Origin of the sequence: Phyllobacterium sp. UNC302MFCol5.2 (assembly GCF_000686005.1) — a bacterium.
In the GTDB taxonomy this organism is placed as follows: Bacteria; Pseudomonadota; Alphaproteobacteria; order Rhizobiales; family Rhizobiaceae; genus Phyllobacterium; species Phyllobacterium pellucidum.
In genome coordinates this window covers 341,265-398,935 of record NZ_JMLL01000012.1, presented here as the reverse complement: position 1 = coordinate 398,935, position 57,671 = coordinate 341,265, and the positions used below count along the sequence as shown (strand labels likewise).

Genomic DNA, 57,671 nt, shown 5'->3' with positions numbered 1-57,671 from the left:
GGAGTGACCTGCTCGACATTGGCCTGGCCTTTGGCGAGCTCCGAAACTGTCAGCTCGGTCGCCGCATAGGCATCGGTCCGGCTTTGCACCGTCGGAATCGCATCCGCGTTGGCCGGAATGAAGACGATCTGCTCGTCCTTGACGCCGACGGCGCGCAGGAAGTCGACATTGTTTGCACCCGAAACGACGGCGACCTTCAGTGACGGATCCTTTGCGATATCCGCATAGGTGGTCAGGCCCTTGGGATTGCCCTTCTTGACCAGCAGTCCTTCGCCGTACGACGAGTTCGGCTCGGTGAAGGCGACCTGCTTGCAGCGCTCTGGCGATATGTTCTGCTCTGCGGCTGCAAAGTCGAAGCGACGGGCCTTAAGACCGGGAATGAGTGTTCCGAAGGGCGTTACGGTCCAGTTGACCTCCTCGATGCCCATGGACTTGAGGACCGCATTGGCGACGTCGGGACCGATTCCGGCCGATGTTCCGTCCGGCTGCATGTAGGAATAGGGCACTTCGTTCGCCGTTGCAGCGCGAATATAGCCCTGCGACTTGGCTTCCTCTACGGTGAGGGCACTGGCGGTCGTGACGCCGATGGACAGTGCAATGGCGCCAAGCGCCGCGATTTTCGTCATAGTCATTCGTCATTCTCCTCTGGTTAAAGTTTCGGCGGTCCGTTTTCGGATCTCGCATCGATTGTTCCGGTCAGATGTTCTCCGTGATCGTCGCGATGACGGAAAGGCAATCGCCGACCTTGATGAGGCCGGGCACATGGCGTGCTGCAAGAACGCCATCCATGACGGCGCTGTATTCGACAGGGGCGATGCCGGTCCGGCCCAGCGGGTAGACGCGGGCAACGGTCTCGCCGGATCTGACCGGATCACCGAGATCACGGACAAACGCGATCAATCCGTCGTCCTGCGCGAAAGTGAAGCAATCGTCCGACCGCATATCCAGCCAACGGGTCGGACGGACATCCGGCTCGCCTTTCAGGATGCCGGCGTGGCGCAGGAGGTTAAGGCTGCCCTTGCGTGCGATCTCTATGGAGCGGGCGGTTGCCGTGCCGGCCCCGCCAAGCTCGGTCGTGACGAAAGTCTTGCCCATTTCCTCGACCGTCGTATCCAGCATTCCAACCGCGTCGATCTCCAGCATCTTCATCGAGAAGGGCGCCGAGAAGGCGGCAACCGCTTCGAAGCAGCGGGCTTCCTGGTCCTTGTCCGGCAGCTCGTGAGCCGCAGCATAGGGCAGAAAGTCGAGCGTCTTTCCACCCGAATGGAAGTCGAGCACGATATCGGCCAGCGGAATGAGATGGCGCGTCACGTAGTCGGCGATCTTCTCCGTCACCGTGCCGTCCGGACGGCCCGGAAAGCTCCGGTTGAGGTTGCCGCGATCGATCGGCGAGGTGCGCGTACCGGCGCGGAAAGCCGGATAGTTGAGCGCCGGGACGATGATCACGCGCCCGCTCACCTGCGACGGATCGAGTGTCTGTGCCAGTTCCAGCAAGGCAGCCGGTCCTTCATATTCGTCGCCATGATTGGCACCGGTTAGCAGCGCAGTCGGGCCTTCCTCGTTGGCAATCACGCAGATCGGAATCATTACCGAACCCCAGGCGCTGTCATCGCGGCTGTAGGGCAGCCGCAGATGACCGTGCTGCACCCCCTTGGCGTCGAAATCGACGGTCGGAGCAATGGGCGAAGGGCGGGACACGCTCATCAGCACGGTCTCAGCCCTTCACGAAGAGCTGGCGCGGCACGTTCGACAGGCATTCGACACCTGTTTCCGTGATCGCGATGCTCTCGGTGATTTCCAGTCCCATGTCTTCCAGCCAGAGGCCTGTCATGAAATGGAAGGTCATGCCGGGCTTCAGTTCCGTACGGTCGCCCGGGCGCAAGCTCATCGTGCGCTCGCCCCAATCCGGCGGATAGGACAGACCGATCGGATAGCCTGTGCGGTTGTCCTTGATGATCCCGTATTTCTTCAGGACGGCAAAGAAAGCGTTAGCGATGTCCTCGCAGGTATTGCCCGGTCTTGCGGCGGAAAGGCCTGCTTCCATGCCTTCGAGCGTCGCCTTCTCCGCGTCGAGAAAGGCCTGTGTAGGCTTTCCCAGGAATACGGTTCGCGACAACGGGCAATGATAGCGTTTGTACGCGCCGGCGATCTCGAAGAACGTGCCTTCGCCCGACTGCATCGGCTTGTCGTCCCAGGTCAGGTGGGGGGCCGAAGCGTCGGCCCCGGAGGGCAGAAGCGGTACGATTGCCGGGTAGTCGCCTCCGAATTCGGATGTGCCGCGAATGCCGGCATCGTAGATTTCGGCGACGAGATCGCATTTGCGCATGCCGGGCTCTACGACATCGACAATGCGCTTGTGCATCAGCTCGACGATCTTGCCCGCCTTGCGCATGTAGTTGATTTCGGTCGGGCTCTTGACGGCGCGCTGCCAGTTGACGAGGCCCGCAGCATCCTTGAAGCGGGCATTCGGCAAATGCTTTTGCAGCGATGCGAAGGCCGCAGCCGAGAAATAATAGTTGTCCATCTCGACGCCGACGGTGAGACCCGACCATTTGCGTTCGTCGATGATCTGCGACAGGAGATCCATCGGATGACGCTCGGTCGACTGCACGTAGTGATCGGGGTAACCGATGATATTGGCGTGGTTCAGATAGGCGGTGCGCTTCGCGCCATTGGCATCCTGCTTGCGGCCGTACCAGATCGGCTCGCCCATCGGCGGGACCAGCACGCATTGATGCACGTAGAAGGACCAGCCGTCATATCCGGTAAGCCAGTGCATGTTGGACGGGTCCGTGACGATCAGAAGATCGATTCCGGCCTTTTCTGCGGCATGACGGGTTTTGGACAGGCGCTCGGCATATTCCTCGCGCGTAAAGCTCAGTGTCACGCTCACACTGCATCTCCCGTGTTGAATTGGTTTTCGATGACCTGACCGCTTCCAGCATCTTTCGCGCGGGTGACGGCCAGATTGGCAATGGCGGTGTCCTGCACACCGGTGCCAGTAAGGTCGGCGAGGGTGATGTCATTCGCACCGGTCCTGCCTTGTGCCTTGCCGGCTATGACGGCGCCGAGTTCGGAAAAGGGCTGGTCGGGCTGTGCCGCGCCTGCGATGATCGCATGATGCAATTCGCCGAGAATGCGCGTCTGCGTGATGCGGTCGGCGATATAGGTGGCGCAGGAGAAGACGGCCGGATCGATCTCGTTCTTATGTTCGGCGTCCGATCCCATCGCGGTCAGATGCTGCCCGGGCTCCAGCCAGTCGGCCATCAGGATCGGCTTTTCCGCCGGCGTCGTGGTGACGACGATGTCCGCGCCTCGTACGGCTTCATGCGGATCGGCAATGGCGACGACGTCGATGCCGTGGGCGTGGGAAAATTCGGCCGCGAGCGTTAGCGCTTTCGCGTGATCGCGCGCCCAGATGCGTGCGGACCTGATTTGCCGCACCAGCATCAGCGCCTGAAGTTGCAGTTGCGCCTGCATGCCCGCTCCGAAGATCGTGGCGACGGCAGCGTCCTCGCGCGATAGATGCCGTGCGGCGACCGCTCCGGCCGCAGCCGTTCGAATGTCCGTCAGATAGCCATTGTCGAGAAGAAGGGCTTCGACCAGTCCGGTTCTCACACTGAAGAGGATCATCAGACCATTGAGGCTCGGCAGGCCAAGCCTGGGATTGTCGAAGAAGCCGGGGCTGATCTTGATCGCAAAGCTGTCGAAACCGGGCACATAGGCCGTCTTGACGTCTACCTCGCCACGGAATTCCGGAATGTCCAGACGCAGGATCGGCGGCATCGCGATTGCCTTGGTGGCGAGCGCGGCAAAGGCCTGCTCGATACAGTCGACCGCAGAAATGTCGAGCCTGACAGCCGCGCGAAGATCTCTTTCCGTGAGGATGCTCATCCGGCTCATGCTGCGGTCCCCTCGACGATTTGCCGATGGGTGTCCGGATCGATATTGCCACCCGATACGATGATGACGGTGGGTCCCGAAAGTTTGATCTTCCCGGCGAGGATCGCAGCGACGCCGACCGCTCCGGCACCCTCCACGACTTCGTATTCCTCTCGTGCCATGTGGCGAACGCCAGCGGCGATCTCGGCTTCCGTCAGCAGCACGATGTCATCGAGCAGGTCGCGGCAGAGCGGGAAGGTGATGGTGTTTGTGAGGCCGATGCCGCCGCCGAGGGAATCCGCCAGCGTCTCTTCTTCGCGGATCCCGACCGGTTTGCCGGCTGCGATTGCCGCATACATGGCCGCGCCGCGTTCCATGGAGATAGCGATAACCTGTACCTGTGGTTTCGCGGCTTTGACGGCTACGGCTATGCCGCCGACCAGGCCGCCGCCGGAGAGAGGAACGAGCACGGTTGCGAGATCGGGCAGGTCCTTGACGATTTCCAGGCCGATCGTCCCTTGACCGGCCACTACATCGACATGGTCGAATGGCGGGATTGAAACGAGGCCAAGGCTTCGAACCAGGCGCTCGACTTCCTCCTGCGCATCGTCCTGCGAGACGCCGACGATACGGATCTTGGCGCCGAGTGCGCGGATAGCCTCGATCTTGTTCGCGGGAACTCGCGACGACATGCAGATAGTGGCCGACAAGCCGAGTTCCCGAGCGGCATAGGCTACGGCACGGCCGTGATTGCCCGTTGAGGCGGTGACAAGGCCACGTTTCCGCTCGGCATCATCGAGCGACAGGATGGCGTTCATTGCGCCACGCAGCTTGAAGGCCCCGATCGGCTGGCGCGTTTCGAGCTTGAGATAGACAGACTGGTGGGTGCGTTCAGACAGTGTGCCGGAGTGCGCTAGGGGCGTAGGCTCCAACCGACCGGCAATGCGCGCCGCAGCCTGCTCGATATCCGTCGGCGTAACCGGCAGCATCGCTTGGTCGGGAGTTCTGGGCAGGTTGGCGCTCGTCATGATTGTCATGTTGCGAGCGAAGTAAAATCATGTCAATTATTATATTGTCATGATTCAATGATTGTGGAGGACAGCCTCAGCCGATCGAACCTATATCGTAGACGGGCGGCAATTGCTCGAACGCCTGGCGCACCGTCGTTAGCGCCTTAGAGAGGCTCGAATGGCTCATGCGGCCGCCGATGCAGATGCGGATGCCGCCGCCATGGCCGGGGCCGGCGACGAAGGGCTCGGATGGCGTTACGGCGACATTCTGGTTGGCGAGCGAACGCACCAGTCCGTCTTCCGCCCAGTGCTTCGGCACTTTCAGCCAGGCGCAAGGCGACAGCGGATGGCTGGAAGCGATGTGATCGCCCAGAATGTCTGTCGTGATTCCCTGGCGGGTTCGGATTTCGCCGCGCTGGATACCGATCAGCCGCTGGACCGTACCGTTTTCGATCCAACGTGTGGCGATTTCGGCGGTCAGATAGGTGCCGCTCCAGCTCGATACGCGCAAGATGGAGGCCGCACGAATGGAGTAGGCGGGGGGCACGACAAGATAGCCAACACGCAACCCGGTCAGCACGGTCTTGGTGAAACTCGTGACGAAGAAGCCGAGATCGGGCAGCATTTCGGCGATCGAGGGCAAATCCTCGTCGATCATCGGCCGATAGACCTCATCCTCTATGACAAAGATACCGTGACGCTTTGCGATCGCGGCGATTTCATGTCGTCGGGCGGCGCCTGCGACATGACCGGTGGGATTGTTGAGTGTCGGAATCCAGACGAGCGCTCGAACGCCACCTGATGCGCACGCGGCTTCAAGAGCGTCGGGCAGGATACCTTCTTCGTCGGTGGGCAGGCCCTTCAGGCTGAAGCCGAGTATGTTGGAGAGGCCGATAATGCCGTGATCGGTGAGATTTTCGCAAAGAACCACATCGCCGGAACGAATGATGCAGGTAAGCGCGAGAAATATGCCGTGGGCCGCACCGTTGGTCACGAGGATGCGTCCGGCATCGGCGGAGACGCCCAGCGTGCGCAGCCAGATCCGTGCGGTCTCGCGATGACGGTCGAGACCTGCGATCGGGCGGCAGGGACGCATGAAATCGGCGACATTCCCTTCAGCCATCTCGCGAAAGATTTCTCGCGATGCGGTTTCATGCTCTTCGAGATAGACACCGCGAATGATGGACAGGTCGAGGACTTCGTTGGAGCTATGATCCAGCATCATTCGACCGGCACGATCAGTCACGCGCGCCTTCACGAAGGTGCCGCGGCCGATCTCGCCGCTCAGATAGCCGAGCCGTTCCGCCTCCTTGTAGGAAAGGCTGACGGTCTGCACGGAAAGCCCGAGATCGCGCGCCAGGTCGCGATGTGTGGGCATCCGGTCCATCGGCTTGAGAAGGCCGCCATCGATATCGGCGATGATGCGTTCGGTCAGTGCCGCGTGCTTAGTCTCGCCCTTCTGTTTGGCGAGGCTTGGTCGCCACACCACCGGCCTCGTCGCAGGGCTCGGGTCGGTGGCAAGCGGATTGGCTTGGCGGCGCATGAAATTGTCTCGTTATTAGAGCTATAATTTCATGACATTATGCACGCTTCATCCATAAAGATGAAGCGTTTTGCACGACGCGGCGGCAATTGCCTTGAAGATAAGCGCAATTGCCGGGCTTTTGGGCTCCGAATATGTGCCGGGAGAGCGAATCCAGCCCGGCACATGCCGGGATCAGATTTTTTCGCCAGCTTGTGCCAGCTCATCCATGACCGATCGGACGGCAGATTCTGCAATGGCGACGATTTCGTCGACTTCGGCTTTTGTGGTGACGAGCGGCGGCGCAAAACCCAGGATGTCGCCATGCGGCATGGCGCGGGCAATCAGGCCACGATTGCGAGCCGCCTTGGAGACGCGTGCGCCGACAGCGAGAGCCGGCGCGAAACGCGTCTTCTTATCGCGATCCGCGACGAATTCGATCGCACCCATCAAGCCCACTCCGCGCACTTCGCCGACGATGGGAAGCTGGGCGAACCTCGCCTTCAACTCCTCCTGGAAGTAGGTGCCGACCGCCCGCGCATTGCCCGGCAGGTCTTCTTTCTCGACGATGTCGAGAACGGCATTTGCTGCTGCAGCACCGATCGGATGGCCGGAATAGGTGTATCCGTGGGAGAAGGTTCCGACGCGATCTGCTCCTTCCTCCATGACCTTGTACACCTTCTCGCCGACGATGGCGGCCGAGAGCGGGAAATAGGCTGAAGTAAGGCCCTTGGCGACGGTGATCAGGTCCGGTTCGATGCCGTAGTGCTGCGAGCCGAACATGGAACCGGTTCGCCCGAAGCCGGTAATGACTTCATCGGCGATCAGCAGGATGTCGTATTTCCTGAGGATTTTTTGCACTTCTTCCCAATATCCCTGCGGCGGCGGCGTGATGCCCCCGGTGCCGAGCACGGGCTCGGCGATGAAGGCCCCGATGGTCTCAGGGTCTTCTCGCAGGATCAGGGCCTCGAGTTCTTCGGCACGGCGCTTGGAAAACTCGAGCTCCGTCTCGCCGGCCTCCGCTCCCCAATAATGATGCGGAGCGCCAGTATGGAGGATGCCCGCACGCGGCAGATCCATGTGGTCATGGTAGAAGCTCATGCCGGTCATGGATCCCGAGACGACGCTGCAGCCGTGATAGCCGCGTTCGCGGGAAATGATCTTCTTCTTGTTCGGCTTGCCGCGAAGGTTGCTGTAGTACCAGACGAGCTTTGCCTGGGTCTCATTGGCATCGGAACCGGACATGCCATAGAAGACCTTGCTCATCTTGCCCGGCACCATCTTCACGAGGCGATCGGAAAGGATTGCCAACTCATCCGTCGTGTGCGCGGCGTAGGAATGGTAGTAGGCGAGACGATAGGCCTGGCGCGAAATTGCCTCGGCGACCTCGGTGCGGCCATAGCCGACATTAACACAATAGAGGCCGGCAAAGCCGTCGATCAGCTGATTGCCAAGCGCGTCCTCTATGCGGATGCCCTTGCCGGTCTCGACGATCGTCGGATCGCCCATCTTGCCGCTGGCGAAGTCATTGAGTTTCGTGAAGGGATGCAGGACCGAATTGCGGTCCATCTCTGCAATCCGAGTGACGTCTATGGCCATGACAGGTTCCTTTCAGGCAGAGAGGTTGCCGAAGCAAACATATTTTGATTCGAGATATTCGGAGAGGCCGTGGCGCGAGCCTTCGCGACCGAGTCCGGATTGCTTCCAGCCACCGAAGGGGATGGGCGCGCCGGTGAATTTTACGGTGTTGACCGCCACCATGCCGTATTCGAGCCGGTCGCTAAGGCGCATCGCGCGGCCGAGATCGTTCGTGTAGACATAGGCCGCCAGCCCCATTTCGGTGGCATTGGCGCGCGCGACTACATCCCGCTCGTCGTCGAACGGTAGTATCGCGGCGACCGGTCCGAAAGTTTCCTCGCGAGCAATCGTCATGTCGTCGGTCACATCGGCCAGCACGGTCGGTGTGACGAAATTGGCGCCAAGTGGGCTCTCCTGCGCGCCGCAGACAAGGCGCGCGCCGGCAGAAAGCGCCTGCGCGATCTGCTGGCGGCATTTTTCCGCCACCGACCTCCGTGTCATCGGGCCGATATCGGTCCCGTCTTCAAGACCGTGCCCGACATGGAGTTTAGACGTCGCCTCGGCGAAGGCCTCGACGAAACGATCATAGATCCCGCGTTGAACGTAAATCCGGTTGGCGGCGAGGCAATCCTGGCCCGAGGTTGCGAATTTGGCACCGATACAGCCTTCGACAGCCTGAGCGAGTTCGACATCGTCGAACAGGATGAAGGGTGCGTGCCCGCCGAGCTCCAAGGAAGCTTTCTTGACGGTAGCAGCCGATTGCGCCAGCAGGATGCGCCCGACTTCTGTCGAACCGGTGAAGGAAAAGGCGCGCACCTGCGTATGTTCCAGAAGCCGGCGTGCAAGCGGCTCGGCTTCGCCGGTCAGAACCTGGAATACGCCGGCGGGCATGCCGGCCTCGTCGGCCAGCTTCGCCAGGGCGAGCGCCGAGAGGGGAGTTTCCGGAGCGGGTTTGACGATCATCGCGCAGCCGGCGGCCAAGGCTGCGCCCGCCTTGCGGGTGATCATCGCCGAGGGAAAGTTCCAGGGCGTGATGGCGACGGTCACCCCCAGCGGCTGCATGTGGACCGAAAGCCGGCTAGCGGGCAGATGGCTCGGAATTGTTTCCCCATAGGCGCGCTCGCCCTCGGCGGCAAACCAGTCGAGGAAATTGGCAGCGTAGGAGATCTCGCCAAGCGACTCCGCCAAAGGCTTGCCCTGTTCGGCCGTCATGATGACTGCAAGATCCCGTGCGTTGTCACGCATCAGTTTGCCCCAGGCCCGAAGGACCTGGCCCCGTTCAACGGGAGGTCTGTCCCTCCAGTCGAGAAATGCCTTTCCCGCCGCACCGACGGCGTCATCGGCATCTTCAAGCGAGCAAGCCGCAACATCAACGAGGTGTTCTCCCGTCGCAGGATCGACGACGTCCAGCGTCCTCTCGCGCGCGGCCCAGGTGCCATCCAGAAAGGCCCGACGTTCGATCAGATCAGGTCGTGACAGATTGGTCAAGGCAGCAGCGGCGGTACGGTTCATAGTTGCTCCGGATTGTCTTCATAGGAAGTGTACTCGCGTCTTCGCATCGCATTTCTGCGTTGACTTCCTTTTTGATGCAGAAAATATGCGATTATCGATTTGCTTTCGCCGGAGTTCTGCATGGGTGAACTTGATAGAGCTGACAGGGTACTGCTTGATGCAGTGCAGAAAAACAACCGCATGACGTCGGAAGAGTTGGCGCAGATCGCCAACCTGTCGCCGACCGCATGTCAGCGACGACTGAAACGGCTGCGTGAAGAGGGCGTGATCGAGGCGGACGTGGCGATCGTGTCGCCGAAGGCCGTCGGGCGCGGCATCACCATGATAGTGCTTGTCTCCCTGGAGCGCGAACGGGCGGATATCGTGGACCGGTTCAAGACAGCGATCCGTATGACCAAGGAAGTCATGATCGGCTACTATGTGACGGGCGACGCAGACTTCATCCTGGTGATCACGGCAAAGGATATGGAGGACTACGAGGCTTTCACGCGGCGGTTCTTCTATGAGAACCACGATATCAAGGGCTTCAAGACCATGGTCGTCATGGATCGAGTGAAGGCTGGCTTTGCTTTTCCGATTGAAAATTGACCATCTTCATGCTCGATCAAGGTGCCGACCACCGAGAAGAACTCGTCTGACAACTAGAGAGCCTTAACCCGCAACTGGCTCAGCAAGGCGACTAGGAACTTGGCGGCGACGTCCGTCCGCCAAGAGGCGCTCGGTTCTTGATGAATACTGTGACGTCCCAACCGCGTGTCCATCGACAAGCCGACGAACCATCGGAACAACACATTGTAGTCCACCTGCTCCATGAACTGACGCTCAGAGCGGATCGTAAAAGGCCCGCAACAACAGGGCACGCAGCAGATTGTCCGGCGGAATCGACGGGCGGCTAATCGCCGAATACATGACCTCGAAATCAGGCGATTGAACTTCCAGCGCCTCGTCTACAATGGCACGGATCGTCTGCAGCGGATCAGGACTCATATTCACTCCCGAAATTCAAGGAAATCGTCGTTGTATCCGGCACGATCGCCGATTCATACCCAACCGTTGTGCTCGAAGCGGCTGTCCGTATTGAAGGCGAGAAGCTTCGGCTAAGCACGCGTCTCGTCAATCGTGCCGATGGTTCCATTCTTTGGAAGAAAAGCTACGAGAAGATATCCACCCGCACAACCTGTTTGAACTTCAAGACGACATCGCTGGTTCGATGGCTACGGCGCTGGCGCACCCCTACGGTGTTATTTTTCGAAGCGACGTAGCCCACCTCTCACAATAACCTCCGGTCGGTGTCCAGGCCTGTACTTACACCCAGGCATATCTTGGTCAGGTTTACAGAACCCATACTTCGGTCCCGAGCTGGTTGAAGCGGGCTTCGAGCGCTATCCGGGCTGCATAACTGTCTGGGCACTTCACTCACTGCCTTATCTCGTCGCGGTCCGCTTTCGATACCGTCTCAACTCTCTCCGAAAAGCGGGCTTGACGATCCCGGGAAACGTACGGCTTTGCTGGCCTGGTCTGTAAGTGGGCGCCGTATATTACACGATGCTACACGTATTAGCGTTCACATCGGTCTACACTCTAAGTTGCATGAAACGGGCAAAGCGCCCGCTCGACGGAGGCATAGTGAAGTGGCTGAAGAGACGCTCCTCTGCATGACGTCAGCCCACTCGCTCGCCCAGACGAATGAACTAGTCAAAACCATAGGCACGGGAGATACCGCGATGCCGAAACCGGCGAAGATGCTTGAGCAGCGGATAGACCACTTCTTCTCGATGCCCGCGGAACGCGCAGACCGGTGGCGCGATGTTGTTGCCGCAGCGCGCGCATGGTCGGTAGGGCGAGCCGATCAGAACGCGGCCGAAGCTGCCTTTGCAGAGTTAGGCCCCATTGAAGGGTTTCACGCATTCCCAGGCTCTGCGCTCATGGCGAGGCTAAGCGACAGGCTGCGGGGAGGCGATGCTGTTGGCTTTACTGATTTGGTGCGACGCGTTTCGGCCGCGATTGTCACGCGTGACTTCAAGTATGATCCTGCCGAGTGGCGAACGACCGAGGAAGTCGTCGATACGCCGGCTGATGTCCTACCGCCCACGCTCAGACACGGTGACGTAAAGCGCCCCTACTTCGAAATGCTGATTGTTGCGCCGGGTGCCACAACGCAAGCTGCCGATCAAATCGCGCAGTTGCGCAACCTGCGACGTCCCGAGGACGCGTTTATTTACGAAATTGTCCCGGTAGACAGCTTCGAAGATGCGATCTGCGCTGCGATCATCAATCCGGATATTGCCGCGGTTACGATCTTCGAGGGCTTTAACTACGCTTCGCGACATTCGGCGCCGGTGTTGCGCAGCGTGCTGTCCGGCCTCGGACTGGATGGGGCGCGAGCGGAGGACGCTGATCTGGCGTTGCTCTTGGCAAACTCGTTGAAACGTCTGCGACCAGACCTCGACATTTATCTTCTGTCTGACCGCCAGGTAGAAAATTTGGCGGGCGATGCACGGTCGGCATCCATCCGTCGCGTTCTCTATGCGATCGAAGAACCGTTGGAACTCCACCTGTCGGTGCTTGAGGGGATTCAAGACCGCTTCGAGACGCCGTTCTTCGACAACCTCAAGAAATATGCGCGGCGCCCGATAAGTACATTCCATGCGCTTCCGCTCGCTCGAGGAAAGTCAGTTTTCAAGTCTGACTGGATCCGCGATATGGGGGAGTTTTATGGTATCAACCTTTTCCTTGCGGAAAGCAGTGCCACAACGGGCGGACTTGATAGCCTGTTGGAGCCGACAGGCAATATCAAGCGCGCTCAGGAAATGGCCGCGCGGGCTTTTGGCGCGGACCATGCCTTTTTCGTAACCAACGGCACAAGCACGTCGAACAAGATGGTCCACCAGGCGATAGTCGCGCCCGGCGACATCGTCATTCTCGACCGAAACTGCCACAAGTCCCACCACTATGGGCTTGTACTTGCCGGCGGGCAACCGCTCTACGTTGATGCATTCCCGATGACAGAATACTCGATGTATGGTGCGGTACCCCTCAGGAGCATAAAAAAGGCACTCCTGGATCTGAAGGCCGAAGGCAGACTTGACCGTGTCAAAATGGTGGACCTCACGAATTGCACCTTTGACGGCCACATCTACAACACGCGTCGGGTCATGGAGGAGTGCCTCGCCATTAAACCGGACCTCGTATTCCTCTGGGATGAGGCGTGGTTCGGCTTCGCGCGGTTCTCACCGGTATTGCGTCCTCGCACCGCAATGGGCGCCGCTGCCGCAATTGAAACATGGATTCACGGTTTGGCCGCGGTCGAGGCCTACGAAAAACAACAGCAGGAACTTGGGTCTGACCCCACCGTCGACGAACTGCTAACGACGCGGTTGCTCCCGGACCCGCGGAAGGTTCGTATTCGCGTTTACCAGACCAACTCGACGCACAAATCCATGTCAGCGCTGCGCCAGGGCTCGATGGTTCTCGTGAAAGACGTCGACTTCTACACAGTTGAGTCGCAGTTTCACGAAGCAATCTTTACGCATGCTTCGACAAGCCCCAACCAGCAACTGATCGGCAGTCTCGACGTAGCGCGGCGGCAAATGGAATTGGAAGGCTACGGCCTCGTGCTCAACGCCATCGAGATCTCGCTTGCTATCCGGCGTGCGGTCAATTCACATCCGATAATCTCGAAATACTTCCATATGCTTGGTGCTGACGGCATGATCCCCGCGCAGTACCGGGAGAGTGGGTTTGTGGATTTTCTGGCGCCGGACACAACCTGGGCCAGCCAGGTGCGCAGCATGCACGACGACGAATTCTGCCTCGATCCTACGCGTATGACGCTTGTCTGTGGAACGGCAGGTTTCGATGGAACCGAGTTCAAGGCGTTGCTGGCCAATGTCTACGACATTCAGCTCAATAAAACGTCGCGCAATTCGGTTCTGCTGCAATCCAATATCAACAATACACGGAGCGATGTGGCGCAACTCGTTCGCGTGCTCCTGGAGATTTCTAACGGGGTCGAGACCCGCCTTGCGCGGGGCGGCGATGGCGAAAGAAACGCGCTGGCCGCTCGCGTCAAGTCGCTAATGACGGACGTGCCTGACCTACCGAATTTCAGTCATTTCCATGAAGCGTTTCGACAAGACGCGGGGCGTGCCACACCGGAGGGCGATATGCGCACAGCTTTCTACGGTGCTTACGATGCCACGGGCTGTGAATACATTCCTTTGCATGGAGAAGAATGTAATCGTCGCCTTCGCGAGGGGCCGGAAATGGTGTCCGCCAACTTCGTAATTCCCTATCCACCCGGCTTCCCGATCATGGTGCCGGGTCAAGTGATCACAGAGGAGACAATTGAGTTCATGCGCAAACTCGATGTGAAGGAGATTCACGGCTACGAGAAAGCGCGCGGTCTCAAACTGCTAAAGCCGGAGGTCATCTCTACCAAACTGAGGCACTAAGATAAGCGCCTGTGGGCGCGTCTGCTTGCCCACGGCGGGTTCGATCCGAGGTTGGTCGTTGACTCCTTGAGCTTGACAATGGGCAGGAGTAGGGGATGGCTTTTTTTGTACAAGCATTGCGCGACAATCCTGAACTGGCAATCTTCCTTGCGCTGGCCATTGGCTTTTTGATTGGACGGGTAAAGCTCGGAAGTTTCAGCCTCGGAATCGTGGTGGGGACGCTCTTGGCGGGGGTGTTGATTGGACAGCTCGATATCAAGATTCCACCGATTGTGAAGGTCATCTTCTTTGATCTTTTTCTGTTTACAACCGGCTACAAGGTCGGACCGCAGTTTTTCCGCGGGCTCAAACAGGACGCAATTCCACAGGTGGCGCTTACCTTGGTCTTATGCGTTGCATGCTTGCTCACTGCATTCGGTTTTGCGACGCTGCTTGGGTACGACGTCGGAACGGCCGCCGGACTGCTTGCAGGAGCATTTTCAGAATCGACGGTGATTGGCACGGCCGGGGAGGCTATTCAGCGCCTGGCTATTCCCGAAGCGGAGAGAGTTAGCCTGCTGAACAATATTCCAGTGGCTTACGCAGTCACATACCTCATTGGAACCGCCAGCCTTGTATGGTTTCTCCCTACAATCGGACCCAAACTGATGGGAGTTAACCTGCGCGACGAAGGGATGCGTATGCAAGGCACCGCATTGGCAGGCTCCGCGCAACTGGAACTTGGCGTGACCTCGGGAGCAAGACTGTTCGATCTACGTGCTTACCGTGTCACCAATCCAAAACTCGTGAACAAGACGGTGGCAGAACTTGAAGCCTTGCCGCAAGGCTCGCGCGTGTTCATCGCAAGAATCCGACACCACGGAGGCATCGTGGAGGCGCTTCCCAATTCGGTCATCCGCGAGGGTGATGTCGTGGCCGTACTTGCTCGACAGGAAATACACGTGAACAGCGGGAAGATCGTCGGCCCGGAAGTAGACGACAAGCCTCTGCTCGACCTACCGGTCGAAGTGCTGGATGTCGTGGTTACGCGTGGGCTTGCGGTTGGAAAAACGCTTGGAGAACTGGCGCAACTCGAATTCACTCGGAGCGTGTTTCTGCGGAAGCTTACACGGGCCGGACAGGAGATGCCCGTTACTGCAAAGACGACCATCGATGGTGGAGACGTGCTCAGTCTGATCGGCACTAAGCCGGAGGTTGAGAGGGCCGCAAAGGAATTAGGCTATCCAGACCGCCCAACTATGGCGACGGACATGATTTTTGTTGGGACAGGCATCGTGCTTGGGGGGCTTGTTGGCCTTTTGTCGGTAACCGTTGGCGGTATCCCGCTAACTCTGACTGCAAGCGGAGGGGCGCTGATCATGGGGCTGGTTTTTGGCTGGCTTCGGTCTGTGCACCCATTTTTCGGCCGAATCCCGGAGCCGGCGATCTGGATCTTCGACACTGTCGGTCTGTGCATTTTTATCGGTGTAGTTGGCATCAACGCCGGGCCCAGCTTCTTCTCTGGGCTCCAACAAACCGGTTTGAGTCTTGTGATGGTGGGGCTGGTATCGGCGTTGCTGCCGCATACGATAGCGATACTTTTTGGCCGCTATATGCTCAAGATGAACCCCCTTATTGTTCTTGGCGCCTGTGCCGGTGCAGGAACTATCACGGCCGCCCTCCGGGCGATTCAAGATGAATCTCGGAGTAGTATTCCTGCTCTCGGTTATACGGTGCCCTATGCCATTGGTAATATTCTTCTCACTGCGTGGGGGCCCGTGCTCGTCGCATTGATGACGATTGGCGAATGACGAATGTCCACCTCGCCTTTGGTACGATGGACCACCGGGTGTGGCTGAGCGGAGACACTTTGGATGGGCCGACTGATGATATGATTGTGGAATCTGCGCGAAGTGCTCGAACGTATCTTGCTGACTAGTTGGCAGAGAATGGGGGATCGCATGGCTATTCGGAGGCTTTTTCTGATATCGGGTGCAGTACTCGTGACGACGTCGGCCTATGCAGCGGATGCGGTGGTCGTTGCGGAGCCCGAGCCTGTTGAATATGTCCGGGTATGCGATGCCTACGGAGCGGGCTTCTTCTATATCCCGGGAACCGAAACATGCCTCAAGGTCAACGGTTACCTGCGCTTTGAGTTTTCCGGCGGGGACAACGTGTTTACCGGTGGCCCCGTTGGTGCAGGCGGAAATGATACCTGGCGTGTCCGCACCCGCGCCGAAATTCGTTTTGATGCGCGTTCCGAAACAGAACTTGGCACGCTGCGGTCGTTTATTGACACCCGTTTCCAGAATACAAACAGCGACGACGCCGGAGGCACGCTGCATCAGGGGTTTATCGAGCTGGGCGGGTTCCAGATGGGTTGGCCGCTGCATACCGACTTTCTTCATGTCGATGAACAAGAGGAAGTCACGTCCTAAGTTGTAATAGTGGATGTTTTGCCTTCGACCTTCACTAACTCCTGATTGATCAAAAATCTCGAACAGGCATCAAACTCTAAGGCTGAATACAATTGCGGGTTGGTTACCGGGGTGAGAACCCATCGAGTTTGAATCGATCGACGGACCGCGCCGGTCGACCTGGTCTTCGTTCTTCCGACGCCGGATCTTGCAACAAGCAAACAGCTCAATCTTCGTGCCTGCTTTGCCTGGATGCCTAAGGGGATGAGATCGGCGGAGGACGCACTATCGCTTTATGACGGTCTTGTCGAGGAACCGAGGAAACCACCGGTCCTCCGGCCCAATAACCTTGTTCCCGATTGGACGGCGACCGGGGCGGGGTGAGGAAGGCGGCTGCTATGATCAGTGCGGTGACAATCAAAACGCCGATTATGCCGCCGCATGGTCGGGGATAAGCTCACGGTGGTTGTTCCGACCATTCCGTGATCCAAGACATCAGGCGCGCTTGGAGTGACGGGGCGCGGGAGCGGTGAGATCCTGCCACGGATCGGTCAGGAGACAATCATCATCGTTGGCGCACCACACGGCCTCGGGCCGGTGTTCGCTCTGGGTAACCGCGAAGTGCAGGGCCGATTCCCTGTCAGCAAACAGTCCGCCGACCAGACGCTGCCTGTCGCAGACGATCCAGCATCCTTCCAGATTTCGACCAACGAGAAAACGGGTGCACGTTCTAAAACGATCGTGGCTTTTACGTGGGTATCGCATGATCTTCGCTTTCAGCAGCTGGCAGGCGCAGGCCTGGCGGATGCAACATTGTTTAATGAAGGGTCGCTTGCTCAGATCCGCCAGTTGAGCGGCTGTGCTGGTTTTTCGATTGGCCTTTCGTCCGCGCCGAAAATCGCATCGGCTGGATCGCACGGGACATCGCTGCCCGGATCGCCCATTCGGTCGAGCGCTATCCTGATCCGTTCCGCCGTCTCCGCCGAAACAGGCACGAGCGGCAGACGCATTTCGTCATTCATGCCGCGCCGATATTTCAGGGCGTACTTGATGGGGCCGGGATTTGTGTCGAGGTCGAACGCTTTATAGACCCGCATCAGCCGCTGCTGAATATAATTGGCGGTGGACCAGTCGTGTTTCCGGCATGCATCGTGCAACGCGGCGAAGACGTGCGGCAGGACATTGGCAGTTACGGAAATCGTCCCGTCGCCTCCCGAAAGGTTGAAGGCGTGCGACGACGCATCATGCCCAGACAAAAGAATGAAACGGTCTTCGAATGCGCGGCGCATTTCCGCGACACGCCGGACTTCGCCCGTCGCGTCCTTGAGCCCGATAATGGAGGGGATCTCGGCAAGCCGCGCGAGCGTCCCCAGCGACAGGTCAATGCCGGTACGCGAGGGTACATTGTAGACGATGATAGGCAGGTCGACGCGCCCTGCGATCTCCTCGAAATGACGGACAATGCCATCCTGGCTCGGCTTGTTGTAATAGGGCGTTACGACCAGCGCAGCGTCGGCGCAGCAGGATTGGGCGGCCAAGGTATGGGCGATCGTCAGTTCCGTACTGTTCGTGCCGGTTCCGGCGATCACCGGCACCCGTCCGCGCGAGGCTTTTACGCAGGTCCTGATGATTTTCAGCCGCTCGTCCCAGGCAAGCGTGGGGGCTTCGCCGGTCGTCCCGCAAGGAACCAGTGCGCTGATTCCGAATTGAATCTGCCAATCCGCAAGGGCGGCGAGGGCGTCGTAGTCGACGGCTCCGTTGTTGAAGGGGGTGATGAGGGCGGTCATTACGCCCTTTAATCGTGAGGGTTGCTCGGTTCTCGTGTTTATCATGGATTTGCTCATCGATTGTGATCGCAGCGATACTTGCGTCGAGCCGACTGTGTCGGGATCGGAAGATCGCGGCTTGCTCAGATCGCGTGGTTGAAGGCGACCCAAACGCGGAGCGCTACACAAACCGCCACGATGACGGCAAGGGCGATAAAAGTTGGCAAGTTCCGCCAAACTACATGCTTAAAGTCGACGGTCGGCTGGTAGCGGGATATTACTTTCGTTAGTCGCTCAGACATCCAGGCACTCCTTTGTTGAGTACGTGGCAACAGGTATCATGGGGTCGGATAGGCTTTCTATTCCGGCTTCAAGGCAAAATATCAGGAATTCATAAAAATCGGTCGTCCGGCAAAATGGCGCAAAAGGTCGTGCTGCCACCGCGCTCGATACACGACCTCGAAAGCTCAAGGCCCCCGCGGTCTCGATCGCATTTATCCTGCTCAAGACAGAAGGTCGTAGACTGACAATTCAGCGCAGCGGCTTGAACGCGGCACGAAGCTCTGCGCTGAACAACTCAGGTTCTTCCCACGCGGCGAAGTGACCGCCCTTGTCGACCTCGTGGAAATAGCTCAGGTTCCGATAGGCGCGACGGGCCCATGTTTCCGGAGTTCGATAGCTTTCGCCAGGAAAGACCGTGATGGCGACGGGAAGCAAGATGTCGGAAGTCATCTCTCCGGCCGAGAGGGCGGGGCTCCGCCCACCGCCATATTCCCAGTAGAGACGCCCGGACGAGGTCGCGGTATTGGTCAGCCAGTACAGCGTTATGTCGTCCAGAACCTCGTCAGGAGACTTTTCGGGATCGTCGGTGCTGTATGTCCACGTCGAAAAGCCTGGATGTCCGAGCATCCACGCGGCGAGACCGGCAGGCGAGTCGGTGATGCCGTAGCCGATCGTCTGCGGTCTTGTGCCCATCATCGTTGCATAAGACCTGTTGCCCATCTTGGCAGCGGCACTGAGCACATCGAAAGTCGAGCGCTCCTGGTCGGACAATCCCGCTGGCGCTGGCCCGCCTGAGGCCAGGGCCGCGGCCACCTCGGGTGGCACCACCGCCGGAAGGTTGATGTGGATGCCGAGCAATCCTGCCGGTGCCAGGCGAGCCATGGCGCTGGAGACCGGCGAACCCCAGTCCCCGCCCTGCGCGACATACCGGGTGTACCCCAGACGCTTCATCAGCTCAGCCCAGATTTGCGCGGTGTGGTCAGGACCCCAGCCCGTGCCGGTCGGCTTGCCGGAAAAGCCAAAGCCCGGCATCGACGGAATGATCAAATCGAATGCGTCGTCGGCGGTGCCGCCATGAGCGGTCGGGTTGGTAAGCGGATCGATGATCTTCAGTTCCTCGAACACCGATCCCGGCCAGCCATGAGTGATTATCACTGGCAGCGCGTTGGGGTGCTTGGAGCGGACATGGATGAAGTGGATGTCGACGCCATCGATTGTGGTGACGAATTGCGGCAGGGCATTCAGTTTCGCCTCCGCCTTGCGCCACTCGTAGCCGGTGCCCCAATACTCGACGAGCGGCTTGAGTTTCGCAAGCTGGATGCCCTGGGACTGGTCTTCTACCGTCTCTTTATCGGGCCAGCGCGTTTCCTGGATCCGGCGCCGCAGCTGATTAAGGGCCTCGTCCGGAACGTGAACGCTGAATGGCCGGATCGATGCGTCTTCCGTGGCCTTGGATGCGGGGGCAGTTGTTGCCTTTGGCGCAATCGCAGTCTGGGGGAATGCACCCGAGACGACGACGGTGACGGCCGTGATAGCAGCAGCGGCCGTGATGAGCCTGGTCATGGCCTCGTCTCCTTCGGATGTGATGCTGACAAAGCTACGATCAGTTCCGCGGGCCCATGATTGCGTGGGCGCAGGTAGGACCACTCAGTTCGTGCGCGGCGTGCATCATATCATGCCAGAGCGCTGCCGTCGCGTCGCGGACCAAGGTCAGATGATAGCCAAGCTCTGGTGCATAATGCGCAGTGGTTTCGATACGAGTATTGGCCAGCAACCCGACCACGATAACATGGGTGATCCCCTTCTGCCAGCCACTCCAATGTTCCTTGGCGACTATGTATCCTGCTTTCGGGGCGAAATCTGGGTGCCACTCGCCACCCCACTCGCCGCGCGCGAAATGAGGGCCTCTCACGATGTTTCGTTGGGAGGGGCTGGGATGGTCCACTGCTCGTAGTCTCCGGGCTCCCAGCTAGACGCCGTTTGCTCTTACTGACGACTCGGCAGTTTCGCGTGCGCTCTCAAAGTTCCGGAGGTAGCGCTACGCCGGCCTTTCAGCTCACGGGAGATATCCGGAAATGCCATCCCACATCAGTTTCAACGCCGTTAGAACCAACAATCCGTAGCAGGCGCGATAAATCTGGCGTTGGTCCAGCCTTCCGTTCAGCAGCCACCCGAGCCAGACGCCGCTGGGGATGGCCAACAGACCAATCGCCATCAATGCCCAGACACCCGCGGTCGGCCTCACCAGCAGCAGCCACGGCACCGCCTTGGTCGCGTTGCCGACTGTGAAAAACATACTCGTTGTTCCCGCGTAGATTTCCTTGCTGAGCCCGAGGGGCAACAGATACATCGCAAGCGGCGGTCCGCCCGAATGCGCAACCATCGTGGTCACTCCTGAGGCAAGACCCGCAGTGATCGCCTTTGTTGTCGAACGCGGACGCCTCGTCACCTGTCCGCCCCTGACAAACCAGAGACCGACAAAGATCAGGGTGATCACCGCCATCACGATCGCGATGGCCCGGTGGTCGAGGAAGCGGAAAAGCCCATAGCCGAACCCGATGCCGATCACCAGCCCCGGCAGGAGCAGCACAAGGTCCGGCCTCGACCATGTCGAGGGCTTCCAGTAGCGCAGCGCGAAAAGATCCATCCCGATGAACAAAGGCGCAAGCAGACCGCCGGCGGTGACTGGATCCATCACCAACGACAGCAGCGGAATACCCACGATGGCGAACCCGCCTCCGAAAGCTCCTCTCATGAAGCTGATCAGGAATACACCGGCAAACACGACCAGGATCGTGGCAGCGGTCAGCTCCGGTGTAACCGGGGTGGCCATCATCACCTCCTCGCCCCGTTGGGGTTGGTCACGAAGCCGTAGGCCGCCCCTTTGATCTGGGAGCGGGCGATGCCAATATCCCGAAGTGCTTCGTCGTCGAGCTCGCACAGGCTCGCAATGGCGGCGCGATGGACGAAATAGCGAGCGATCCGCTGCCAACAGGCGTTGAATGCCCGAAGAAATGAGCCGTGCGTCTTTGTTCCCGCCGGCCTACCGATGGTTGAAAGGGCTGTAGACATTTTGACCTCCAGCTATTGCTGTGCGGCAATCCTGCTCCGCCGCCCATCAGCGCTTGTTAAGCGCCGTAGCGTTCTCATTACCGCAGACCTTGGCAATTCCCGGTGCAATCCGGTTTGACGTGGCCATTATGTTCCGACATGTTGCTCGGAGCAATTAAAACATTGTTCTCGGAGCAATAGATGTCGGAATATCTGAAGCTCGCTGACATCATCGCCGGAGAAATAGCTGATGGCACTCTCAAGCCCGGCGAGCGCCTGCCTCCGCAGCGCAGCTTTGCCTATGATCGCAAGATCGCCGTCTCGACCGCGAGCCGAGTCTATACCGAGCTATTGCGCAGGGGCCTTGTCGTCGGCGAAGTCGGCAGGGGCACCTTCATCTCCGGCGATGCCCGGCGCGGGGCGGCAGCATTGACTGAGCCGCGCGGGATCCGAATTGACCTCGAGTTCAACTACCCGATGCTCTCCAATCAGACCGCGATCATCGGAAGAAGCCTCGCTGGCCTGGAGAAACCTGCGGCGCTCGACGCCGCCTTGAGACAGGCGACCAGCGTCGGAACCCCAGCGGTCCGAAGCATTGGAGCTGCATACCTGTCGCAGGGCAGGTGGTCCCCGACTCCCGAACAACTCGTATTCACCGGCAACGGACGACAGAGTATCGCCGCAGCGCTCGCCGCAATTGTTCCTACGGGCGGCCGTTGCGGTGTGGAGGCCCTGACATACCCGTTTATCAAGGGCATTGCCGCCCGGCTGGGAATTACACTGGTGCCACTGGCGATGGACGAAGGCGGTGTCCGGCCTGACGCTGTGCAAAAGGCGCACCGTGACGCCCATCTCTCGGCAATCTACGTTCAGCCGGCGATCCAGAATCCATTAGGCATGACGATGACCGCGGCGCGCCGGATCGATCTCCTGCGCGTGGTCGAAAGCTTTGGGCTTCCGATCATCGAGGACAATGTCTACGGTTTCCTTGACGATGAGCCGCCGCTTGCCGCACTCGCGCCGGACACATGCATTGTCATCGACAGTCTCTCCAAGAAGGTCGCCCCGGGCCTGACGCTGGGCTTTATCGTGTCGCCGCCACGATTGCGTGAAAGCGTCACGGCATCCGTGCGTTCGGGCGGATGGACTGCATCAGGATTTGCGTTTGCGGCCGCTGAGCGGATGATGGGCGACGGTACCATTGCCGAGCTTGCAAGATTGAAGCGACTCGACGCGTGCGCCCGCCAAAAACTGGCAGTCGATCGTCTTTCGGGTTTCGAAATCCAGACCAACGGAAAATGCTATCATCTATGGCTGGTGCTGCCCCCGCACTGGCGTTCGCAGGCTTTCGTCGCTGCGGCAGCCAGGCGCGACATTGCGTTGACGCCTTCCACAACCTTCGCCGTCACCCCCGGCCATGCGCCGAACGCTGTCAGACTGGCACTAGGTGCGCCGACAATGGATCAGCTGGATGTCGGCCTGCACACACTGGTTTCCATCCTGAATGCCCGGGAGGATGATTTCGATTCAACGGAATGAACGAGAAGTGGCGCCGGAAATCGCGATGCTTGTTCTGCGTCCGAAGGCCGTTGGACAAGGCCGCGCCCGAAGCGGACTGGCGGGCGATGCGACAAGAACTGGCCGAACTGGTATGCTGCTTACCTGACGGCGGAGCAGGCCAGGAGGGCCGCTGCAGTAGAATAGCGTGAACGCGCGGCAGCATGCCGGCGCTTGTTCGTCAGGTCCCTGGGTCGATCGATATGGAGCACATGCACGTACGGGCGGATTGAAAGCTGTTATCGGAGGAGGCATGAGCACTACAACCATCCCCGCGCAACGCGAACCCGAACTGCTTGGCCAGACTGTCGTCGTCATCGGCGGCAGCGCCGGTATCGGGCTGGATACTGCCCGGCGAGCGCGCCGAAGGTGCCAGCGTCATCATAACCGGGCGCAATCGCGAACGAACGCAGTTGCGGCAAAAGACGTGTAACAGATGAAATTATTAAAATTGAAACGTTCTGTTCGAAGCTAGGGGGAGGCCTGCTACCGTTTCGGTTCCATGGACAGCCGAAGCGAGGCACCTCTACGGCAAGCGAATCTTCAGCCGAACGCTTTGCTCGATAGATTTCATCAAGTTATCTGGAGGGTAGCGTGCGTCACAGACCTAAAGAGCGTACCAACAACGTCATACAGAAAACGCTAACTCGCTAAAGGGCCGATCTGAATATCAACACTTAGTTGACGAACCGTACAACAACGCCAGGCTTCACCATTCCAGCTAGCTCCTCGGCGTCCCAGTTGGTCAGACGAATGCAGCCATGCGATCCAACTTTGTCGATAAGTTCGGGATCAGGCGTTCCATGAATGCCGTATGTTGGCTCGGTTAGATCGATCCAGATAGTTCCGACCGGTCCATTGGGGCCTTTGGGGATCGTGAGTATCTTATTGTTCTTCCCTTGCTTAAAGTTGACCTTTGGATTGTATCTGAACACCGGCATCCGCGCGACGCCCTTCACCTTGTGCGTACCCTTTGGAGAAGGATTATCCTCGCTGCCAACTGTCGCGGGATATGCCGCTAGTATGACGTCGCGCCTGTCGTAAGCCGTGACCTGCCCAGCGGTCTTGTCGGCTTCGATGCGGACCACATTTCCATGGCGCGGGGGACCGGGCATCGCCACCTGGACCGTATCCCCGGAAGCGAAATTTGAACCTGGATTGAGCGTAGTCAACAGGTCGATGTGCATGTGAAAACGCTCTGCCAGTTTTTCGGCGACGCTGGTGTATCCCAAGCTGGGCATCTTCGCCTTTTCGCCGTAGTCCACGGGAATATGGTCCACGAGACCTTTCAGGTCATCGTCCGTCACCGTGTAGGTGCTAATTATCGGGCCCCCTGTCTCCAGCCTGCTGACGACATCGGGGTCGATCGCACCGTCCGGAGGTATCCCCATCATATTTTCGAAACTTATCACCGCCTTGGTGACGTTTGTTCCATCAAGGCCGTCGATCACCCCCGGCGACACACCTGCGCGGTCTAGGAGAACCTGCAGACGGACGATCGCTGGATCGGGATCAGCTATTGATTTGGAAGCGGGCCCCGCAGTGATTGTGGAAAGTGAAGCAGAATTGATCGCGTCGGGTGTTACCTCTGCAGCTTCACCGACGATGACGGAAACGATCAGAAAGAATGTGGACATTCCAACAATTGTTTTCATGTCGTTCAAATGGCATTTGTAATGAAGATGTTCCAAAAATAAGTTTCTTGTGAAGTTACAACATCTTCATAAAGTTTCGTGGTTCGAAAGTCGCGTCACCGCTCAGCAGGAACCGCACCTTCCGCAGACTGGTCAGATTCTGCTCCTGGAAAGGCCGCTCGTACGCGGACGTCACGCTGACCAACTGGCCGGGCTGCCTCCCGAACACATGCACCATTTTGAATGTTCGATAATCTTCATACACGGCCGCAATGTAGGGGCGGCGTTTCCGGATTCCGAATCATTAAATCGCACTTTATTTTTTTGCGGGTCCGGCGTGGCCCGATCCGCCATTACGCATTTACATGGGCGGGTCGGGCGCACGTGGCAATGGACGATCGTCGCACCTGCCTCAAAGGATCCGTGGGTCGACTCGACCTGCTCTGCGATCGTTATCGGCACCGCAGGATTGTTAGATTTTTGCGGCAGCGAGCCGGTGATCGCGACGCAGATTATGCAGGGTTCGAAAGGCCCACTGAGCATCAAGACAGTGCAACACGTCAAGGAGATCGATCAGGCGATAAGCGAACTCATCGGTTACCTCCGACTCGTGATAGTCCAGATAGGACAAAACGGCGCTAACCCTGGGCCTCTCAATAATCTGGTGGAAATTCCGGCAGCGATCGATGCCTTATGGCGCGCCAAGGAACATGAGATGTCGTTGTAGAAGCCGTCACGCCTCCAACGTACAGCCCACCGAGCGGCATTATCAGCTAAGTAGCCCATTGGAAACGCATACATCTTTCACCATATTCTAACCATGGCAGCGCAGGCTTCCATTGGTTGATAGGCCAACATCAGCCGGCCGCACCAAGGCCGCAATGATCTACAAGGCGACAGGCAATCTTCGCGCTATTCAAATCCTGTTGGGGCACACCAAGATCGAGAACACGGTCAGGTACCTTGGTGTGGACATCGAGGATGCACTGGAGCTAGCGGAGCATACTGAGATTTGAGCGCTTGCAGCCCACTCACTGTGGGGCTGCACGTATCAATGGAATGTTTCCAATTTGAAAGTTTGCAATTGAGCGGCTACGCGCCTCCATAATGGCCATCGAGCCACCGGTCGCTATCGCTGCAAAGCGGACAACACGCAGTGACAACGCGGGTCGAAGTTGCGCCAACAGCGGTCGTTGTTCACGATTGGTCATCAGCAACCTTTACACGGCAGACGTCGTGGAAATCCAGCGCAATACTTCGCAGATGTCAGAATATTTTCTGAGGCTAAGTTCAGGTCGCAACTTAGGTTTAGATACGGTATGTTTCGACCTTACAGCGCTCGCAGACGTGTCGTATTCAACAGCCCCTGCTCCTCGAGCACGGGGTAAGCCATCGAAGCGAGCAGCGAGTTGATCTGCTTTAAGTCGCGGATCGTGTCGAGGTGAATGGAGCTCGTCTCCAGGCTGCGCGGCGTGCCTTCGCGCAGGCGGCTGAAATGCCGGTCACTGGTTTGCTTTTCCACATCCCGCAGATGATCTTTTTCAAGCACGAGCTGATGTGCTGTTTCGCGATCGCGCGAAACAAGGACGTTGAACGCCATCCGCGCATTGGTTAGAACCCTTGCATGGAAATCGCTGAGTTCGCGCCAGCCTTCATCGGTAAACTGAAGCTTGCGGTCCATCTTCTTTTGCACGAGCGCCAGCATGTTGCGCACGATGATGTCGCCGACCTGTTCGAGCTTGACGCAGGCGCCGAGTAGTTCGCGCGCCCGGCCCACCTCATAATCCGACAGTTTCCGCGTCGTCAGTTTGGCGAGATAGAGCTTGATGGCGGCGTGCTTGCGGTCGACCTTGTCATCGAGCGCCGAGAGTTCGTCGATCCGTGCCTGGTCGGGATTTTCATAAAGATCGATAATGCCGCGCAGCATGATTTCAACCGTCTCGCAGACGGCAACCGCCTCGCGTGTCGCATTCGCAAGGGCAAGGCTCGGCGTGTCGAGCACGCTCTCGTCGAGGGCACTGAGCTCGGCATGATCGAGCGACCGAGGCGATTCGGTTGGAACGTTAATGGCGACGACAGCCTTCGTGGCCTTGAGAACGAGATGGGAGAGGGGAAGTCCGGCAATGAGGATGATGATGTTGAAGAGAATATGGCCATTGATCACCTGATCGGCCGGCGCGGCGCCCAGGAACGCAATCGATGGCTTAAAGCTCAGATAGAGGATCAGGATCACGACCGAACCGAGCCCGCGCATCAAAAGGTTGCCCATAGGAACGATGCGAACTTGCGGCGCCGCATTTCGGGTTAGAATTGGGGCGATGAATGACGAGCCAAGGTTGACGCCGCAGATCATGATGATGCCGAGTTCCGGCTGGATCAGGCCGCGGGAAGCGAATGTGACGACGAGCAATACCGCGGCGATGCTCGAGTGGAACAGCCAGGTCATGACCGCCGCCAGAAGGAAAGCGGTTACGGGATCGGTGTCGAGGTAACCGACGATCACTGGCAAGAGGTCGCTGTTGCGCAAGGGCTCGGTTGCCTGCCCGGTCATCTGGAGCGACAGCACCAGCAAACCGATACCGACAAGAATACGACCCATCTGCCGCCAGTTGCTGCGCTCGGTCGACATGAAGATGGCTGTGCCGGCCACAAGGCAAAGCGGAACCAGCAGGGTCAGATCGAACGAGAGGATTTTGACCACGAGGGCCGAGCCGACCTCGGCGCCGCGTACCGCCATCAACCCGGCAATGCCGCTGACGATGCCGGAGCCGACGAAGGAGCCGACGAGCAGGCTCACCGCCGTCGAACTTTGCAGGGCGATGGAGAGCATCAGGCCCCAAAGGGCGGCAAGCATAGGGTTGTGCAGGACACCGCGCAGGCTTTGTCGCATGCGTTCACCATACGCCCGCTCCACACCGGTGCGGACCATGCGCGTTGCCCAAAGTAGCAGCGCCACCGCGCCCGCAAGGTGCAACAAAACCGAAGAGCCGTTCACCTCATGTTTTCCTTCAGTGCATAGACCGCAGAGCAATGGCGCGTGCACGTACAAATCAATTTGCCAGGCTCCCAACGAAGCCTTGATCCAGCTTACTCTCGCCGAACCAGTTAAGGCGGTTTACGCATACATGACCCAAATCAATGAGATCGTTCTCATCCCCCTTGGAGGAGCTGTGATCGCGGCCACGTGGCACGATCAGCGTGGTGACGCCATTTTCTTCATTGAGGACGTCAGCGCTCCGCCCAATCTTGTCACGTCCGATACGGGGTTGTCTGATCGACGCCGGCAAGTCTGCCGGCAAATTGACGCTGAGCCAATGTCCAGCCTCGGCCCACTTGCTTCGCTCTTCCCATGCCCGCCTGATAAAGCCGGTTAGCCAGTGGATATCGGCGGGCGTTTGACGTGGCTCCTTGACTCTTGAAAAGCCAATCGCAGGAATCCCCCAGAAAGTCGCCTCGCGGGCGATGCCCAGTGTACCGGAGTAGGCAAGATCTTCAGCGACATTGCGACCGTCATTAACGCCTGCAAGAACCAGATCAGGCTTGGGCTGGTCATTGAACAACCAACTCATTGCGGTAACGACGCAGTCGGCTGGCGTGCCTGAGCAGGAATAGCGCCTTTCGCCAGCTTGCCGCATCGTCAATGGGCGAGCAATGGTGATCGACGAGCTTGCGGCTGTACGTTTTCCATCCGGAGCGACGATCCATACGTCATCGGTCACCAGTCGCGCAGCTTCCCACAACTTTCCGAGCCCCGGCGCGTCGATACCATCGTCGTTACAAACAAGAATTCTCATAAAGTGCTCCAGGTCAACATCGGGCTTCATACAATACGCCGCTGTCCCGACTTGGCGGTGACATCCAGTTTCGGCAAATAAGTTTTCAGTTCCTTAAGCGTCTCTACGACGCAAGAATGCCCCAGAACCGGCGGACGGCCGGCACTCTCCCAAATCGCCACGCTTCCGTCTCTGGTCGGATGCGTAGGCAGTCGTATCCATTCGGCACGTTTCTCCGAGAAGAGCCTACTCGCCGGCGTATTGGGAGGTATGTGACCGGTCAGCAGAATGGGCAAATTCTGCTCCGCCGCCCGACAGATCGCTCCCACCGAGGGACCAGCACTTCCCATGCCGTCATATGTGAGGAGAGGACAATCCGGAAATGGGGCTTCTTCGCGCCAATCGAGCGCCCTATTGAGGCACGCTTGCAGCACCGGAGCGATACCGGGCAAGAATGCGTCACTTGCGGCGATCTGAGCAGCGATTGGCTCGCGCATCGAAGCATGTATGGCGAACCGTCCCTGCAATATTGCCATTAGCTCGAGGGGTTTGCCCGACAGAGGGATCGGGAGTAAGCAACCCGCTTGCCGGTTGCCGATCCAGTCGCGAATAGCCTGGCTGCGTTCATTTCCGGAAATCGGATCCGCACCGTAGGATGCATCGAGAACCAGGAGATCACATCTGGAGATCGCATCCATCGCAAGGACGTTGCTCTCGGGGACAACATCGGCAGTATAGACGACGTTCGACCCACCTGCTTCGGCACCAAACCAGACGCCGCCCGGAACGTGGCCCGAACGGCCGGTCGCGATGCGAATATCGCCGACATCTATTTCATCGCCCGCGAAAAACGTCCTGATTCCTTGCAGATTGACAGGAAATGAGCGACCACTCCCATTGCCGGCATACTGTTCCAGCATGGCCGGCGCCTCCGACAGCGTTTCGGCCGTCATATAAACTTGACCACGGAAGCCCCGGGATTGAAGCCAACTCAGGCCGCCAATGTGATCCTCATGCGCGTGCGATATGAAGAGTGCATCGACCCGGGAAATTTGATCATCGTCGATAGCCGGGTAATACTCCCTGCCCACAGCGCCAACCTTGATACCAACATCGCACACTATGCTCGTGGTTTGCGTTGCTATGCCAACGCTGGTACGGCCTTTTTCGCCAAATCCGCCAAACAGATCGACGCGGATCACGATACGTACTCCTGCGGAATGACCCAACCTGATATGACGCGAATTTGTATTCGATCACCAGCTTTGAGTCGTTTCGGTTCAGGAAGATCGAAATGGAGTTCCAGATCAGACCCGTCCAACGGTCTCGCCTCGATACGGGCACCGCCGCCGCGATAGATGCATCGTTGGATTTCAATGGGAATGCCACCGGTTTCGACCAATTCAATGTCTGCCGACCGTATGCAGGCATTGGCCGGAGCAATGACCTTTTGATCCGAACTGCATCGAAGCTGGACGTCGTGTCCGAGCATCCGCGCTCTGCACTTGCCATTTTGCGCAGATAGAATCTCAATCGGGAAGACCATGCCCTGCGCGATGAACGATGCCACCATCTCGGTAGCGGGTTGTTCGTAAAGTTCGCGCGGGGTTGCAAATTGGACGAGAACTCCCTTGTCCATCACGGCAATCCGATCTGCGAGCGCCATAGCCTCGGCCTGATCATGGGTAATATAAACGATCGTAGTGCCAGTCCGTTTATGGAATGATGCGAATTCGTCCTCCATCGAGGCGCGAAGATGAACGTCCAAATTGGCGAGTGGCTCATCGAACAGGACAAGGGATGGCGCAGAAACAAGGCAGCGCGCCAACGCCACACGTTGTCTTTGACCTCCGGAAAGGTTGGAAGGGCGGCGATCGCCAAAACCCTTTAGATCGACGAGAGCAAGCGCTTCCTCAATACGCCGGTGTCTTTCGGTCTTGTGGACCTTGGCGACCTTGAGGCTGTAGCCCACATTTTCCGAAACGGTCATATGAGGCCACAAAGCGTAGTTCTGGAAGACAATTCCAACTCTGCGCGATTCCGGCGGTATGTTGATAGACGGGCTCGACATCAGATTGCCGTCGACGGTAACAGTGCCTTCTGTGACCTTCTCGAAGCCAGCGATCAAGCGCAATAACGTCGTCTTGCCGCAACCTGAAGGGCCAAGGATCGCGACAAATTCACCGTCGCGCACGTCCAACGATACGTTCGTTAGCGCGTTGAACCCGGCGAAACTTTTCGACACATTGTTGATTTTTAATCCCGCCATGGGAGCACTCCAGCTGGAAGATGCCGCGCAAAAAGACTGGTGAACAGCATGAGAATGAAGGTTAAAGCGACGGTGAGGACTGATATGGCCGCCGCGTAATTCGAATCACCGCCCTGTTCGAACGAAAAGATCACGACGCCGATCGTCTCGGAGCCTGACGCCCAGAGCAATGCCGACACGGTCAACTCGCTGAACGCGGTCATGAAGATCAATATTCCGCCCGCAAGTGTCGCTGGGGCGACGAGCGGAAAGATGATCGAGCGCATGCGATAGAGCAGCTTTGCACCCGCAACCTGCGCTGCTTCCTCAAGTGAACGGTCAATTTGGTGCAAGCCGCTGATCGTCGGACGGACCGCCAGCACTAGAAATCGCGCCAGATATGCATAGAAGATGATCCAGATCGTATTGTAAATCTGCACCCCAAGAATCGGCAATGGCTTCAAAAACAGAAGAAGGGAGGCGATGGCAAGCACCACTCCAGGCAAGGCATAGGGCAATTCCACGGAAAGGTTCAGGAAATTTGTCCACCACCGTACACGCCAGGTGACGAGGTAAGCGAGTGGAACGGCAAGCACCACCGCGAAAAGAGCCGCAGCTATCGAGAGACCAAAGCTGTTAAGAAAGGCACGGCTTGCTGCAGTGTGGTCGAACATGACGAAGGCATAGTTAGCCAACGTTACCGTCTTCGCATTCAGCGGTATGCCGTAAGCCGAAACAAGCGACGTGAGGAACAGGCCGAGAATAGGCAAAATAAGAACGACCACGATCAGTGACCACATCAAAATTTCGAAACAGATGCGCCAACCCCCAAGCTCGAACGGAGCAGCGGGCAATGAAGTTGACGCTATCCGATAATCTCGGCGGCGTGACGTGTAGTCCTGTGCCAGGATACCGGCGATGGCGATCAGTCCTATCAGGAACGAAAGCACAGCAACTTCCGACAAGACGGCGGGACCACCGCCGGCCAACCGCTGATAGATAAGTGTTGGCAGGACCAGATAGTTTGCAGGAATTCCCAGGAAAGCAGGAATACCGAAATTTCCGACACACGATACAAAAGCAAGCGCCGTCGCGCCGATTATCGATGGCGTCATGAGCGGTAGGATAATCGTGCGTAAGACCGTAAGGCGGCCTGCACCCGAACTAAGTGCGGCCTCTACCAACTCGCGGGGAAGCTTTCGCAATCCCGCACGCACCATCAGAAACACCAGCGGACCATATTGGACACCAAGCAAGACGATAATGCCGGTTGTCGAATAAAGGGGATTCCGGCTACCCAGTGCTGGTGCTAAGCCAACGAGCTTGAGGAAGGGGCTGGCCGGTCCAAACAATTGCAGCCAGGCCAGTGCCGTTACCTGCGGTGCAATAAGCAGCGGAACAACGTAGAATAAGACGAATGGGCTCTTGGCGCGTACGTCTGTCAGGCTGACCAGCAAAGCGACGCTGGTCCCCAGCACGACTGAGAGTAACGTGCCTCCGACACCAACTTGCAGGGAATGCCACGTTGCCGTCCAGGTAGTCGAACTGCCCATCGCCGTCTGGATCGGGCGAAGCGAGAAGCTACCCTGAGGCATTACCAGCTCGAACACCAACCGTCCCATGGGGAGGATGGATAGTGTCGCGACGACAAGCGTCACCCCTGCGATCAGGGCCATGTCAATGCCCTGACGCTGTTTGGTCTGCGTTAACATGCTGTTCCTTAGCCGCCGAACATTTGCGAGAATTTTTGCTTGTCGACGTCCGTCGTTTCGAGAACTTTTTGAGTTTCGATAGGCATGACCGTGACTTTGATGCCTTCCGGCAGCCAGGCAGGGCGACCAACCGAGGGCTTGGCCGGCAGATACCCTTGGCTTAGAGCGAGTTTCTGGCCGTCATCAGAAAGGATGAAATCGACGAACTTTTCTGCTGCAGGGACGTTTTTTGCCGTGGACATGATTGCCACTGGCTCAGTCACAGCCGGCACGCCTTCAGACGGGAATACAAACTCGATGGGTGAACCTTTTGCCTTTGCGTTGAGTGCCATAAAATCCACGAGAATGCCGTATGGCTTTTCGCCGCTTGCCACCGATTTCAATACAGCGCCGTTACCACGTACGCTCACGACTTCGTTTGCCTTGAGCTTTTCGAAGTAGTCCCAGCCGAGTTCGGGTTTTGCGGCAAAACCACTGAGCATGTAAGCGGCTGCTCCCGAATAGAGGGGGCTGGGCATGACAATCATGCCTTTGTATTCCGGCTTAGCGAGATCTGCCCAATGTTCTGGTTTGGCGGTGGCCGCAGAGTTATAGGCGATGCCGGTGGTGATGAGCTTGCTGCCGAAATAGGTCTTCTCCGGATCATAAGAATCCGTAGAAAATCCATCAACGTTAGCTTTCTCGTAGGCCTTCAGCTTACCTTGCTTCTTCAAGCCTTCCATGCTCACCGCATCGGCAATGAGGAGCACATCGGCTTGGGGCGCGCCGGCCGAGAACTCCGCTGCAAGCTTGCTCATGATGTCGCTCGTACCCGAACGATAGACCTGCACGTCGATATCAGGATTGACTTTCTTGAAAGCTTCCACCGTCTTGGCCGCATCGGTATCCGGTTGCGAGGTATATAGCATCAGCGATTCAGCCTGCGCCGAGGCCCAAAACATCGAGGCGGCCAACAAGGCCGGCACGCCTATGGCAATGCGCATCAACTTGTTCATGTTAATTTCCTCCCGGGTTCTCTTGCGACAAGCGCAAACGCTTTGTCAGTTAATCCTCCATGCAAAGGCGCCGTAACCCATGAACACCCTTGCTTGAACATATAATCAATGTTCATTTGTTTCATGTCAATGACAATTGAACAGTTTTGATGTAAAACGAAACGGCCAACACAAAGAAAGCGGCCCATGGAAGCTGAAGCCCTCCCGATCGTTTCCTCCGACATAAAGGTGAAGACAGCCTGGCTGTACTATGTTGAAGGCATGACCCAAGAGCAGATTGCCGACAAGCTCAAGGTCAGCCGTGTCAAGGTCATGCGAACGCTTGCTGCCTGCACTGCCGAGGGGTTGGTCATAACAACGATCAATACTGCCACGGCAGAGCAGATCGCTCTGGAACGAAGACTCGAGGCTCAATGGAGCCTCGCCTCGGCAATTGTTATTCCGACCCCGAGTTCGGATGAGCACCTGGAAACCGCATTGGGGCATGCCGTTGCACAATATCTGGGCGAACAAATGCAGGATGGCATGACACTCGCGATCGGCGGCGGCGCAACACTTTTTGCAAGTATCCGATTTATTGAGCGTCGAAAGCTATCGAATGCGGCTGTGGTTGCGCTCGTTGGGAGCCTCGCCCATTCGCGTTGGATCAACCCGTCCATTGTTGCAGCAAAAGTGGCCGAGGCTTTCGACATCGACAGCTATCAGATCACAGCGCCGGTCATCGTAGACGATGAGCTATTGCGCGAGGCCCTCTGGCATCAGCCTACCCTCGAGGAGGTGCGCCAACGGGCGGCTCGAGCAGATATCGCGCTTCTGACCGTGGGTGACATTTCGCGGCAATCAACGATCTTCCGGCACGGCATCGTGCCGAACGAACTGGTTGATCCCCTGAAGGCCCAAGGCGCAGTTGCCAACATTCTTTGCTATTTCATCGACAGGGAAGGCAAGCTGGTAGACCATATGATAAATCGTATGGTGATGGCCATTGACCTCGATATTGTCGCTCGGATACCAAATGTGGTCATTGCAGCGGGGGGGAGTTCCAAAGTCGAAGCCATTAAGGCGGCGCTGAAAGTCGTGCCCGCACGGGTCCTCATAACCGATAGCCAAACGGCTACTGCCCTGATAGGTTAAACTATGCCCCGGCTGCGCAGAAAATCTTTAAGCCCGACATGGGTGATGGCTTCAAACTCCTCGACAGCCTCGGCAAAGCGCTTGCGCTGGCTAATAAGGTAGGCAAATACCTGTTTCATCTCGATGGACACGCCGAAACGCTCCCAGCGTTCGGCTACGTGCGCTGGCATGCCCAACTCAGCGCAGAATTCCACGACAGTGCGATAGCCGAGCAATTCCAACGCAGATCGTAACTCTTCTCCCGACATACGTTCTTCGAGCGCATGATCATGAAGTCGCTGGGCGACGAGCCGCAAATCAGCGGGCGACGAACCCATTACTCGGTTAAGAATGGAACGGACCTCGGCAGGAAACGGCGGCATCAGAAACTCCAGATTCGAAATGAGTAAATTAGCTTAGACCGAAGCATCCCTGTTCGCCAGCGCATTTGTTTATAAGGACAGCGTCGCACTTGGACAAACTCGCCTCCGCGCTGTCGATCGAAATACGTCCATATAATCGCGAATTTCAATTGGTGCCGATGAATCACCATACCCGCCTAAACGCATCGCGGAATAAAGCCATTCTCAACTCGGCGCGAGTTTTTCACCCACGCGAGGACCCCACCGCCTCTTCGCCCACACCAATGCTTACCCTTTGATGCGCGCACCTGCGACGGCGGGAAAATGTCCGCTTTGGCCAATCCCAAACCCCGGCGGCAGAGCTCTGATGTCCGCTTTTCGTGTGGGGTGTCCTAGCAGCGGACGGTCGGCCGTCGGCCCCGACAGTGTTCTCATGAGTTGTTCTTGCGGCCAATGTTGGTCGAAGGAGAACGAAAATGGCTATTGCACAATATGATCCTAACGCACTAGGACGTCCGGCATGGAACGCTGGCCAAAAGGTTGGCGTCAAGAAGCCGCTTAAACAGCGCCAGATTTGGGCGATCCGCCTCTTCTCCTGAGTCGCAGGTCATCGTGCTCCAATGCAATTCCTCCTCTCAATTCCTCGACGAACACCTGAGCGGTGCGGGACATCGGCCGGGCAGCCGACCATACGACGCGGGCGCTCGTCTCAATCCGCGGCACGAAATCTCTCTGGACGAGATCGGGAAAGACATCGACAGGCATCCACGGATCGACCAGCGCGACCGTTGTCGTCGTATCGAGGAGAAGGCAGGTAGTAACATGATGGTTCACAGCAATGGCAACGTTAAGGTCGACCTTGCAACTGCGAAATGTCGCCTGTACCGCATCGTATATCGAATGATGTGTGTTGGTTATCAGCGAATACCGTTTGAGGTCGTGCGGCCGGATCACTGACTGGCGCGCCAGCGGATGATCCTTGTGTACCAGGATGCGCAACTCGGAAACAGTTAGGTCTTCCGCGGTTAATTCCGGCGCATTGAAGGGACTGGCAATGACACCAATATCGATCTGCGAAGTATTGGCGAGTTCGACGACACGGCGGGAATTGGTGATATTCATGACGACACGAACGTTCGGGTGCTGCTCGCGAAACCGTTTCACCGCGGGCGCGAGATAGGAGTAACTCAGGGACGGCGTCGACGCCATGCTCAAAAGCCCAGACTGGGCTTCGCGCAGATCCTCGGCGTACCTGCGGATGGATTCGAACTTCTGGAAAAGCGTTTCCACTTCCGGCAGCAGGCTCAACGCCTCCGGCGTAGGCTCGATGCGGCCATGCGCGCGCCGAAAGAGTGGCATTCCGAGTTGATCCTCGGCATAGCGCAGGGCTGTGCTCACCGCGGGCTGAGAAATGCCAAGAAGGCGCGCCGCCTCGGTGATCGAGCCGCCGCGCATAATAGCATAGAAAATCTCAAGTTCGCGCAACTTCAACATCGCATAACCTGTATTTATGGGCAGTGCACAAAATACTATTGGAATAAATGCGCGCCAGCGTGCAGCCTGTCAACGGGTCGGTGCTATTGAGGAGCAGCACCCGACCCCACAAGGACAGGGGAGGAGTGATTGCATGGCGCCGGTCGGCATCAGTAGCGTTCGCAAGTCTTTTGGTGCGCTCGAGGTGGTGCACGGCGTCTCGATTGACATCAAGGATGGTGAGTTCGTAGTGCTCGTCGGCCCCTCTGGTTGCGGGAAGTCCACCCTTTTGCGAATGGTCGCGGGCCTCGAGGACGTCACGTCAGGCGAAATCAAGATAGGCGAGAAGGTCATCAACAACCTTCTGCCGCGCGACCGGGACGTGGCGATGGTGTTCCAGAGCTATGCGCTTTATCCACTCAAGAACGTCCGCGAAAATATGGCGTTTGGATTGCGCATGCGACGCACGGCGAAAGAGGTCGTGGAAGAACGTGTGGCGTCGGCCTCCAAAACCCTTGGTCTAAAGGAATATCTCGAACGTTTCCCGAAGGAGCTGTCGGGCGGCCAGCGGCAGCGTGTCGCCATGGGCCGGGCGATCGTGCGTGCACCTCAAGTTTTCCTTTTTGACGAGCCCCTTTCGAACCTCGATGCACGGCTGCGTGCACAGATGCGCGTCGAGATCAGCCTGCGCCACGAACGACTGCGGACCACCAGCATCTATGTGACACACGACCAGGTCGAAGCCATGACCATGGCCGACAGAATAGCTGTCATGCGCGATGGCATTGTTGAGCAGTTCGGTACGCCAACAGAGCTCTATGACCAGCCTGCCAACGCCTTCGTCGCCTCTTTCATTGGTTCTCCCCCCATCAACATGATGAAAGGGTCGCTACAGCGAACGGCAGAGGAGGCCTGGGTGGACCTCGGTGCAGGCGTCCGCCTGCCAGTGCCGCAGGGGGGGAATGGCGAGACCGGAATGCCGGTGACGTACGGTGTCCGCCCGGAGAACATCGTAATAGGCGGCCCACACGCTCTCGAAGCCAGGGTTACGCTCGTCGAAATGATGGGGCCGAACTATCAGGTCCTCGCAACGTCAGGCGAGCACCAGCTCTGCCTGACGGTTGACAGGTCAAATCGCGTTGCCGCCGGCGACCTCATTTCGCTCGGCTTCGATCTTAAGTCGGTTCATCTGTTCGATCAGAAAACCGGGGTTCGCATCTAGGAGAAACAAAATCGGGAGAACACCCGAACGAAGAAATCTTCAACTGGGAGGAGTTGCATGATGTTCGAAATGACCCGCCGCGGCATATTGGCCGCCGTAATTTGTGGAATGGCCTTTTCCGGCACCAACTGGGCCGAGGCTGCCGACAGCCCGTACAAGGGCGTCACCGTTCGATTCCTGACGTCGAGCAATGCGTCGCAGGATGCTTTTTCGGAGAAGATAAAGGAGATCGGCGCCGCCTGGGGCATGAATGTCGAGATCCGCAAGCTCACCACAGACGAGCTTCAGAAGAAAGTGGTCCTGGATTATGTCGCCGGGGCCGATACCTGGGACCTCGTCTATTCCGGTGGCGTACAGCGCACATTCCAGTGGTACAATCAGGGCATTTTCGATGACCTTGCCCCTCTGATCGCAAAGTATGGCGACAAGAAGCTGCTCGACTGGGATGGCATAAGCGAATCCGGCCGCGGGGCGGTAATGCTCGACGATCACATCATGGGGCTCACGATAGCGGCCAGTGACCAGGCGCTGGCCTATCGCAAGGACCTCTTCGAAAATCCGGAGGAGCAGGCGGCGTTCAAGGCGAAGTACGGCTACGACCTGAAACCGCCGGTGACCTATGAACAGTATCACGACATGGCAGCCTTCTTCACGCGCAAGAAGGGGGAGAAGCTTGCCGGCAAGGTATTGGACAATGATTCCTATGGTCTCATCAATTCCAACAAGAAGGGGACGTTCCTCTGGCACGATTATGAGAACCAGTTGATGGCCTTCGGCGCCCAGGTCTGCGATCCCAAGACCATGAAGGCCGGGCTGACCTCACCTGAAAGCATAAAGGCGGCGGAATACTACAAGTCGCTCATCCCGTACTGGCCACCGGACCACATCAACATGGCGAGCGGAGAAACCATGGCCTTGTTCGCCGCCGGTCGCGTCGCCATGAATATCGAGTATTTCGACCGCGTCGTGTATACGATGGGTAAGGGCGAGGGAGCGATCACGTCCGAACAGGTCGGCTACACCTATCCCCCCACGGAAGACAACAATGCCCGCGGCCTGAAACATCCCTATCGTGCCGGGCCGGCGGTGATCTCCATCTTCAGCCGGTCGAAGAACAAGGAGGCTGCGTACAAGCTCCTCGAGGCGGCATCATCCCTCGAGAGCCAGGTGGACATGGCACGCAAGACCCCGGGCTTCATGCCCTCCCGCACCGCTGCGCTCGAAACGCTAAAGGGCGAAATGCCCTACCTTCAATATCTGATCGACGTCGCCAATGGCGGAGCCGATGCGCTCTCGGACGCGCAGGAGATGCCCTATCCCTGCATCCTTGCTTCATCGGAAATCGGTGATGCAGTGAGCGACGCGATATCGCAGATCCTGATAGGAGGCGAGATTCCCGACGAGCTCGAGAAAGCGCAGGCAAAGGCGCAGAAGGCTCTCGACAAGGTGAGGGGCTCCCTCGCCAAATAGATCATACCCCCAAGCTGAAACTGCACGCGGCCTGGCCGCCGCGTGACTGAACAACGGACGACCGCATTCCGTTCACAGGAGATGTCATGCCTGCTTTCCGCACCAGAGCACTGGAAATACATAGCGACTATGTCTGGGATTTCGACTGGGTCAACAAAGCGCTGCGTTTCGTCCGCGAACACGGTTTGACCAGCCTCGTTTTCCATCAGAACGATATCGTGGACAAGCTCACCTATCCAGCGGGAATCTTCGCCAAGGGAAAGAATTTCGCCAACATCCACGATCGCTATCGGGGCATCTACCGTGAACTCTACAAATACGCAGCACGCGATCGCAGCGTCCCGAACATGCGCCGGGACTACCTAAAACGCATTCTGGAACTCGCCGACCGGCAAGGCACGGAAGTCTGGCTCGAAAATAAGGAACTGTGGTTCCACGATGTCTTCGCCGAACTCAATCCCCAGATTTTCAAGAATGGAGCACTTTGCCCGAACGAGCCGGTCTGGTGGGACTACATCAACACGAAATACGAGGATCTCTTCTCCGACATAGACGGCATTGCCGGTATCATAACCGCTCCCGCCACCCGTGAAAGCCGGCTCTCGATCTCGGGTCACCGCTGCACATGCGTTCTCTGCAAGTCGAGGCGTCCGGAAGACTGGTATCGACGCCTGCTCAAGACGATGTACAAACCCATCAAGGCAGCGGGTAAGACACTGGTGGTGCGCGATTTCGTATTCGATTTAAAGACCCAGACTGAAATCGCGACGGTGATGGAGGAACAGCCCGATGACGTCATCATAAGCCTCAAGAATACACCCCACGATTATTACCCGACGTTTCCGCACAATGTACGCATTGGCGATGTCGGAAACCATCGCCAATGGATCGAATATGATGTTATGGCGCAGTACTATGGCTGGGGCGTCGGGCCGAGCCATATGGTCGATGACATTCGCTATCGCCTGGACTATGCCCTTAAGCACGACGTAGAGGGCGTGCTGATCAGGACCGACTGGGAGGCTTTGCAGGGTCACACGACTTTCCACACCCCGAACGTGCTCAATCTTTATGCGGCTGCCGCTCTATCCAACGACAATGCAACATCGAAGCGGGAGATCTACCGCGACTGGCTGAAAGGCGAGAACTATCTCAACTCCAATGCCGGCGAAGCGGACATCGATGAGGCGGTCGCCTGGTCAATAGAGCTCCTCGGCGATTCCTGGGAGATCGTTCGACGCGCGCTCTACACCAACAGTTGCGTATTTTCGGATTCCAGCACGTTTCCGGTCAGCCTTGCCCATGCCTGGTGGCTGGCGGAGGAAAAAAACAGTCTGCGCGACTGGGACCCCACCAAGGAGCACGCGATGGATGCGGACGAGCCCAACGTGCACCGCATCCTTGCGGAGAAGGACGAGGCGCTGCGGCGTGTCGAGGCCCTCAAGGATGTGATCAAGCACAAGCCAAGCGCACTGACCGATGCGGCCTACGAGAATTTCGTTGGACGGATAGAAGTGTTTCGACGCTACGTGCGCGGGTTCCGTGAAATCGGCCAGGCATGTATCCTCACCAAATACCTGACGGAAAATAACGAAAAATCGGCCTTTCGAGAGGATGCGCGCCGCATGCTCGGCGAGCGGCTCCAGGGACTGCTCGATCTCGCGGCAGAACTTCGCGACTATCGCAAGCGGACTGATCATGGGTTCACGACCTATATCGGTCTTGGCAGTGAACGACTGGAAGTTCTCCACACGGATTTGACCAGACTGCTTTGCGCCAGCGCGTCGACCAACCCGGTCGATCAGCTGACTCCATCATGAACGCATTGCGGCTTGTCCCCGTTATTTCAAGCCAAATCCACTGCATCGAAGGAGCCAATGATGAGTTTCGACTTCCGCGGACTGGAGCTTAACAGCCACTATGTCTGGAACTTCGATTGGGTGAGGAAATCGCTCGCCTTCATCAAGGACAACAACATGACGGCGCTGGTGCTCCACCGAAACGAAATCATCGATCAGCTGGTCTATCCGGCCGGTGTCTTCGCCAAGGGGCAGCGTTTCGAGAACATCTTTGATCGTTACAGAGTCATCCACCGCGACCTCTACAAATACGTCGCCCGCGGGCGCAGTACGCCGATGCAGCTCAGCGACTACTTGCGCCGCGTCATCGAGCTCGCCGACAGGCAGGGGACGCAGGTCTGGCTTGAAAACAAGGAGTTGTGGTTCCACGACTCCATCGTCGAACTCAACCCCCAAGTCTTCAAGAACGGCAGGCTCTGTCCGAACGAACCGGTGTGGATGGAGTTCATCGAACAGAAATATAAGGATCTCTTCAACAATTTCGACAATATAGCGGGGATCATAACGGCCCCTGCCACCCGGGAAAGCCGGCTTTCCATCTCGGGTCATCGCTGCACATGCGACCTGTGCGCCTCGACGCCGCCCGAAGATTGGTATCGGCGCCTGCTGAATGCCATGTACCGTCCCATCAAGGCAGCCGGCAAGACACTCGTCGTGCGGGATTTCGTCTTCGACCGACAGACACAGACCGAAATAGCAACGGTGATGGAGGAACTGCCGGAAGATGTCATCATCTGCCTGAAGAACACGCCGCACGACTATTATCCGACGTTTCCCGACAATGCCCGCATCGGCAATGTCGGACCGCACCGGCAATGGGTGGAGTTCGAGGTCATGGCCCAATATTACGGCTGGGGCATCGGCCCGAGCCATATGGTCGACGATACACGCTACCGGCTTGGCTATGCGCGATCGCACTGCGTTGAAGGGGTGCTCGTGCGTACCGACTGGGAGGCACTGGAAGCCCATTCGGTGTTTCATACGCCCAATCTGCTGAACCTCTATGCGGTCGCCGAACTTGCGGTGGCCGAGGACACTGCCAAGGAAACGATCTATCGGGACTGGCTCGTGGGCGAACAGTATCTGAAGCCCGATGCCACCGGGTCCGAGATCGACGCGGCGGTGGCCTGGTCAATCGAACTTTTGGGCGATTCCTGGGAGATTATCCGGCGTGCGCTCTATACCAACGATTGCGTCTTCTCAGACTCCAGCACCTACCCGGTGAGCCTGGCCCATGCCTGGTGGCTGGCCGAGGAGAAAAACAGCCTGCGCGATTGGGACCCGGCGAAGGAACATGCGATGGATGCGGATGAACCTAATGTGCGCCGCATCCTCGAGGAGAAGGAGGAGGCCTTACGGCGTGTCGATGCACTAGAGGATGTCGTCAAGCGCAGGCCCACGGCAATGACGGATGCTGCCTATCAGGACCTCGTCGAGCGCATCGATGTATTTCGCCGCTATATCCGCGGGTTCCGCGAGATTGGCCAGGCCTGCATTTTGACCAAGTATCTCACTGAAAACGAAGAACCCTCCGGATTTCGCCCCGAGGCACGCCGCCTCCTGCAGGAGAGGCTCGATGGCCTCCTCGAGCTTGCGGCGGATTTCCGTCAATACCGCCATACCACCGATTTCCGCCATACCACCTATACAGCTCTCGGCAGCGAGCGCCTGGAAGTGCTGCATGCCGACCTTTCGCGCATCCTTGCCCTGAATGCCTCCAGGCTGGAAAATCAGGCAGGGACAGGGAGCACCGCATGACAATCACGCGGCAGCAGCGGATTTTTCTCCTGCTTTTTCTGCTCCCCGGCATGTTGTATCTCGTGTCGCTGCGGATCCTGCCGGCACTCTTTACAGTGTTCCTGAGCTTCACAGACTGGGATCTCACCCAGCCCTATGGGCCCGAATTCATTGGCCTGCAGAACTATATCGACATCTGGAACGATCAGCCTTTCATCGATTCAATCTGGCGCTCGCTGACATTTACCGTCGTCGCCACCACCGTCGAACTCTTTTTCGGGTTCGTCATCGCTCTCTTCGTCCATCGCGAGCTGATCCTGAAGAATACGCTGCGTGCCGCCATCCTGACGCCGATGGTGATCACGCCATCGATCGTGGGCGTGATCTGGTCGATCATGTTCCATTCTTCCGTCGGTCCACTCAACTGGCTTCTCGGGCTTGTCGGCCTGCCCGCGGTCGGCTGGCTGACGACGCCCGCCATGGCGATGCTCTCCGTCGTCATTACGGATGTGTGGCACTGGACACCCTTCATGTTTCTCCTGTGCCTCTCGGCAATGCAGATGATTCCCGACGATCTCTACGAGAGTGCGGAGGTCGACGGTGCGTCGCCGGCCCAGCAGCTGTTTCACATCACGATACCCATGGTCCGCGAAACGCTGATCGTCGCGATAATTCTGCGTTCCATGGATGCGTTCGAATTGTTTGCCGAACCGTTCGTAATGACGGGCGGAGGGCCGGGAACGGCAACCGAAACGGTCAGTCTACACATCTATAAATCAGCCTTTCTGTTCTTCCAGATGGGCTATGCCGGGGCGATGGTCGTCGTCTGCATCTTCATCCTCGTCGCCGCCTATTCGCTGTACTGGCGGTTCATAAAGTTCGATTGAGGAGGTTGGGATGGCCAGACGCAAAAAAGAAATTCCGACCGGTACAATGGGCATCGCCATCGGCGTGATCCTCTTGTTCGTCCTTTCGCTGTTCCCGGTGTACTACATGCTTATCACGTCGCTGAAGCCCGCGAACATCCTGCTGGCGCAGCCGCCACGGTTCCTGTTTACGCCGACGCTCGACAATTACGTGCGCCTGCTCGCCGACGGCAAATTCGGCCGATACTACATGAACTCGATCAACGTAGCATTCTGGTCGTCGCTGATCGCGGTCTTCATCGGCACGATGATGGCGTTTGCCTTCACCCGGGTCCGGTTTCGCCTGCGTAAGCTGCTGTTCTTTCTCATCCTGATACCCCGCAGCTTTCCGCCGGTGACGACGATAATTCCGATCTTCTTTGCTGCCCGCGCGCTGGGAATGACGGATCAGGTCATCACGCTGATCGTCTTTGAGGCGGCAGTTAGGCTTCCGCTGGTGGTCTGGGTCATGCGCGGCTTCTTGCGCAATGTTCCCAACGAGCTGGTGGAAGCCGCACTCCTCGACGGATGCGGTCTCCCGGGTGCTTTCTTCCGGATTGTGCTGCCACTCGTCGCGCCAGGACTGGTTGCCGTAGGCATCATCTGTTTCATCGACACCTGGAATGCTTTCTTGGTGCCGCTGGTCCTCACCAACTTCAACGCCGTTACGGCCCCAGTGGCCATCCTCGGCTATATGCAAAGCGAGGAGACTCTCGTCTGGGGCATGATCGCCGCGGGTGGCTTCCTCACCATCCTGCCAATACTCGTGTTTTCGCTCGCCCTGCACAAGTTCCTCTTGCGCGGGCTGACCTCCGGCGCCGTCAAATAGATGGAGATATCAATGAACTTCGATTTTCGCGGACTTGAACTGTGCGGCATGCGGATGTGGGAGAGAGGATCGATCCTCAAGTCCCTCGACTTTATCGAAAAGCATGGCATGACAGCGCTGGTGCTGCACGAGACCGATGGTCTGCAGAAGATTCTATACCCCAGGGTCTACTTCGATCCCTATGCGAAATGGAAGAGTGCCCCCGCGCGCCGTGGAGAGAATGCCATCCTCAACAACCGGGTCTATTTCGAGCACATCCTCAATCTGGCCTCCCATCGCAGGATCGATGTCTGGCTGGAGATCAAGCAGCTTGGCTTTCCTGACGAGGTGCTCGAAATGCGCCCCGATCTCATCAAGGACGGCAATGTCTGTCCGTCGGAGCCGTTCTGGTATGAATTTCTCGAAAACTCGGTCGATGAACTCTATCGCGATTATCCGAAGCTCTCGGGCCTGATCATCAGCGCCGGCTCACCGGAGGGACGGGCTTCGCGGGCTCAGAACAAATGCCAGTGCGAATTGTGCAAACGGACGCCGCTCGCAGACTGGTACGAGAACATCATCCTTTCGATGTGGAAGCCGTCCGAAAAGCACGGCAAGCGCATGGCTGTCCGCGATTTCGCCTACAAGCCCCAGGACCATGAGCCGCTGATCGCTGCCATGGATCGCACGCCCAAGGACATTGCGTTCTGCATCAAGGTGACCCCGCATGATTTCTACCCGACGTTCCCGCACAATTCCGCGATTGGGCGGCTTAGGGATCGGGCGCAGTGGCTCGAATACGATACGATGGGGCAGTTTTACGGCCTGGCAGTGGTGCCCGGCTACGTCGGTTCGGATCTTCGCGATCGCATGGAATATGGCGAGGCGAGGGGTGTGACCGGCGGCGTGTTCAGGGTGGAATGGGAACGCGTGAACGACTGGTGGTCAATCGATACGATCAACGAAACAAATCTCATCGCCGCCGCCATGCTGACGAGTGGGGACGATGTGGCGACGGCGCGTGTCTGCGAGCTCTGGTTGCAATCACAAGGCTGGCCCACCGAAGCTGCGTCTTGGCTCGCATCCGCTCTCGATGAAACCTGGGATATATTGAAGCGCGCGCTTTATATCGACGACTTCATGTTTGCCGATAGCAGCTTCTTTCCGCGTGGTGTCGAGAAAGCATGGTGGACGATGGAAACCAAGCACAGTCTCATCGCGTGGGACCCCTCGCGGGCAGGCGATCTGAAACTCGATCCCCAGCGCATCCAATCTCTGCTTGAGGAGAAGGCCGAAGCGGTAAGGCGTGTCAACGCATACGCGCAAAAGGTTCGGCAGGGCGATCCCTCGCTGCCTGCGGAATTGCGCGAACTGCTGATTGACCAGGCCGGTCTGTTCGTGACCTATGTCGAAGGGTTCGAGGCTTGCGCGCGTGTCTGCCTGTGGGCTCGAGCAAAACAGGAAGGAGTGTCGGCAAGTGATGCCGCACTTGCCGAAGCCATCGATCTTCTCCAGTCCTATAGCGAGCGCATCAGGCCGATCACCGATGACGCGAAATATCCCCATCAGGTCGCTGAATTGATCGATGTGCGCCGCGTAGAGGATGTACTTCGGGAAGGGCGCGCGATCGCGGCGGGGTCGATGGCCGCGTGACCCCGGCCAGTCTCTGTAGCGAGTAAACCGAGGCCGTCTGGTGTCAAATGGGGACAGCATGGAACACACGAACCGGCGGGTCATTGTCACGCCGCCATTCTTTGACGACGAAGCGCTGGCATTCCTCAACGCGTGCCGGTGCGATGTCGAAATCGTAAAGTGGCAGGACGGCCGGAACGAGGGGGCGCTGACGCGTGAACAACTTGCAGCCCTGCTGCAGGGTGCCGACGGGTGGATCGTCGGACATGGCGTTGTCACGCGTGAATTGCTGGCCGCTCTTCCTGACCTCAAGGTCCTTTCGCGCCGCGGCGTCGGATACGAACGCATCGATGTCGCCGCCGTCAGGGATCTCGGCCGTGTCCTTACCATCGGTGCCGGAGGAAACGACGCGTCCGTGGCCGATCATACGATCGGTCTGATGCTCGCCGTAGCCCGGCGGCTACGCGAATCGCAGGAACGCATGCTTGCCGGCAACTTGTCGATCCTGACCAGCTCTGACCTTTATCGCAAGACCGTCGGTATAGTCGGGCTGGGGCGCATCGGCAAAAGCGTCGTGCAGCGTCTCAAGGGCTTCGAGGTCACAATTCTGGCACACCATCCGCGGCCCGATCGGGGATACGGTGAGGCTAATGGGATCACCTATGTCGATATGCCGACGCTTTTACGGCTGAGCGACTATGTCACTGTCCATACTCCACTGACGCCCGAAACACGGTTCCTGATTGATGCAGCCGCGCTGCAGCTGATGAAATCCGGAGCAATTCTTGTCAACACCGCACGCGGCGGTCTCGTCGACGATAGAGCACTGCTCCATGCGCTGAAGGAGGGGCAAATTGCCGGGGCGGGGCTCGACGTCTTCGTCAGTGAAGGCGTCCCCGATTTCAAGGCCGTCACGCTCGAGCTTGTTTCCTTGGCGAACGTGGTTGCGACGCCGCACGCCGCCGCCTCATCTCTTGAAGGTCTTGCCCGGACCAACATGGTCGCGGCCAAATGTGTCGTTGCCGTGCTTGACGGCGTGGCCCCTCCGCACGGCTGCGTCATCGCGGACGGGCGTCCTCGGACAACCACGAAAATGGGAGCTTCATGATGAGCGGAATGGCCAATACCGAGACTTACTATCCGGGATGGCAGCTCCTGCAGATTCCTGGACCGAGCAATGTACCGCCCGCCGTTCTGCATGCCATTGCCAGGCCTACGATTGATCACCGCGGACTGGCGTTTGCCGCGTTTGCCAGAAATCTCCTCGAGGATCTGCGACCGGTCTTTGGCACGCGCGAGGACATTATCGTCTTTCCAAGTTCAGGCACTGGAGCCTGGGAGGCCGCACTGGTCAATACAATGTCTCCGGGTGAGCGGGTGCTGATGGCGGAAACCGGGCATTTTTCCACTCTGTGGTTCGAGATGGCCGAAAGACTTGGCCTCGGCGCCGAGCTCCTTCACGGTGACTGGAGACATGCGGCTGATCCCGAAGCAATCAGTAAAAGGCTGGTCCGCGACACAACACAGGAGATCAAGGCTGTCTGCGTCGTCCACAATGAGACTTCGACGGGCGCGACAAGCGACATCGTCGCGGTCCGACGGGCGATCGATGCGACCGGACATCCAGCGCTGCTCATGGTCGATACGATCAGTTCTCTGGGTTCCGTTCCATACGAGCACGACCGGTGGGGCGTGGATGTCACCGTCTCGGGATCACAGAAAGGATTGATGCTGCCGCCGGGTCTGGGTTTCAACGTTGCTGGTCCGAAGGCGTGGCAGGCGGCAGCCACGGCCAAGATGCCGCGAGCCTATTTTGACTGGGCCGCGATGGCAACGGCAACTGCATCGGGCCAGTTTCCCTATACGCCAGCTACCAACCTTTTGTTTGGTTTGCGCACCGCATTGGACCTTCTGTCCCTAGAAGGCATGGACAAGGTGTTTCGAAGGCACGCTCGTCACGGACGAGCAACCCGCGCCGCTGTTACCGGCTGGGGTCTCGAGGTCCTGTGTGTCGAAGAGGATCACCAGTCGAATGTGCTTACGGCGGTTGTCATGCCTGACGGCGCAAGCGCCGATGCATTCCGGTCCTATATGGTCGAACGTTTCAACCTGCCACTCGGCAATGGACTTGCGAAGCTGAGGGACCGGGTGTTCCGGATCGGTCATCTTGGTGATTTCAATGATCTCATGCTGATCGCCACCCTCGGCGCCCTGCAGCTGGGGCTGGAGGGGTTCGGTATCCCTGTTAAAGCCAGCGGGCTTGAGGCCGCCATGGCAATATTGCGCGAACCATGATTTCGCCTTGACGGAGACTTTGAGGACGGGCCTGGCGCGAGGGTGGATTGATACGGAACCCAATGTCGACCTCATCGAGGGCGCTGGTTGCGGGCACGAGGCGAGCGAAACATGCGGTGGAACGGCGCAGGGGTGTCGCGGCTGCCTCTAGGAGACCCATGTTTCTCTACTAGGGGAAAGCGATTTCCTGGTAAACGGCAGCTAACCCATTACCGCCCGCCAAAACCAGTCAGTCCGCAATCCTACCCGATTCGCAAAGGAACGGCGGGAAGAGGGAATGGGCACGATGGAAGCGGCCATTGCCGGAACTTCCGAACGGTTTCGTCCGGTGCTAATGACGGCTGCGGCTTCAATATTAGGGGTTATACCGCTGGTGATCGCGACGGGCGCAGGGGCAGGAAGCCGGCGCTCGATTGGAGCGACCGTGTTTGGCGGCTCATTGCTGGCACCGTTGTCGGGCTATTCATGATCCCCGTTCTCGACTTCATTGTCCAGACAATCAGGGAAACCTTGAAGCACCACTTGTTCGGGATTGTAGAGAACTCACGCGTTGGGGCGGGCAGCGGCTCGCCCGATTGACTGGGCATAGTTGGGCGAAGTCGGCAAACACTGATGTAATTTGCGCTTGGGACTCTGCCAAAACCCTATTGCGTGGAGCCAGGGCTGGGTCGCCGCCCGGCGTTTTTGGCGTCTCCGAAATATCGGATATGGCCGTTGTCGACGTCGAACAGGTCACGCCAAGGAGTGAATTCAGATCCTTCACGGTGAGGGCTGCTGTTGACATCGAGGATGCACTGGAGCTAGCGGAGCACACTGAGATCTGAGCGCGTGCGGCCCCGCTCACTGTGTGGCTGCACGTATCAATGGAATGTTTCCAATTTGAAAGTTTGCAATTGAGCGGCTACGCGCCTTCGATGCAGACGTTCTAGCAAAATCGCGGAATGCCAAAAGCGGACGAGAAAACGATTGCTTCGTAGCTTCCTTAGGACGACCGCGCGTTCGGTCTGACAACCGTTCTCACATTATCAGCTTTCGGATTAATTGCCTCCGCCGCCTATGAAGGCGTTCGCGATTTGCCGTCATCGAGCAGGGATAACTTCTAATCAACGACTCTTTTGTCAAGGTTGCTCGGCCGAACTACTCGTTTTGTTCCCACATGATCAGAGTTAACTTCCACCTCGTTGTTAACCATCGATTCGCCCCAGCCTTGTCGGGCAACAATGGTTGCAGCCACGCGGTTTTGGACTCCGAGCTTTGCCATTGCATTCGTCATATGCGATTTGACAGACTTTTCCACGATCCCGAGGATGTCGCCAATCTGCCGATTGCTTAATCCGTTCGCGACTAGGCGAAGCGTACGCTCCTCTTGGGGGGACAGGGAGGAAAGCACGTCTGCTACCGAAGGTCGTCTTAGGTGAGCGACGACACGGAATCCAATGATTGGCGACATGAAGGATCCGCCGGCAGCTACTATTTTAATCGCCGATACAAGGTCGGTAGCACTGGTATCCTTCAGAAGATACCCCACGGCGCCAGCGTCGATGGCCGCCAATACTTTGTCTTCTGCTTCCAACTCAGTAAGAAATATGACCTTAGTCAGGCTAGTCGACGTCAATAGCTTTTTGGCGGCCTCGATTCCACCACCTGGCATGGAAATGTCCAGTAGTGCAATATTAGGAGCATAGCGAGAACTGAGTTGGATAGCGTCCTCGGCCGTTGATCCTTCGCCCACAACCGTAATATTCTCGTCAGTACAGATAGTTTGAATGATACCGGTCCGGAATTACGGATAATCGTCTACTACGATGACCTTAATTTGACCCGACATAACCCTTGCCTCACTTCCGAACCTGCTCTTGCCTTGGGTGACAATAAACCGCAACAAACTGGATGAAGATGATGGTCGCAGTGGCGTTGCACGTCTTCAATAACTCGAGAGGCCAAAATAGCCATTTGCAAGGATAGTTTACAGCTAACGTTTCACAAACTAAACTTTGTGAGAAGCATTGATCCTAGCAAATGATGCGGCCACTCGTTCTGGTATACTGCATAGCGTCCAGCGAGATTGCTGCTTTGGTTTCAAAATGTGGTACGGTCAAACCCAATTTGTTGAGGTTCGTTTAACGTTGGAGACTGACCGCACGCAGATGTTTTTCCTAATGCCTCTTCCTTACTGTTCGCGAAAAGCGCGATTAAATTGATCCGCGAGGGGTTTGGACAGGAAGGACATGGCCGTGCGCTGTTCCGTCGAAACAAATACTTCGACTGGCATGCCAGGCATGAGCTTGCTGTCGCCGAGCTTTTCAAGCTCCTCCGAGGGAACGATCACATCGCACAGATAGTAGACCTGGCCTGTTGTTGGGTCGCTACTGGTCGCGGCGGAAACATAGGCAATCTTGCCATGCAGTTCTGGCGTCGTACGCGTGTTGAATGCCGAGAAGCGCAATTTTGCCGGTTGGCCGACGTATAACTGGTCGATATCCGTCGGAGATAATTTTGCCTCGATCTTGAGTGCCGCGTCGGCCGGCACGAGTGTCACCAGCTTCTCAGCTGGCGTTATGACACCGCCGATGGTGTGGACCGCGAGTTCGTTGACGGTACCTGACAGCGGCGCACGAATATCGGCTCGCGCCAGCCGATCCTCAATGGCTACTCGCCGTTCCCGAAGTTCGGAGAGCTTGGGTTCGATGGAGGAGAGTTCCCGCTGTGCTTCGGTACGGGCAGTCTCGTCTATGGCAATGATTTGCAGGCGAATTTCACCCATGCGGGCCTTGGCCCGTGCGATATTGGCTTCGACCTCTCCGCGTTCTCCCAACAGCTTGGCCATTTCCCGGTCGATGACATACTTGCGCGAAGTCTCGATCAGCCGCTTGTCGGTCAGCCCCTTGATCTTGTCGTGTTCAGTCTTCACCAGTGCGATCTCGTCGATCTTTGCATCGCGCTGCGCTTCGAGCCCCTTGATCTCCTCACCCAATTGATCAATGCCAAGGATTAGCTGTTCTTTCTGGCTCTCGCGGTTTTGACGGTTGCCATCAAACATACGCTTCTCACCAAAGAACACGTAGGGGTAATCATTGGTTCGTGCGGTTAGTTCTGCTGACATCATGATCGCATCGAGATTATCGCGCTCAGCCATGAGCCTTGCCTGTTTCGCCATGAATTCGACGAGCTGCGTGCGGACGATCGAAAGCTCTGCTTTGGTTTCGGCATCGTCAAGCCGCAGCATAATCTGACCCTTGCTTACAAAATCACCTTCTTTGACCGCAATCTCACTGATGATGCCACCATCGCGGTGCTGAATTGACTTCAAATTTTGGTCGACCTTAACCATGCCTGGCGCGATGATCGCCCCGGTCAGTTGCGCGGTTGCAGCCCATCCTCCTGCGCCCACGAACAGAAGCATGCCAAGGGTGATACCTGCAAAAACCCGTGGGCCCACCGGGAAGGTGTTTTCCGGCTCGATCTGCGTTCCAAGGCCCAGGTCTTTTTGTTTTTTGCGGCCGAACATTTCTTCACTCCCGTTCGCGTCAAGACGACGTGTTCAATTAAGGATTTTCAACGATCATCAGCATGTGATGACCGGTCAGGTTAATTGTCATTTCATAGTGTTCGTCGCGGTCCATATCGACCTCGATTAACGTCTGCTGCAGTTCGTCAGTCCCTTCGTGGCGCACCCGAATTGGCAGCGGTTGTTCGTCGGCGTCGTCGCCGTATGTATCTTCAAAGCGGTCCTCTAGGCTATCGATGACATCTTCGAAGATCTCATACCTCGACATCTCGATGCGATCGCCAACCATGAAGTCGAGGATCTGGTGGATAACCTCGGCGCTGGAACTGCCTTCAGGGATCTGGAACTGAAAGGTATCGGCACCCCCATTGCCTTCTAGAATCATTGCAGTTGTGCCAATGTTAATCTGATCATTGGCAGCACTTCCGATTACCTGCTCGAAGCCTGAGATCACATCATTCCCGATCGCAAATCCTGTCGCAGTACCGGTGTTCAGATCGACAAGCACGCCCTGTGCCGACTGCGAATAATCAAGGGTGTCAGACCCTTCCTCGCCACGATAGATATCATCGTCTCCGTCGGCAGCGGCCTGCACGATATCGTCGCCCGTGCCTGCCAGCACGCAGTCTTCGCCGGCCCCGTCCGAAATCACATCGTTTCCGTCATTGCCGATCAGGGTTTCGTTGGCGCCACTCCCCCTGATTTCGTCATCCCCTTCGCCGGACTTGATGACCTCGAAATTGGTGACGCTATCGCTGCCGATTTCCGCGCCGCTGGCATTGGCAGCAACGAGGTCGATAACCACGTCCATCAACGCGGCGGAATAGTCGAGCGTGTCGATTCCTGCGCCGCCATCATAGGTGTCCGCCGCCCCATCCATGGCAGCCGTGACAGTATCCCGGCCAGCATCGCCGCTGACCCTATCCGCTCCTGCTCCACCAGACAGCTGATCATCGCCCTCGCCGCCTGACACGATGTCAGCGCCACCACCGCCATCGATCAGGTCATCGCCGCCATTGCCATGGATCTCCTCGGCCGCATCGCTGCCTTGTATGTCATCCTGTCCCGCCCCGGCTAGGAGCACTTCAAAGTTCGAGATTGTGTCGTGACCGATCTCGTCACTGAATGCAGCACCTTTGTCGAGATCGATCGTGCTGCCGTGCAGGACTGCGGAATAGTCGAGTGTGTCGATGCCGGCGCCACCATCATACCGGTCGGCTGCCTGATCGACATCACCTGCGACGGTATCATTGCCGTCGCCGCCGCGCACGATGTCTTCGTCATCGCCGCCACTGAGAAAATCATCGTCTGCGCCGCCGTCGAGAACGTCCGCTCCGGCTTGGCCAAAGAGGCTATCGTTCCCGCCGCCGCCATCCAGCCTGTCATTCCCGACGTCGCCATGTATGGTATCACGGCCAAGATCACCGGCAATGCTGTCATTGCCCTCGCCGCCGAACAGCAGGTCGTCGTCCGCTCCGCCGCTGATGCTATCATCGCCGCCTTCACCGAAGATGGTGTCGCGACCTTCTTCCCCGAACAGACGGTCGTTGCCGCTGCCGCCAAACACCTGATCGTCGCCGAGACCGGCCAGAACGATGTCGTCGCCGGCTCCCGCGAAGATGAGATCATCACCACTGCCGGTGATGATATGGTCATTGCCGTTGCCGCCGTTGACCGTGTCGTTGCCGCCCCGGGTGTCGATATTGTCATTTCCGTCACGACCGTCTACGTCGTCAGCGCAGTTTGTTCCGACGAGGATATCGTCGCCTTGGGTGCCGATGATCGGCGGTGCCTTCAGCACGGAAAACTGGGCCGTTTGCAGGATCGACACCTTGCCGTCACTGATCTGATAGGTGACAGTCACCGGACCGAGCATCGCCGCATCAAAATACCAGCCACTTGGCGTCTGCGTCAGTGTCCCCGACGACACGGTAACGTTCTCGATGCGGAGAGCATCGCCGTCCGGATCAGATGCACCACGCAGAAGGTCGGAAAGCCCGATCAGGGCGACCGCACACCCAAAGACGTCCGCCAGATAGACCGGCCCGTTGACCCTGGGCGCACGATTGACGGCTTTCTCCTCGTCCGCATCGTCCTCGTCATCCACCTCAGATTCGGGATCGTCGCGCGGGTCGAGGTCATACACAGGCGCAGCCTGGGAATTTGAACTACCGCCACCGCCACCGCCGTAGCCAATATTGGATACCCTGCCACCACGCCAGGCATTGTCATTTGCCGCATGGAACGAGAACGATACCCCACCGAACTTTTTCAGAAGGACAGTGTGTGGCAGGTTTAGCTTTTGGAACTCGATCATCGGGGAATCGGAAAGCTCATAGCGCCAGTCTCCGCTTCCAAACAATCGGCCACCGGAACCGGACCTCTCTTTTGCTGTTTCTTCGAGTTCCGTCGTAACTTTGGGAGCGCCAGCTGCCACAACCGCAGGCGACCCAGACTGCTCCGGCGCTTGAGACTTGGCTTCTTCTTGCTGCTCGTCACTGCCCAGCCGTGGGAATGCGCTTTTCAGGTAAAGCGCAAGCCCGGTGAGAAACACCGTAAAGAACAGTGGTGCATTGGAGCGTTTGTCCTGGTTCTTCAGGACATAATGTTCATGTGACTCGTCCGTTTCCGGCTTGGTGGTTTTGGTCCCTTTGACATCGATCATCATGCTGAAACCCTCGATGTGACGCGCGGCGCATTTTGTGCGGCAGGCGCGGGTCGGTTGACTGTTTCTGCGGGCGTGGACGATTTGAGAATCTCGTCCTTTGGTCCAAAAGCCACCATCTTGCCGTTCTGGATGACGGCGACCATGTCGACTGCGGCCAAAGCGCTTGGCCGGTGGGCTATGACGATGGCGATACCGCCGCGTTCGCGGATAGCCTTGATCGTCTGGGTTAGTGCCATCTCGCCTTCACCATCGAGATTGGAATTCGGCTCGTCCATGACAACGATGAAGGGGTTGCGGTAAAGGGCACGTGCCAAGCCGATGCGCTGGCGCTGGCCAGCGGAAAGTGAGGCACCCTGCGGACCAAGCGCCGTGCGATAACCATCCGGCATACGCACGATCATCTCATGAATCCCGGTGATCTGGGCCGCCTCGACGATCGCCCGTGCGTCTACCTTGGGCTCAAGCCGCGAGATATTCTCTTCGACCGTTGCATCCAGCAGTGCCACATCCTGCGGAAGATAACCCAGATATTGGCCAAGCTTGCTGTCCGACCACTGCGTCAGTTCGGCATCATCCAGTCGCACGCTACCGCGTAGCGTTGGCCAGATACCGGTCAGGGCACGCGCAAGTGTCGTCTTGCCGCCGCCGCTCGGTCCGATAATGCCGAGCGCCTGACCCGCATTGATCTCAAAGGTGACATCACTAAGAAGCACCCGTCCGGACCCTGGCGCAGCTACCGTGATCTTTTCAACCTTCAACGATCCAACAGGAGCCGGCAGATCCATCGGTGCCTCAATAGAAGACAATGCTACGACGGTTTCCTTGAGCCTCCCAAATGCCGTGCGCGCAGCGACGACGCTCTTCCAGTTACCAATTGCGAGATCGACGGGCGCGAGAGCACGGGCTGAAGAAACCGACGCGGCGATAATTGCGCCAGCGGACAACTCACCCTGGATCGTGAGCCACGCACCCAGACCAAGCACAGCAGATTGCAGGATCATGCGAAGTACGCGAGAGATCGCTCCAAATGTTCCACTGATGTCGTTCGTGCGTGTTTGGAGTTCGAGGTGATCCTGATTGGCTTGATTGAAGCGATCGACCGCTCTTCCGGCAAAACCCATCGCCTTCAGAATATCAGCGTTTCGGGCGTTTGAATCGGCAATCCCGTTGCGAGCAATGGCGGCCTGATGGGTTGCACTTGCCAGGCGGCGGGTCATCAGCTCGGTTGCAATCGTCAGCATCGACAGGATGAATGCGCCGGCAAAGGTGAGGGCGCCGAGATAGGGATGAAGCATATAGACGAAGATGAGATAGAGCGGCATCCATGGCAGGTCGAACAGAGCGACTGGGCCTTGGCTGCCCAAGAAGCCGCGTACCGTATCGACATCACGGCCACGCTCCAGCGCCTCGGCCGTTGAAAAACCAAAGCGTGGCATGTCGATAGCCACTTGATGCGCCATCGGAGCGATCCTGCTGTCGAGACGCGCGCCGATACGCACCAGTACCTGAGAGCGGATAATATCAAACATACCTTGGAACAAATAGAGACCAATGGCTAGAGCCGACAAGGCGAGGAGCGTCGGAACACTGCCGCTGGTCAGGGCGCGATCGTAAATCTGCAGCATGTAAAAGGAGCCGGTCAGTGCGAGAATGTTGATGACGCCGGAGGTGGTGAAGAGAAATACGAATATCCCGCGAAAGCCTTGCGTTAGCTTCTCGGCATTTTTCCGCTTAGTGCCAGTCAATGGGGTTTTCGAGCGCATTTTGTCTTACCGTTTCTTGTTGAAGCTTTAGGCGGAGCGGCCACGGGCGGACCGCGCTTGCCAGTTCAAATCAGTATGTCGGGCTCCACCATCGTTCGCCACGCAGCCGCCTCTGGAACGACCGCTTAGCGACAAGGCGCTTCGTCAGTATTTCCGAAGTAGCCGTCATGACTGCCAGGACCACGGCGGCAGTGACTGCGGCTTGGCCCAAAGCTGGCTGACAAACACAAATCGCGAAGAGATAGAGAGGGAGCCAGGGCAGATGCAGCGTCCTTGTCGGGCTGCGCGCGTCCGAAGCGCCGGCGGCGCCAGCGGTGCGGCGCTTGAAGGGATCAAAGCGAGCTGTGCTGCCCGCAGGGTTGGTAGAATAAAGTCTAGTACGCATTTCAAGCCCCCTTTTTTATATTTGTATAGGGCGGCGAGCCGGTTATTGCGGCTCGCCGTCGGTTCTCGGACTACAGATGGAAGTCCGAGTTGGTCAGGTCGTGGTTGCCCTTGATGCTCAAGCGCAACTCTGCCCCGCTATCGCCATCGACGCTGCCCTGGACGATCGTATATTCGCCGTCCTCGCGGGTTTCATGCGTGACAACCAATTGTGCGGCACCGCTCAGTGTCGAGCCTGCAACCAGCGTGAAGGACTGGTTCCCGGCCGCGCCGCCATTGGCATCGATACCACCAAGATCGATCTTGTCTCCGGGCTGGAAGCCGGCGATCGTATCTCCGTCTGCATCCCCTGCAGAGAGGAAGCGGAAGGTGTCATTGCCCGCGCCACCGTCGATGACATTGACGGCGCTGCTTGCAGTGATCGTATCGTTGCCGGAACCAGTCACGACATTCTCGACGTTCCACAGTGTGTCGTTGCCTGATTGACTGCTCGATGCACTTCCCCGGCCCGCAAAGCCCGTTCCAAGGTCGACTGTGAGGTTCGCTGTGATCGCAGCCATGTCGAGCGTATCGCTGCCGGCGTCACCGTAGTAGGTGTCGTCGCCGTCGCCGGATGCGGCAACGAACATGTCGTTACCTTCTCCGCCATGCGCAGTATCGTTGCCGGACCCGGCATCGATCAGATCATTGCCGGCATCGCCGAAGATGCGGTCTGATCCAGCATCGCCGTAGAGCATGTCGTTACCCGCTCCGCCGAGGATGTCGTCGCTTCCCGCACCGCCGAAAGCGATATCATCGCCGCCTTCCGCACTGATGAAGTCATCGCCCTCATCGCCGCGAATGACATCGGCGCCACCCCCGCCAACGACCGTATCATTGCCGCCAAGCGCTATGATGTTCTCGCCGTTGATCGTTCCAAGCAGAACATCTGCATTGGCTGTCCCTATGACCGGCGCGCCAGTTCCGCTCGAGTCTGATCCCGGTGCCGGAGCATCGTCGTCATCATCATCACAGGAGCCGCCACCGCCATTGTGATGATCGTCGCTGTCGTCGTCTTCGTCTTCGTCCTCATCCTCCTCGTCGTCATTTCCGCCGGGGAG

At 57.9% G+C, this 57,671-nt stretch carries 43 protein-coding genes and 5 pseudogenes (2 of these 48 cut by a window edge); 18 read left to right on the top strand and 30 right to left on the bottom strand.

Going from position 1 to position 57,671, the window contains the following annotated elements; translation table 11 throughout:
• The 8 genes from ehuB to BR48_RS0116570 all read right to left on the bottom strand — a co-directional run.
• Positions 1–632 carry the 5' portion of an ectoine/hydroxyectoine ABC transporter substrate-binding protein EhuB gene (gene ehuB / locus BR48_RS0116605; protein ID WP_027232342.1) on the bottom strand. It extends 220 nt beyond the left edge of the window, so only the first 632 of its 852 coding nucleotides appear in the window; its start codon is at positions 630–632; its stop codon lies beyond the left edge, outside the window.
• Positions 633–696: 64 nt separating this feature from the next.
• Positions 697–1,710 (bottom strand): N(2)-acetyl-L-2,4-diaminobutanoate deacetylase DoeB, encoded by a 1,014-nt coding sequence (doeB, locus tag BR48_RS0116600; protein ID WP_027232341.1) that lies wholly within the window; start codon positions 1,708–1,710, stop codon positions 697–699.
• Between the two features lie 4 nt (positions 1,711–1,714).
• Positions 1,715–2,893, bottom strand: a complete 1,179-nt coding sequence (doeA, locus tag BR48_RS0116595; protein ID WP_027232340.1) for an ectoine hydrolase DoeA — start codon at positions 2,891–2,893, stop codon at positions 1,715–1,717.
• Positions 2,890–3,903 carry an ectoine utilization protein EutC gene (gene eutC / locus BR48_RS0116590; protein ID WP_027232339.1) on the bottom strand — a complete coding sequence of 338 codons (1,014 nt, stop codon included), beginning with the start codon at positions 3,901–3,903 and terminating at the stop codon, positions 2,890–2,892. Before eutC ends, doeA begins: the two co-directional genes overlap by 4 nt.
• Positions 3,900–4,919 carry a hydroxyectoine utilization dehydratase EutB gene (gene eutB, locus BR48_RS0116585; protein ID WP_027232338.1) on the bottom strand — a complete coding sequence of 340 codons (1,020 nt, stop codon included), beginning with the start codon at positions 4,917–4,919 and terminating at the stop codon, positions 3,900–3,902. The genes eutC and eutB overlap by 4 nt, the downstream gene beginning before the upstream one ends.
• Positions 4,920–4,986: 67 nt before the next feature.
• Positions 4,987–6,435 (bottom strand): PLP-dependent aminotransferase family protein, encoded by a 1,449-nt coding sequence (locus tag BR48_RS0116580; RefSeq protein ID WP_036814683.1) that lies wholly within the window; start codon positions 6,433–6,435, stop codon positions 4,987–4,989.
• A gap of 174 nt (positions 6,436–6,609) precedes the next feature.
• A complete protein-coding gene (locus tag BR48_RS0116575) occupies positions 6,610–8,013 on the bottom strand; it encodes an aspartate aminotransferase family protein (RefSeq protein ID WP_027232336.1) in 1,404 nt (467 codons plus the stop codon).
• A gap of 12 nt (positions 8,014–8,025) precedes the next feature.
• Positions 8,026–9,504 (bottom strand): NAD-dependent succinate-semialdehyde dehydrogenase, encoded by a 1,479-nt coding sequence (locus BR48_RS0116570; RefSeq protein WP_027232335.1) that lies wholly within the window; start codon positions 9,502–9,504, stop codon positions 8,026–8,028.
• Between the two features lie 120 nt (positions 9,505–9,624).
• Here BR48_RS0116570 and BR48_RS0116565 point away from each other — a divergent pair, with 120 nt between their 5' ends.
• Positions 9,625–10,092 (top strand): Lrp/AsnC family transcriptional regulator, encoded by a 468-nt coding sequence (locus BR48_RS0116565; protein ID WP_027232334.1) that lies wholly within the window; start codon positions 9,625–9,627, stop codon positions 10,090–10,092.
• Between the two features lie 56 nt (positions 10,093–10,148).
• Here BR48_RS0116565 and BR48_RS25950 read toward each other — a convergent pair.
• Positions 10,149–10,479: pseudogene (locus BR48_RS25950) on the bottom strand (transposase); the annotation flags it as partial.
• Between the two features lie 749 nt (positions 10,480–11,228).
• Here BR48_RS25950 and BR48_RS0116550 point away from each other — a divergent pair.
• The 3 genes from BR48_RS0116550 (at position 11,229) to BR48_RS0116540 (ending at position 16,375) form a co-directional block, all read left to right on the top strand.
• Positions 11,229–13,958 (top strand): decarboxylase, encoded by a 2,730-nt coding sequence (locus BR48_RS0116550; RefSeq protein WP_027232333.1) that lies wholly within the window; start codon positions 11,229–11,231, stop codon positions 13,956–13,958.
• 95 nt (positions 13,959–14,053) lie between these two features.
• On the top strand, positions 14,054–15,748 hold the full coding sequence (aspT, locus tag BR48_RS0116545; RefSeq protein WP_027232332.1) for an aspartate-alanine antiporter: 1,695 nt from the start codon (positions 14,054–14,056) through the stop codon (positions 15,746–15,748).
• Between the two features lie 84 nt (positions 15,749–15,832).
• Complete coding sequence (locus BR48_RS0116540; protein WP_245273540.1) at positions 15,833–16,375, top strand: porin; 543 nt, start codon at positions 15,833–15,835, stop codon at positions 16,373–16,375.
• 474 nt (positions 16,376–16,849) lie between these two features.
• On the opposite strand, the gene BR48_RS26480 is transcribed toward BR48_RS0116540, so the two are convergent.
• From BR48_RS26480 to BR48_RS0116515, 6 genes and pseudogenes are all read right to left on the bottom strand, one after another.
• Positions 16,850–17,119 (bottom strand): hypothetical protein, encoded by a 270-nt coding sequence (locus BR48_RS26480; RefSeq protein ID WP_081815917.1) that lies wholly within the window; start codon positions 17,117–17,119, stop codon positions 16,850–16,852.
• A gap of 71 nt (positions 17,120–17,190) precedes the next feature.
• Positions 17,191–18,186: a 4-hydroxy-tetrahydrodipicolinate synthase gene (gene dapA / locus BR48_RS24810; RefSeq protein ID WP_081815916.1), complete on the bottom strand. Its 996-nt coding sequence runs from the start codon at positions 18,184–18,186 to the stop codon at positions 17,191–17,193.
• A gap of 465 nt (positions 18,187–18,651) precedes the next feature.
• Positions 18,652–19,965: an epoxide hydrolase family protein gene (locus BR48_RS0116530; protein WP_051615085.1), complete on the bottom strand. Its 1,314-nt coding sequence runs from the start codon at positions 19,963–19,965 to the stop codon at positions 18,652–18,654.
• Positions 19,962–20,370 (bottom strand): annotated as a pseudogene (locus BR48_RS24805) (isochorismatase family protein); the annotation flags it as partial. The pseudogene BR48_RS24805 and the gene BR48_RS0116530, both read right to left, overlap by 4 nt.
• An 88-nt stretch (positions 20,371–20,458) precedes the next feature.
• Positions 20,459–21,238, bottom strand: a complete 780-nt coding sequence (locus tag BR48_RS0116520) for a sulfite exporter TauE/SafE family protein (RefSeq protein ID WP_081815915.1) — start codon at positions 21,236–21,238, stop codon at positions 20,459–20,461.
• Entirely contained in the window at positions 21,238–21,474 is a 237-nt protein-coding gene (locus BR48_RS0116515) for a DUF1127 domain-containing protein (RefSeq protein WP_027232328.1), read from the bottom strand. The genes BR48_RS0116520 and BR48_RS0116515 overlap by 1 nt, the downstream gene beginning before the upstream one ends.
• 180 nt (positions 21,475–21,654) lie before the next feature.
• On the opposite strand from BR48_RS0116515, the gene BR48_RS0116510 reads away from it, so the two are divergent.
• Together BR48_RS0116510 and BR48_RS25940 are read left to right on the top strand one after the other, a co-directional pair.
• Positions 21,655–22,992, top strand: a complete 1,338-nt coding sequence (locus BR48_RS0116510; protein WP_027232327.1) for a PLP-dependent aminotransferase family protein — start codon at positions 21,655–21,657, stop codon at positions 22,990–22,992.
• 271 nt (positions 22,993–23,263) lie between these two features.
• Positions 23,264–23,443 carry a hypothetical protein gene (locus BR48_RS25940; RefSeq protein ID WP_197030363.1) on the top strand — a complete coding sequence of 60 codons (180 nt, stop codon included), beginning with the start codon at positions 23,264–23,266 and terminating at the stop codon, positions 23,441–23,443.
• Positions 23,444–23,687: 244 nt separating this feature from the next.
• Here BR48_RS25940 and BR48_RS0116505 read toward each other — a convergent pair whose 3' ends face one another.
• Positions 23,688–24,665 (bottom strand): L,D-transpeptidase, encoded by a 978-nt coding sequence (locus tag BR48_RS0116505; RefSeq protein ID WP_027232326.1) that lies wholly within the window; start codon positions 24,663–24,665, stop codon positions 23,688–23,690.
• 357 nt (positions 24,666–25,022) lie between these two features.
• Positions 25,023–25,187, bottom strand: a pseudogene (locus BR48_RS26705) (3-keto-5-aminohexanoate cleavage protein); the annotation flags it as partial.
• A 323-nt stretch (positions 25,188–25,510) separates the two neighbouring features.
• On the opposite strand from BR48_RS26705, the pseudogene BR48_RS26300 reads away from it, so the two are divergent.
• A pseudogene (locus BR48_RS26300) lies at positions 25,511–25,660 on the top strand (integrase); the annotation flags it as partial.
• A gap of 314 nt (positions 25,661–25,974) precedes the next feature.
• On the opposite strand, the gene BR48_RS0116485 reads toward BR48_RS26300, so the two are convergent.
• The 6 genes from BR48_RS0116485 to BR48_RS0116460 are packed head-to-tail and all read right to left on the bottom strand — an operon-like array spanning position 25,975 to position 33,372.
• Positions 25,975–27,639, bottom strand: a complete 1,665-nt coding sequence (locus tag BR48_RS0116485; RefSeq protein WP_027232324.1) for a Na/Pi cotransporter family protein — start codon at positions 27,637–27,639, stop codon at positions 25,975–25,977.
• A gap of 55 nt (positions 27,640–27,694) precedes the next feature.
• Positions 27,695–28,438 (bottom strand): 5'/3'-nucleotidase SurE, encoded by a 744-nt coding sequence (locus BR48_RS0116480; RefSeq protein WP_027232323.1) that lies wholly within the window; start codon positions 28,436–28,438, stop codon positions 27,695–27,697.
• Positions 28,439–28,464: 26 nt separating this feature from the next.
• Positions 28,465–29,646, bottom strand: a complete 1,182-nt coding sequence (locus tag BR48_RS0116475) for an MBL fold metallo-hydrolase (RefSeq protein ID WP_245273539.1) — start codon at positions 29,644–29,646, stop codon at positions 28,465–28,467.
• Positions 29,616–30,686 carry an ABC transporter ATP-binding protein gene (locus BR48_RS0116470; protein WP_027232321.1) on the bottom strand — a complete coding sequence of 357 codons (1,071 nt, stop codon included), beginning with the start codon at positions 30,684–30,686 and terminating at the stop codon, positions 29,616–29,618. The genes BR48_RS0116475 and BR48_RS0116470 overlap by 31 nt, the downstream gene beginning before the upstream one ends.
• Positions 30,674–32,377, bottom strand: a complete 1,704-nt coding sequence (locus BR48_RS0116465; RefSeq protein ID WP_027232320.1) for an iron ABC transporter permease — start codon at positions 32,375–32,377, stop codon at positions 30,674–30,676. Before BR48_RS0116465 ends, BR48_RS0116470 begins: the two co-directional genes overlap by 13 nt.
• Before the next feature lie 8 nt (positions 32,378–32,385).
• Positions 32,386–33,372: an ABC transporter substrate-binding protein gene (locus BR48_RS0116460; protein ID WP_051615081.1), complete on the bottom strand. Its 987-nt coding sequence runs from the start codon at positions 33,370–33,372 to the stop codon at positions 32,386–32,388.
• Between the two features lie 186 nt (positions 33,373–33,558).
• Here BR48_RS0116460 and BR48_RS0116455 point away from each other — a divergent pair, with 186 nt between their 5' ends.
• The gene (locus BR48_RS0116455; protein WP_027232318.1) at positions 33,559–34,506 is read left to right on the top strand and encodes a sugar-binding domain-containing protein; all 948 of its coding nucleotides are present in this window, start codon (positions 33,559–33,561) and stop codon (positions 34,504–34,506) included.
• Here the strand turns inward: BR48_RS0116455 and BR48_RS0116450 are convergent.
• Both BR48_RS0116450 and BR48_RS0116445 read right to left on the bottom strand, forming a co-directional pair.
• Positions 34,503–34,868 (bottom strand): hypothetical protein, encoded by a 366-nt coding sequence (locus tag BR48_RS0116450; protein ID WP_027232317.1) that lies wholly within the window; start codon positions 34,866–34,868, stop codon positions 34,503–34,505. The genes BR48_RS0116455 and BR48_RS0116450 overlap by 4 nt on opposite strands.
• 537 nt (positions 34,869–35,405) lie before the next feature.
• Positions 35,406–36,341 (bottom strand): LysR family transcriptional regulator, encoded by a 936-nt coding sequence (locus tag BR48_RS0116445; protein ID WP_027232316.1) that lies wholly within the window; start codon positions 36,339–36,341, stop codon positions 35,406–35,408.
• Positions 36,342–36,474: 133 nt separating this feature from the next.
• Here BR48_RS0116445 and ugpC point away from each other — a divergent pair, with 133 nt between their 5' ends.
• The 10 genes and pseudogenes from ugpC to BR48_RS25925 form a co-directional block, all read left to right on the top strand.
• A complete protein-coding gene (ugpC, locus tag BR48_RS0116440; protein WP_027232315.1) occupies positions 36,475–37,542 on the top strand; it encodes a sn-glycerol-3-phosphate ABC transporter ATP-binding protein UgpC in 1,068 nt (355 codons plus the stop codon).
• Between the two features lie 57 nt (positions 37,543–37,599).
• Entirely contained in the window at positions 37,600–39,012 is a 1,413-nt protein-coding gene (locus tag BR48_RS25550; protein WP_027232314.1) for an extracellular solute-binding protein, read from the top strand.
• Positions 39,013–39,098: 86 nt separating this feature from the next.
• Positions 39,099–40,832: a hypothetical protein gene (locus tag BR48_RS24790; RefSeq protein ID WP_051615079.1), complete on the top strand. Its 1,734-nt coding sequence runs from the start codon at positions 39,099–39,101 to the stop codon at positions 40,830–40,832.
• Positions 40,833–40,892: 60 nt separating this feature from the next.
• The gene (locus tag BR48_RS24785) at positions 40,893–42,629 is read left to right on the top strand and encodes a hypothetical protein (RefSeq protein WP_155810903.1); all 1,737 of its coding nucleotides are present in this window, start codon (positions 40,893–40,895) and stop codon (positions 42,627–42,629) included.
• The gene (locus tag BR48_RS0116420) at positions 42,626–43,495 is read left to right on the top strand and encodes a sugar ABC transporter permease (RefSeq protein ID WP_027232313.1); all 870 of its coding nucleotides are present in this window, start codon (positions 42,626–42,628) and stop codon (positions 43,493–43,495) included. The genes BR48_RS24785 and BR48_RS0116420 overlap by 4 nt, the downstream gene beginning before the upstream one ends.
• Positions 43,496–43,505: 10 nt before the next feature.
• On the top strand, positions 43,506–44,342 hold the full coding sequence (locus BR48_RS0116415; RefSeq protein WP_027232312.1) for a carbohydrate ABC transporter permease: 837 nt from the start codon (positions 43,506–43,508) through the stop codon (positions 44,340–44,342).
• A 12-nt stretch (positions 44,343–44,354) separates the two neighbouring features.
• Positions 44,355–45,974 (top strand): hypothetical protein, encoded by a 1,620-nt coding sequence (locus BR48_RS0116410; protein ID WP_027232311.1) that lies wholly within the window; start codon positions 44,355–44,357, stop codon positions 45,972–45,974.
• A gap of 58 nt (positions 45,975–46,032) precedes the next feature.
• Positions 46,033–47,061 (top strand): phosphoglycerate dehydrogenase, encoded by a 1,029-nt coding sequence (locus BR48_RS0116405; protein WP_027232310.1) that lies wholly within the window; start codon positions 46,033–46,035, stop codon positions 47,059–47,061.
• Positions 47,061–48,248 carry an aminotransferase class V-fold PLP-dependent enzyme gene (locus BR48_RS0116400; RefSeq protein ID WP_245273538.1) on the top strand — a complete coding sequence of 396 codons (1,188 nt, stop codon included), beginning with the start codon at positions 47,061–47,063 and terminating at the stop codon, positions 48,246–48,248. The genes BR48_RS0116405 and BR48_RS0116400 overlap by 1 nt, the downstream gene beginning before the upstream one ends.
• A 250-nt stretch (positions 48,249–48,498) precedes the next feature.
• Positions 48,499–48,827: pseudogene (locus BR48_RS25925) on the top strand (efflux RND transporter permease subunit); the annotation flags it as partial.
• Positions 48,828–49,347: 520 nt separating this feature from the next.
• Here BR48_RS25925 and BR48_RS24780 read toward each other — a convergent pair.
• From BR48_RS24780 to BR48_RS26465, 5 genes are all read right to left on the bottom strand, one after another.
• Positions 49,348–50,007, bottom strand: coding sequence for a response regulator transcription factor (locus tag BR48_RS24780; protein WP_280949044.1), 660 nt, complete (start codon positions 50,005–50,007; stop codon positions 49,348–49,350).
• A 411-nt stretch (positions 50,008–50,418) separates the two neighbouring features.
• A complete protein-coding gene (locus BR48_RS0116380; protein WP_027232307.1) occupies positions 50,419–51,756 on the bottom strand; it encodes an HlyD family type I secretion periplasmic adaptor subunit in 1,338 nt (445 codons plus the stop codon).
• A gap of 37 nt (positions 51,757–51,793) precedes the next feature.
• A complete protein-coding gene (locus BR48_RS24775) occupies positions 51,794–54,424 on the bottom strand; it encodes a cadherin-like domain-containing protein (protein ID WP_051615075.1) in 2,631 nt (876 codons plus the stop codon).
• A complete protein-coding gene (locus BR48_RS0116370) occupies positions 54,421–56,187 on the bottom strand; it encodes a type I secretion system permease/ATPase (RefSeq protein WP_027232306.1) in 1,767 nt (588 codons plus the stop codon). The genes BR48_RS24775 and BR48_RS0116370 overlap by 4 nt, the downstream gene beginning before the upstream one ends.
• 455 nt (positions 56,188–56,642) lie before the next feature.
• A protein-coding gene (locus tag BR48_RS26465) for a peroxidase family protein (protein WP_051615073.1) crosses the window boundary here: on the bottom strand, positions 56,643–57,671 show its end. It continues 7,905 nt past the right edge of the window; the window shows 1,029 of its 8,934 coding nt (coding positions 7,906–8,934); the start codon falls outside the window, past its right edge — the gene reads right to left on this strand; its stop codon occupies positions 56,643–56,645.

What these genes read in the sequence shown, in the direction of transcription:
- BR48_RS25940 (WP_197030363.1), top strand. Translation starts at nt 23,264, where the DNA reads ATGAGCACTACAACCATCCCCGCGCAACGCGAACCCGAACTGCTTGGC.
- BR48_RS0116415 (WP_027232312.1), top strand. Translation starts at nt 43,506, where the DNA reads ATGGCCAGACGCAAAAAAGAAATTCCGACCGGTACAATGGGCATCGCC.
- BR48_RS0116575 (WP_027232336.1), bottom strand. Translation starts at nt 8,013, where the DNA reads ATGGCCATAGACGTCACTCGGATTGCAGAGATGGACCGCAATTCGGTC.
- dapA (WP_081815916.1), bottom strand. Translation starts at nt 18,186, where the DNA reads ATGATAAACACGAGAACCGAGCAACCCTCACGATTAAAGGGCGTAATG.
- BR48_RS0116565 (WP_027232334.1), top strand. Translation starts at nt 9,625, where the DNA reads ATGGGTGAACTTGATAGAGCTGACAGGGTACTGCTTGATGCAGTGCAG.
- ugpC (WP_027232315.1), top strand. Translation starts at nt 36,475, where the DNA reads ATGGCGCCGGTCGGCATCAGTAGCGTTCGCAAGTCTTTTGGTGCGCTC.
- BR48_RS0116510 (WP_027232327.1), top strand. Translation starts at nt 21,655, where the DNA reads ATGTCGGAATATCTGAAGCTCGCTGACATCATCGCCGGAGAAATAGCT.
- BR48_RS24785 (WP_155810903.1), top strand. Translation starts at nt 40,893, where the DNA reads ATGAGTTTCGACTTCCGCGGACTGGAGCTTAACAGCCACTATGTCTGG.
- BR48_RS0116580 (WP_036814683.1), bottom strand. Translation starts at nt 6,435, where the DNA reads ATGCGCCGCCAAGCCAATCCGCTTGCCACCGACCCGAGCCCTGCGACG.
- BR48_RS0116480 (WP_027232323.1), bottom strand. Translation starts at nt 28,438, where the DNA reads ATGAGAATTCTTGTTTGTAACGACGATGGTATCGACGCGCCGGGGCTC.
- BR48_RS24790 (WP_051615079.1), top strand. Translation starts at nt 39,099, where the DNA reads ATGCCTGCTTTCCGCACCAGAGCACTGGAAATACATAGCGACTATGTC.
- BR48_RS24775 (WP_051615075.1), bottom strand. Translation starts at nt 54,424, where the DNA reads ATGATGATCGATGTCAAAGGGACCAAAACCACCAAGCCGGAAACGGAC.
- BR48_RS0116520 (WP_081815915.1), bottom strand. Translation starts at nt 21,238, where the DNA reads ATGATGGCCACCCCGGTTACACCGGAGCTGACCGCTGCCACGATCCTG.
- BR48_RS0116505 (WP_027232326.1), bottom strand. Translation starts at nt 24,665, where the DNA reads ATGAAAACAATTGTTGGAATGTCCACATTCTTTCTGATCGTTTCCGTC.
- BR48_RS0116515 (WP_027232328.1), bottom strand. Translation starts at nt 21,474, where the DNA reads ATGTCTACAGCCCTTTCAACCATCGGTAGGCCGGCGGGAACAAAGACG.
- BR48_RS0116550 (WP_027232333.1), top strand. Translation starts at nt 11,229, where the DNA reads ATGCCGAAACCGGCGAAGATGCTTGAGCAGCGGATAGACCACTTCTTC.
- BR48_RS0116445 (WP_027232316.1), bottom strand. Translation starts at nt 36,341, where the DNA reads ATGTTGAAGTTGCGCGAACTTGAGATTTTCTATGCTATTATGCGCGGC.
- BR48_RS0116570 (WP_027232335.1), bottom strand. Translation starts at nt 9,504, where the DNA reads ATGAACCGTACCGCCGCTGCTGCCTTGACCAATCTGTCACGACCTGAT.
- BR48_RS0116370 (WP_027232306.1), bottom strand. Translation starts at nt 56,187, where the DNA reads ATGCGCTCGAAAACCCCATTGACTGGCACTAAGCGGAAAAATGCCGAG.
- BR48_RS0116420 (WP_027232313.1), top strand. Translation starts at nt 42,626, where the DNA reads ATGACAATCACGCGGCAGCAGCGGATTTTTCTCCTGCTTTTTCTGCTC.
- BR48_RS0116530 (WP_051615085.1), bottom strand. Translation starts at nt 19,965, where the DNA reads ATGACCAGGCTCATCACGGCCGCTGCTGCTATCACGGCCGTCACCGTC.
- BR48_RS25550 (WP_027232314.1), top strand. Translation starts at nt 37,600, where the DNA reads ATGATGTTCGAAATGACCCGCCGCGGCATATTGGCCGCCGTAATTTGT.
- eutB (WP_027232338.1), bottom strand. Translation starts at nt 4,919, where the DNA reads ATGACAATCATGACGAGCGCCAACCTGCCCAGAACTCCCGACCAAGCG.
- BR48_RS0116410 (WP_027232311.1), top strand. Translation starts at nt 44,355, where the DNA reads ATGAACTTCGATTTTCGCGGACTTGAACTGTGCGGCATGCGGATGTGG.
- BR48_RS0116465 (WP_027232320.1), bottom strand. Translation starts at nt 32,377, where the DNA reads ATGTTAACGCAGACCAAACAGCGTCAGGGCATTGACATGGCCCTGATC.
- BR48_RS0116450 (WP_027232317.1), bottom strand. Translation starts at nt 34,868, where the DNA reads ATGCCGCCGTTTCCTGCCGAGGTCCGTTCCATTCTTAACCGAGTAATG.
- BR48_RS0116470 (WP_027232321.1), bottom strand. Translation starts at nt 30,686, where the DNA reads ATGGCGGGATTAAAAATCAACAATGTGTCGAAAAGTTTCGCCGGGTTC.
- BR48_RS26480 (WP_081815917.1), bottom strand. Translation starts at nt 17,119, where the DNA reads ATGCGATACCCACGTAAAAGCCACGATCGTTTTAGAACGTGCACCCGT.
- BR48_RS0116460 (WP_051615081.1), bottom strand. Translation starts at nt 33,372, where the DNA reads ATGAACAAGTTGATGCGCATTGCCATAGGCGTGCCGGCCTTGTTGGCC.
- BR48_RS0116400 (WP_245273538.1), top strand. Translation starts at nt 47,061, where the DNA reads ATGAGCGGAATGGCCAATACCGAGACTTACTATCCGGGATGGCAGCTC.
- BR48_RS0116380 (WP_027232307.1), bottom strand. Translation starts at nt 51,756, where the DNA reads ATGTTCGGCCGCAAAAAACAAAAAGACCTGGGCCTTGGAACGCAGATC.
- eutC (WP_027232339.1), bottom strand. Translation starts at nt 3,903, where the DNA reads ATGAGCCGGATGAGCATCCTCACGGAAAGAGATCTTCGCGCGGCTGTC.
- BR48_RS0116455 (WP_027232318.1), top strand. Translation starts at nt 33,559, where the DNA reads ATGGAAGCTGAAGCCCTCCCGATCGTTTCCTCCGACATAAAGGTGAAG.
- BR48_RS0116405 (WP_027232310.1), top strand. Translation starts at nt 46,033, where the DNA reads ATGGAACACACGAACCGGCGGGTCATTGTCACGCCGCCATTCTTTGAC.
- aspT (WP_027232332.1), top strand. Translation starts at nt 14,054, where the DNA reads ATGGCTTTTTTTGTACAAGCATTGCGCGACAATCCTGAACTGGCAATC.